52 protein-coding genes and 1 riboswitch (2 of these 53 running past the window's edge) are annotated in these 57,045 nt (G+C 65.4%); of the genes, 20 read left to right on the forward strand and 32 right to left on the reverse strand.

Annotated elements, in window-relative coordinates:
* The 10 genes from INR38_RS13265 to INR38_RS13310 all read right to left on the reverse strand — a co-directional run.
* Positions 1-595: the 5' portion of a tripartite tricarboxylate transporter substrate binding protein gene (locus tag INR38_RS13265; protein ID WP_207443184.1), read on the reverse strand. It extends 389 nt beyond the left edge of the window; 595 of the gene's 984 nt are visible here — the first part of the coding sequence; it begins with the start codon at positions 593-595; its stop codon lies beyond the left edge, outside the window.
* 108 nt (positions 596-703) lie between these two features.
* On the reverse strand, positions 704-1,603 hold the full coding sequence (locus INR38_RS13270) for a LysR family transcriptional regulator (protein ID WP_180319555.1): 900 nt from the start codon (positions 1,601-1,603) through the stop codon (positions 704-706).
* 70 nt (positions 1,604-1,673) lie between these two features.
* Positions 1,674-3,971, reverse strand: a complete 2,298-nt coding sequence (locus tag INR38_RS13275; protein ID WP_207443183.1) for an EAL domain-containing protein — start codon at positions 3,969-3,971, stop codon at positions 1,674-1,676.
* Positions 3,972-4,081: 110 nt separating this feature from the next.
* The gene (locus tag INR38_RS13280; protein WP_242699066.1) at positions 4,082-5,761 is read right to left on the reverse strand and encodes a methyl-accepting chemotaxis protein; all 1,680 of its coding nucleotides are present in this window, start codon (positions 5,759-5,761) and stop codon (positions 4,082-4,084) included.
* A gap of 627 nt (positions 5,762-6,388) precedes the next feature.
* Entirely contained in the window at positions 6,389-7,027 is a 639-nt protein-coding gene (eda, locus tag INR38_RS13285; protein ID WP_207443613.1) for a bifunctional 4-hydroxy-2-oxoglutarate aldolase/2-dehydro-3-deoxy-phosphogluconate aldolase, read from the reverse strand.
* The gene (edd, locus tag INR38_RS13290; RefSeq protein ID WP_207443614.1) at positions 7,012-8,838 is read right to left on the reverse strand and encodes a phosphogluconate dehydratase; all 1,827 of its coding nucleotides are present in this window, start codon (positions 8,836-8,838) and stop codon (positions 7,012-7,014) included. The genes eda and edd overlap by 16 nt, the downstream gene beginning before the upstream one ends.
* Before the next feature lie 110 nt (positions 8,839-8,948).
* Positions 8,949-9,968 carry a TRAP transporter substrate-binding protein gene (locus tag INR38_RS13295; RefSeq protein ID WP_012205590.1) on the reverse strand — a complete coding sequence of 340 codons (1,020 nt, stop codon included), beginning with the start codon at positions 9,966-9,968 and terminating at the stop codon, positions 8,949-8,951.
* 28 nt (positions 9,969-9,996) lie between these two features.
* Positions 9,997-11,277 carry a TRAP transporter large permease subunit gene (locus INR38_RS13300; protein WP_013802434.1) on the reverse strand — a complete coding sequence of 427 codons (1,281 nt, stop codon included), beginning with the start codon at positions 11,275-11,277 and terminating at the stop codon, positions 9,997-9,999.
* 12 nt (positions 11,278-11,289) lie between these two features.
* A complete protein-coding gene (locus INR38_RS13305; protein ID WP_207443615.1) occupies positions 11,290-11,796 on the reverse strand; it encodes a TRAP transporter small permease in 507 nt (168 codons plus the stop codon).
* Between the two features lie 18 nt (positions 11,797-11,814).
* A complete protein-coding gene (locus INR38_RS13310) occupies positions 11,815-12,333 on the reverse strand; it encodes a gluconokinase (RefSeq protein WP_065345834.1) in 519 nt (172 codons plus the stop codon).
* Between the two features lie 225 nt (positions 12,334-12,558).
* Between INR38_RS13310 and INR38_RS13315 the strand changes: the two genes are divergently transcribed.
* Complete coding sequence (locus INR38_RS13315) at positions 12,559-13,653, forward strand: LacI family DNA-binding transcriptional regulator (RefSeq protein WP_278251428.1); 1,095 nt, start codon at positions 12,559-12,561, stop codon at positions 13,651-13,653.
* A 36-nt stretch (positions 13,654-13,689) separates the two neighbouring features.
* On the opposite strand, the gene INR38_RS13320 is transcribed toward INR38_RS13315, so the two are convergent.
* The 5 genes from INR38_RS13320 to scpA form a co-directional block, all read right to left on the reverse strand.
* Positions 13,690-14,661, reverse strand: a complete 972-nt coding sequence (locus INR38_RS13320) for a chemotaxis protein (RefSeq protein ID WP_012205585.1) — start codon at positions 14,659-14,661, stop codon at positions 13,690-13,692.
* A gap of 152 nt (positions 14,662-14,813) precedes the next feature.
* Positions 14,814-16,862: an acetyl-CoA carboxylase biotin carboxylase subunit gene (gene accC / locus INR38_RS13325; protein WP_099750875.1), complete on the reverse strand. Its 2,049-nt coding sequence runs from the start codon at positions 16,860-16,862 to the stop codon at positions 14,814-14,816.
* Between the two features lie 48 nt (positions 16,863-16,910).
* Positions 16,911-18,443 (reverse strand): acyl-CoA carboxylase subunit beta, encoded by a 1,533-nt coding sequence (locus tag INR38_RS13330; RefSeq protein WP_012205581.1) that lies wholly within the window; start codon positions 18,441-18,443, stop codon positions 16,911-16,913.
* 56 nt (positions 18,444-18,499) lie between these two features.
* Positions 18,500-19,561 (reverse strand): methylmalonyl Co-A mutase-associated GTPase MeaB, encoded by a 1,062-nt coding sequence (gene meaB / locus INR38_RS13335; RefSeq protein ID WP_180319563.1) that lies wholly within the window; start codon positions 19,559-19,561, stop codon positions 18,500-18,502.
* A 10-nt stretch (positions 19,562-19,571) separates the two neighbouring features.
* Positions 19,572-21,749, reverse strand: coding sequence for a methylmalonyl-CoA mutase (gene scpA, locus INR38_RS13340; protein ID WP_065345836.1), 2,178 nt, complete (start codon positions 21,747-21,749; stop codon positions 19,572-19,574).
* 114 nt (positions 21,750-21,863) lie between these two features.
* Between scpA and INR38_RS13345 the strand changes: the two genes are divergently transcribed.
* Positions 21,864-22,499 (forward strand): GntR family transcriptional regulator, encoded by a 636-nt coding sequence (locus INR38_RS13345; RefSeq protein WP_012205578.1) that lies wholly within the window; start codon positions 21,864-21,866, stop codon positions 22,497-22,499.
* A gap of 276 nt (positions 22,500-22,775) precedes the next feature.
* A complete protein-coding gene (locus tag INR38_RS13350) occupies positions 22,776-24,719 on the forward strand; it encodes a long-chain fatty acid--CoA ligase (protein ID WP_207443616.1) in 1,944 nt (647 codons plus the stop codon).
* A gap of 139 nt (positions 24,720-24,858) precedes the next feature.
* On the opposite strand, the gene INR38_RS13355 is transcribed toward INR38_RS13350, so the two are convergent.
* From INR38_RS13355 to INR38_RS13370, 4 genes are all read right to left on the reverse strand, one after another.
* Positions 24,859-26,460, reverse strand: coding sequence for a methyl-accepting chemotaxis protein (locus INR38_RS13355; protein WP_012205576.1), 1,602 nt, complete (start codon positions 26,458-26,460; stop codon positions 24,859-24,861).
* Positions 26,461-26,741: 281 nt separating this feature from the next.
* Entirely contained in the window at positions 26,742-27,086 is a 345-nt protein-coding gene (locus INR38_RS13360) for a FlxA-like family protein (RefSeq protein WP_012205575.1), read from the reverse strand.
* A 63-nt stretch (positions 27,087-27,149) separates the two neighbouring features.
* Positions 27,150-27,446, reverse strand: a complete 297-nt coding sequence (locus tag INR38_RS13365; protein WP_207443617.1) for an AzlD family protein — start codon at positions 27,444-27,446, stop codon at positions 27,150-27,152.
* Between the two features lie 3 nt (positions 27,447-27,449).
* Positions 27,450-28,187, reverse strand: coding sequence for an AzlC family ABC transporter permease (locus INR38_RS13370; protein WP_096916233.1), 738 nt, complete (start codon positions 28,185-28,187; stop codon positions 27,450-27,452).
* Here INR38_RS13370 and INR38_RS13375 point away from each other — a divergent pair.
* The 10 genes from INR38_RS13375 (at position 28,174) to INR38_RS13420 (ending at position 40,034) form a co-directional block, all read left to right on the forward strand.
* Positions 28,174-28,497 (forward strand): hypothetical protein, encoded by a 324-nt coding sequence (locus INR38_RS13375; protein ID WP_207443618.1) that lies wholly within the window; start codon positions 28,174-28,176, stop codon positions 28,495-28,497. The genes INR38_RS13370 and INR38_RS13375 overlap by 14 nt on opposite strands.
* Before the next feature lie 10 nt (positions 28,498-28,507).
* Entirely contained in the window at positions 28,508-28,822 is a 315-nt protein-coding gene (locus INR38_RS13380; RefSeq protein WP_197943400.1) for a DUF4148 domain-containing protein, read from the forward strand.
* 164 nt (positions 28,823-28,986) lie between these two features.
* A complete protein-coding gene (locus tag INR38_RS13385; RefSeq protein WP_043821956.1) occupies positions 28,987-29,523 on the forward strand; it encodes a MarR family winged helix-turn-helix transcriptional regulator in 537 nt (178 codons plus the stop codon).
* A 70-nt stretch (positions 29,524-29,593) separates the two neighbouring features.
* A complete protein-coding gene (locus INR38_RS13390; RefSeq protein ID WP_197943399.1) occupies positions 29,594-31,069 on the forward strand; it encodes an efflux transporter outer membrane subunit in 1,476 nt (491 codons plus the stop codon).
* A gap of 132 nt (positions 31,070-31,201) precedes the next feature.
* Positions 31,202-32,563, forward strand: coding sequence for an efflux RND transporter periplasmic adaptor subunit (locus INR38_RS13395; protein ID WP_063326173.1), 1,362 nt, complete (start codon positions 31,202-31,204; stop codon positions 32,561-32,563).
* A 45-nt stretch (positions 32,564-32,608) separates the two neighbouring features.
* Positions 32,609-34,243, forward strand: a complete 1,635-nt coding sequence (locus INR38_RS13400; RefSeq protein ID WP_123693262.1) for a DHA2 family efflux MFS transporter permease subunit — start codon at positions 32,609-32,611, stop codon at positions 34,241-34,243.
* A 168-nt stretch (positions 34,244-34,411) separates the two neighbouring features.
* Positions 34,412-35,503 (forward strand): MBL fold metallo-hydrolase, encoded by a 1,092-nt coding sequence (locus INR38_RS13405; protein ID WP_099750885.1) that lies wholly within the window; start codon positions 34,412-34,414, stop codon positions 35,501-35,503.
* 82 nt (positions 35,504-35,585) lie between these two features.
* On the forward strand, positions 35,586-35,996 hold the full coding sequence (locus INR38_RS13410) for a polyhydroxyalkanoate granule-associated phasin (RefSeq protein ID WP_065345843.1): 411 nt from the start codon (positions 35,586-35,588) through the stop codon (positions 35,994-35,996).
* A 267-nt stretch (positions 35,997-36,263) separates the two neighbouring features.
* Complete coding sequence (gene cycA / locus INR38_RS13415; RefSeq protein ID WP_096916229.1) at positions 36,264-37,712, forward strand: D-serine/D-alanine/glycine transporter; 1,449 nt, start codon at positions 36,264-36,266, stop codon at positions 37,710-37,712.
* Between the two features lie 324 nt (positions 37,713-38,036).
* Positions 38,037-40,034 (forward strand): TonB-dependent receptor, encoded by a 1,998-nt coding sequence (locus INR38_RS13420; RefSeq protein ID WP_207443619.1) that lies wholly within the window; start codon positions 38,037-38,039, stop codon positions 40,032-40,034.
* A 95-nt stretch (positions 40,035-40,129) separates the two neighbouring features.
* Here the strand turns inward: INR38_RS13420 and INR38_RS13425 are convergent, their stop codons facing one another.
* Entirely contained in the window at positions 40,130-40,615 is a 486-nt protein-coding gene (locus INR38_RS13425) for a rod shape-determining protein (protein ID WP_207443620.1), read from the reverse strand.
* 9 nt (positions 40,616-40,624) lie between these two features.
* Positions 40,625-41,074: a helix-turn-helix domain-containing protein gene (locus INR38_RS13430; protein ID WP_096916226.1), complete on the reverse strand. Its 450-nt coding sequence runs from the start codon at positions 41,072-41,074 to the stop codon at positions 40,625-40,627.
* A 76-nt stretch (positions 41,075-41,150) separates the two neighbouring features.
* On the opposite strand from INR38_RS13430, the gene INR38_RS13435 reads away from it, so the two are divergent.
* Positions 41,151-42,362, forward strand: coding sequence for an MFS transporter (locus INR38_RS13435; RefSeq protein WP_207443621.1), 1,212 nt, complete (start codon positions 41,151-41,153; stop codon positions 42,360-42,362).
* Here the strand turns inward: INR38_RS13435 and INR38_RS13440 are convergent.
* Positions 42,359-43,126: a helix-turn-helix transcriptional regulator gene (locus INR38_RS13440; RefSeq protein ID WP_207443622.1), complete on the reverse strand. Its 768-nt coding sequence runs from the start codon at positions 43,124-43,126 to the stop codon at positions 42,359-42,361. The two genes, INR38_RS13435 and INR38_RS13440, sit on opposite strands and share 4 nt — an antisense overlap.
* A gap of 128 nt (positions 43,127-43,254) precedes the next feature.
* Between INR38_RS13440 and INR38_RS13445 the strand changes: the two genes are divergently transcribed.
* Complete coding sequence (locus INR38_RS13445; RefSeq protein ID WP_043781948.1) at positions 43,255-44,061, forward strand: sulfite exporter TauE/SafE family protein; 807 nt, start codon at positions 43,255-43,257, stop codon at positions 44,059-44,061.
* Positions 44,062-44,070: 9 nt separating this feature from the next.
* Here INR38_RS13445 and INR38_RS13450 read toward each other — a convergent pair whose 3' ends face one another.
* Together INR38_RS13450 and INR38_RS13455 are read right to left on the reverse strand one after the other, a co-directional pair.
* Complete coding sequence (locus INR38_RS13450) at positions 44,071-44,262, reverse strand: helix-turn-helix transcriptional regulator (RefSeq protein ID WP_013802457.1); 192 nt, start codon at positions 44,260-44,262, stop codon at positions 44,071-44,073.
* A gap of 25 nt (positions 44,263-44,287) precedes the next feature.
* On the reverse strand, positions 44,288-44,677 hold the full coding sequence (locus tag INR38_RS13455) for a hypothetical protein (RefSeq protein WP_012205557.1): 390 nt from the start codon (positions 44,675-44,677) through the stop codon (positions 44,288-44,290).
* A gap of 95 nt (positions 44,678-44,772) precedes the next feature.
* Positions 44,773-45,000: riboswitch (cobalamin riboswitch) on the forward strand.
* 69 nt (positions 45,001-45,069) lie between these two features.
* Between INR38_RS13455 and INR38_RS13460 the strand changes: the two genes are divergently transcribed.
* A complete protein-coding gene (locus tag INR38_RS13460; protein WP_207443623.1) occupies positions 45,070-46,974 on the forward strand; it encodes a TonB-dependent receptor in 1,905 nt (634 codons plus the stop codon).
* A gap of 5 nt (positions 46,975-46,979) precedes the next feature.
* Entirely contained in the window at positions 46,980-47,921 is a 942-nt protein-coding gene (locus INR38_RS13465) for a helical backbone metal receptor (RefSeq protein WP_197943390.1), read from the forward strand.
* A gap of 42 nt (positions 47,922-47,963) precedes the next feature.
* On the opposite strand, the gene INR38_RS13470 is transcribed toward INR38_RS13465, so the two are convergent.
* On the reverse strand, positions 47,964-48,284 hold the full coding sequence (locus INR38_RS13470) for a heavy metal-binding domain-containing protein (protein WP_012205554.1): 321 nt from the start codon (positions 48,282-48,284) through the stop codon (positions 47,964-47,966).
* Between the two features lie 155 nt (positions 48,285-48,439).
* Positions 48,440-48,898 carry a hypothetical protein gene (locus INR38_RS13475; protein ID WP_207443624.1) on the reverse strand — a complete coding sequence of 153 codons (459 nt, stop codon included), beginning with the start codon at positions 48,896-48,898 and terminating at the stop codon, positions 48,440-48,442.
* 158 nt (positions 48,899-49,056) lie between these two features.
* On the opposite strand from INR38_RS13475, the gene INR38_RS13480 reads away from it, so the two are divergent.
* Together INR38_RS13480 and INR38_RS13485 are read left to right on the forward strand one after the other, a co-directional pair.
* On the forward strand, positions 49,057-49,320 hold the full coding sequence (locus INR38_RS13480; RefSeq protein ID WP_123693244.1) for a hypothetical protein: 264 nt from the start codon (positions 49,057-49,059) through the stop codon (positions 49,318-49,320).
* Positions 49,321-49,568: 248 nt separating this feature from the next.
* The gene (locus INR38_RS13485; protein ID WP_013802462.1) at positions 49,569-49,910 is read left to right on the forward strand and encodes an H-NS histone family protein; all 342 of its coding nucleotides are present in this window, start codon (positions 49,569-49,571) and stop codon (positions 49,908-49,910) included.
* A gap of 243 nt (positions 49,911-50,153) precedes the next feature.
* Here the strand turns inward: INR38_RS13485 and INR38_RS13490 are convergent, their stop codons facing one another.
* The 5 genes from INR38_RS13490 to INR38_RS13510 all read right to left on the reverse strand — a co-directional run bounded on the left by INR38_RS13490 (position 50,154) and on the right by INR38_RS13510 (position 54,478).
* A complete protein-coding gene (locus tag INR38_RS13490; RefSeq protein WP_141441608.1) occupies positions 50,154-50,852 on the reverse strand; it encodes a hypothetical protein in 699 nt (232 codons plus the stop codon).
* 366 nt (positions 50,853-51,218) lie between these two features.
* The gene (locus INR38_RS13495) at positions 51,219-51,587 is read right to left on the reverse strand and encodes an antibiotic biosynthesis monooxygenase (protein WP_012205544.1); all 369 of its coding nucleotides are present in this window, start codon (positions 51,585-51,587) and stop codon (positions 51,219-51,221) included.
* Positions 51,588-51,683: 96 nt separating this feature from the next.
* On the reverse strand, positions 51,684-52,388 hold the full coding sequence (locus INR38_RS13500; RefSeq protein ID WP_065345852.1) for a glutamine amidotransferase: 705 nt from the start codon (positions 52,386-52,388) through the stop codon (positions 51,684-51,686).
* Between the two features lie 51 nt (positions 52,389-52,439).
* A complete protein-coding gene (locus INR38_RS13505; RefSeq protein WP_097202396.1) occupies positions 52,440-53,519 on the reverse strand; it encodes a 2Fe-2S iron-sulfur cluster-binding protein in 1,080 nt (359 codons plus the stop codon).
* Entirely contained in the window at positions 53,516-54,478 is a 963-nt protein-coding gene (locus INR38_RS13510) for a diiron oxygenase (protein WP_012205541.1), read from the reverse strand. The genes INR38_RS13505 and INR38_RS13510 overlap by 4 nt, the downstream gene beginning before the upstream one ends.
* A gap of 482 nt (positions 54,479-54,960) precedes the next feature.
* Between INR38_RS13510 and INR38_RS13515 the strand changes: the two genes are divergently transcribed.
* Positions 54,961-56,241, forward strand: a complete 1,281-nt coding sequence (locus INR38_RS13515; RefSeq protein ID WP_170962038.1) for a serine hydroxymethyltransferase — start codon at positions 54,961-54,963, stop codon at positions 56,239-56,241.
* A 30-nt stretch (positions 56,242-56,271) separates the two neighbouring features.
* Here the strand turns inward: INR38_RS13515 and INR38_RS13520 are convergent, their stop codons facing one another.
* Positions 56,272-57,045, reverse strand: partial view of a PLP-dependent aminotransferase family protein gene (locus INR38_RS13520; protein ID WP_207443625.1) — the 3' portion only. 741 nt of this gene lie beyond the right edge of the window; only the last 774 of its 1,515 coding nucleotides appear in the window; the start codon falls outside the window, past its right edge — the gene reads right to left on this strand; the stop codon is at positions 56,272-56,274.

Genomic DNA, 57,045 nt, shown 5'->3' on the forward strand with positions numbered 1-57,045 from the left:
CGATCAGGTCGGTCTGCATGGGGCCTGACCCTTTGTAGGGAACGTGGATGCTCTTGACACCTGCCGCCATGTTGAACATCTCGGCCGCAAGGTGCTGCACCGAACCTGTGCCCGAAGAGCCGAAGCTGACCTTGCCGGGGCTTTTGCGGCACAGCTCCACCACTTCCTGCACCGAGGCATGGCCGTTCCTGCTGCTGGTCACCAGGATGTGGGGCGTTGCGCCGATCAGGGCGATGGGCGCGTAGTCCTTGAGCGGGTCATAGGTGATGGATTTGAAGATCTGCGGCGAGATGGCGTGCGTGTTCACATGGGCCATCAGGAGGTTGATGCCTTCTGTGAAGCGGGTCTTGGCAAAGTATTCGGCCGCCAGCGAGCCCGTGGCGCCGGGCTTGTTCTCCACGATCACGGGCCGGCCCCAGATCTCGGACAGCTTCTGGCCCACGATGCGCGCGAACACGTCGGTGCCGCCGCCCGGCGCCCAGCCCACCAGGATCTTGACGGGCCCCTTGGGCAGGTCGGAGGCCGGGGGCGCGGCCCCTGCCCAGGGTGCGGCCAGCGCGGTGGCGCCGGCCGCGATGAAGTCGCGGCGTTTCATGTCTGTCTCCTGCACATCGTTGTTGTGCAGTCACTGTCGCCGGGCGCCGATATCGCGGCAAGCCTGTGTGCCGCATGCCTGGTTTCGCAATCCGCGAAACCAGGAGAGTCAGATCGCGCGTTCGCCCTGCAGCAGGGCGGCGACGACGTTGCGCAGCGCCTGTTCCTGGGCCTGGCCTTCGATGAAGGACAGCACGTAGCTGCGCTCGTGCCAGTCGCCTTCCAGGGTGGCCCAACCCAGGTCGGGCTCAGGGTGGAAGCTGCGCAGCACGCCGGGTGGCATCAGCCCCACGCCCAATCCTTCGCGCACCAGGGCCAGCATGGTGTCGAAGCCGCTGACGGCGAAATCGTTGCGAAACACCCTGCCCCGGCTGCGATGGGCGCGTCGCAAAGCGGCCAGAATGGCCGAGCCCCGGCCCAGGCTGACGATGGGGCAGTCCAGCAACTGGTCCAGCATCACAGGCTCGACGGCAAAGCTGAAATGCCTGCGGCTGTAGACCAGCACCAGGCTGTCCTTGCGGTAGTCGGAGCGTGGCAGATCCACGAAGCCGCTGGTCTTCTCGAAGATGCCGATGTCGATGACCTTGTCGCGCAGCAGTTGCTGGACGATGCGGCTGTTCTCCTCCATCACCTGCAGCGTGATGTGGGGATAGCGCCGCTGGGTGACGGCGATGTCGGCAGCCAGGAACTGCAGGATGGCGGATTTGGGGGCGCCGATGATGATGCGGCCGTCGCGCCCGCGGCCCAGCGCCTGGGCGTCGGCTTCCAGCCGCTCCACCAGGTTGCCTATCTGGCGGATATGGGCCAGCAGCTTGAGGCCAGGCTCGGTGGCGCGCACTCCATGGGGCTGCCGCTTGAACAGCCTGGCGCCCAGTTGCTGCTCCAGGTCACTGAGCCGCCGCGAGGCCGCTGCCACCGCCAGTTGCAGCCTGTCGGCCGCGCGTGAAATGCTGCCCTCCTCGGCAATCGCAAGCACAAGCTGCACGGTGGTGGAGTCGATCTTCATCATGGCGGCAAGGCCCTCTTGCGCAGGCGGCGTCTGCTGAGGGCGCGATTGTGCCCCAGTGTCGCAACCGTGCTCAGGCGTGCGCGGAACACTCCAGCACGTCGCTGAGCCTGAAGCTCTCCAGGAACGGCAGGACATGCTCCTCGTTCATCGGGCGGGCGATCAGAAATCCCTGGACGTACGTGCACCCGAGCTGCTGCAGGTGCAGAAACTGCTCCGTGGTTTCCACGCCTTCCGCGACGACTTCAAGGCCCAATCTGCGGCTCAGTGCCAGCGTGGCCTCGACAATCGCGGCAGCCCCGGCGTCCTTGTCCATGGCCTGTATGAAGCTGCGATCGATCTTGATCAGGTTGAAGGGAAAGCGGTGCAGGTAGGAAAGACTGGCATGGCCGGAGCCAAAGTCATCGATGGCGAGATTCACGCCCAGTGCCTTCACTTGCCGCATGACGGACAGCACCTGCTCATCATCTTGAAGCAGGGCCGATTCCGTCACCTCGATGTAGCAGCGCTCGGGGTTCAGGCCGGCGCGGTCCAGATGTTCCTTCAATTGCACCGCCATGCCTGGATCGAGAAATTCAAAGGCCGGGCAGTTGATGGACACCGAGATATCGGACGGCCATCCGTTGGCAACCAGCAGCGGGGAGCGCTCCACCATTTGGTCGATGGGAAGCAGCAGGCCGCGCCGCTCTGCCATCGGAATGAAGACGCCTGGCGGGACAGACCCTCTGGCCGGGCTGTTCCAGCGCATCAGCGACTCGAACCCCGATATTTTTCCCGTGGCCACATGGCAGATCGGCTGGTACGCCATGAACAACTGGCTTGTTCCGATGGCGGACCTGAAATCCTGCTCCAGCAGCAGTTGCTCCTGCATGGGGCCATCGGCGGAAGGCTCGAATTTCACGAATCGCCCACGTCCCTGGGATCGCGCCCGCTCCATTGCCGCGCGCCCGTCGCGCAGCAGCTGATTCCAGTCCTCGTTGTTCTTGCAGACCGCCGTCCCTACGCAGACAGACAGCAAAATGCTGCGCTCACCCAGCATGTAGCGCTTTTCACCCAGTCGGATGGAGAGCGTTTTCGCCATGGAATCGGGGTCCCCTTCATATTGGGCGACACAGAATTCCTCGATGGCAAGGCGGGCGGCGACGTCATTCTGTCCAATACAGGAGCGCAATTGTTTTGCCAGTTGCGAGATCAGTGGGTTGTCCATTCCAGGAACCAGCGTATCTGCCAGCACTTGCAAATGCTCGATACCGATGACATGGATGGCAACAGGACGCCGCTGTGCTTGCGTTCTGCTCAGCAGTTGCTCAAATCCGGTTGAATTGAGCAATTCGGAAGCAGGGTCATGGAAAAGATGGTGCCTCAGCTGTGAATGCACCTGCACCAGATCCCTCGCCTCGAAATAGGATCTTCTGCGCTCACGCATCCACAATTGCGCCAGTAATAAAAAAGAAGCCAGGCTGATGGCCGCCCATGCCATGATGGTTTTTCCAAACCTCCACCATGGAGCCGCGAGCTTTGCCTTGGCGGCCAGCGTGGCATAGGCGAGATCCATGCCGCCTTGGCTGGAGTGGTGCATGGCGACGATCCAGCCGTGTCCAAAGCCATCGTCAGCGTCCAATATGCCCTCGCCTGCAGCCATCATTTTTGCAAGTCCGGAATCCATCCCGTCCAGAATGTGCGGATGCTCCGGGGGAATTCTGACCAGATCTTTGCCGTTTGGCAGGCTGATCATGACCTGATGGCCATCCAGCAGCAGTGAACCGAATGCCTGGCGAATGGAATCCACGGCAATGAAGGCCGCCACAATGCCAGTCAGCGCCCCACTGGAGTCACGTACCGGACGCCCCAGCACCAGGGACGGTATATCGAAGACCGGCGATTTGCTTGAATCCAGCAAGAAGAAGCCGCCAGGCTTTGTCTGCAGCGCTGCATTCCAGATGGGACGCTCGGGGTTGTCGGGAGACAGCGGCAGCTTGCTGAAACGTGAGGAAATGGACCATTTCCCATGTCGATCAAGCATGCTCATGCTGATGACGCCGGGCAGCGCCGCCACCTCCTGGATCAAGGCATTGCGGATATCGGTGCTGGCATCAGGGTCTGCCGTGATTTCGCCTTGGCGGCCCGGTGCCAGCAAAAGTTGTTCTGTTCTCTCTACCGCCAAAGAGGTGGCAAGAATGATCTTGTTGGTTTCAGCGGCAGAGGCAGAGAGCGCATGCAGGAGATTCGACTTCTTTTCCTGCAGCGATGTCTCGTAGCTGGAGATCAGAGAAACGCCCGCAACGCCAATGATCACCAGGCATACGATGAAAATACAGGCATACCAGCGCCTGGGCTGCCAGCTTGGAGGTCTTCTCTCTGCATGCATCATTCAACGCTCATCTGGTCAAAATACGAGCGAACAGGCACCGTTCTCCTGGCAGGCTTGCCTGCCAGGAGAAATGCTTCCCGTTGGCTGTGACGCACTGGTCTGAATTTCCGTCAGGACGCGGAAAGACTCAGCGGTCTCATGGATGAGGGGATTTTCCTCAAGACAAGGGCCTCCTTTTCCGCGGGGTCCAGCTTGAAAATGGAAACTGCCGAAACCAGGGCCTGCGCCTGCTGGCTGAGACTTCCGGCCGCCGCTGCCGACTCTTCCACCAGCGCGGCATTTTGCTGGGTGACCTGGTCCAGCTGGATGATCGCATCATTGATCTGATCGATGCCCTGGCTTTGCTCCCTGGTGGCCCCACTGATCTCTTCGATCATGTTGGATACCTTCTGGACCTGGGTGACGATATCTTCAATGCTGCTGCCCGCAGCCTGGGCAAGCTGGTGGCCATTGCCGACCTTGGAAACACTGTCTTCGATGAGAGACTTGATCTCTTTTGCGGCCTCTGCACTTTTCACTGCAAGGCTGCGAACTTCGGCGGCAACCACCGCAAAACCACGGCCCTGCTCTCCGGCGCGGGCTGCTTCGACAGCAGCATTCAAAGCAAGAATATTGGTTTGAAAAGCGATTGAATCAATGACGTTGATGATGTCCTCGATTTTCTTGGAGGACGTGTTTATTTCATTCATCACGTCCACCATCTGCCGGGCCATGCCCCCGCCGTGCGCTGCGGCATCGCGCGCTGACTGGGCGAGCATGGTGGCAGTGATGGCCGCATCGGAATTGCTTTTCACCGTGCTGGCCAGTTCCTCCATGGAGGCGGCAGTCTCTTCAAGATTGCTGGCTTGCTCTTCCGTTCGGCTCGACAGGTTGGCATTGCCTGCATCAATCTGCGTGGCGCCCGTGGCAATGCTGTCGCTGCTGCTGCGCACGGTGCCCACGACGCGTTGCAGCGATACCTGCATTTCCTGCATGGCCGTGATCACACTGCCAGGGCGTGCCCTGGACAAGTCGATCCGGGAGGTGAGGTCCCCTCTTGAGATGTTTTCGGCAATGTGCGCCACATCTGCCGGCTCTCCGCCCAGCTGGCGTGTGATGGAAATTGTGATGATCACGCCAATGGCCACCCCCACAATCACGCCGGAGATGGTCAGGAGGGTGAGCATCAGCCGGATCTTTTCGTAGATTCTGTCGGTCTCGTCATTGAGCCAGCTGGCATTCTTCTTCTTGATATCGACAACTTCCGTCATCAGACTGTCGATCTTGTCGGACTCCACCCGGAATCTGTTGATCAGATCAATCGATTCCCTGGATTCCGAAAGATGCTCTGACTTGATTCTTTCAATCGTCTGCAGCAGACCCTTTTCATAGATGACGAGGGTTTCATCAATGGACTTGAGCTTTTCCTTGCCATCGCCCTCGGCAAAAAGCCTCTTGCTGTTGTTCAGCGCCTCTTTCAGCAGTTGCAGCCTTTGCAGCACGGCGTCCGTGTGCCGGTTTCTGCTTTCATCATCGTTTGCAAGCACGGCATTTCTGATGGCCCGGCCCGCCGCGATCAGCTGGACGTTGGCCTCGGATATTTGTGACAGGCCCAGCAGTTCCTTCTCGTACATCTGCGTTGCGAGATCATTGATTTCCCCTGCCTTCAGTATTCCATTGATACCGATGAATGCACCAATGCATGAGACCACAAGAAAGCCCATGGTCAGTTTGGTGATCACTTTTGATTTTTTGAAGCTCAACATCTTGATTGCCGAATGAATAATTTTCAACGATGAAACATTTGCCATGACACCAGGATTCTTCGGCCGTAGAAAATCGGGAACTTGAAAAAAAACAATCCACATCTTTTGAAAAAGACGTGGATTATTCTCGAAAATGATATATTGATGTTATAATTGCCTCGATGCTCGATGCTCGATGCTCGATGCTCGATGCTCGATGCTCGATGCTCGATGCTCGATGCTCGATGCTCGATGCTCGATGCTCGATGCTCGATGCTCGATGCTCGATGCTCGATGCTCGATGCTCGACCAATAAAAATTGGCACTGGCGCCGAGAGGCGCCAGTGCCAATTTTTATTTTCAGGCCCTGCAACGGCAATTGCATTTTTCTTGGTCGGTAAAGAATGATTGCGGCGGAAACTTCAGGCGGCAATTATTCTTGTGCATATGCGAATGCTTCAAGACAGCCTATTGATATCGTCTTGTCAAAAGGCTGTTTGAAGGATAAGCAATGATTGTAACGTTGTGTTATGAAATCAATCCCTCATTTCCTCGCACCTTGACTTTGCATTTTGCGCAAACATTGCCGCAATACGCATAATTTTCAATGGATTCAAGTCCCCATCCCCAATCGATGGCCCAGACAAACAAAAGCGGCCCCTTGGGGGCCGCTGGTTCCGGGGCAATGGCGACTCAGGCGCTGCGCAGGCTTTTGGCTGCTCCGGCCAGTGCGGTGATCCGCTTCCAGTCACCCTGCTCCAGCGCATCGGCAGGCACCAGCCAGGAGCCACCCACGCAGACCACGTTGGACAGCGCCAGGAATTGCGCCGCATTGTCAGCAGACACGCCGCCCGTGGGGCAGAACCGCACGTCGCCGAACGGGCCTTGCCAGGCCTTGAGCATGGCCGAGCCGCCCGCCTGTACGGCGGGGAAGAATTTCAGCTCGTTGAAGCCGTCGTCCTGCGCGGCCATGATTTCGCCGCTGGTGGCCACGCCGGGCAGCAGCGGCAGCTGCAGGGCCTGGCATGCCTGGCCCAGTGCGCTGGTGTAGCCGGGGCTCACGGCAAAGCGCGCACCGGCGCTGGCGGCGGCACGGGCATCGGCGGCGCTGCGCACGGTGCCGGCACCCACGATGGCCTCGGGCACGGCACGTGCGATGGCTTCGATGCTGGCCAGGCCCTCGGGCGTGCGCAGCGTGACTTCCAGTACGCGGATGCCGCCCGCGACCAGGGCCTGGGCCATGGGCACGGCATGTGCGACGTTGTTCAGGACAATGACCGGGATGACCGGCGCGTCCTGCATGATGGCCAGTGCCGTCAGTCGTTGATCCATGTGCAAGCTCCCTCTTCTGCGCTGAGCGCGTGGCGCCGGAATCCGGCAAACAGTTCGCGGCCAAAACCCCGGCCGTTGGCCTGGCGCAGTGCCTGCGGCATGTTGGCCAGGGGCCGCTGCTGCCATTCGGTGTCGTCGACCAGCACGGCCAGGGTGCCGGCCACGGCGTCCAGGCGTACCAGGTCCCCGTCTTGCAGGCGCGCCAGCGGTCCGCCCACGCAGGCCTCGGGCGAGACATGGATGGCGGCGGGCACCTTGCCCGAGGCGCCGCTCATGCGGCCGTCCGTGACCAGGGCCACCTTGTAGCCCTTGCCCTGCAGCACAGCCAGCGGTGGGGTGAGCTTGTGCAGCTCGGGCATGCCGTTGGCGCGCGGACCCTGCCAGCGCACCACGCAGATGACATCGCGGTCCAGCTCGCCGGCCTTGAAGGCCTGCTGCAGCGCTTCCTGCGAGTCGAAGACGCGCGCAGGCGCCTCGACCACATGGCGGTCCTCGGGCACGGCGCTGACCTTGATCACGCTGCGCCCCAGGTTGCCGGACAGCAGCTTGAGCCCGCCCGTGGCGCTGAAAGGCGCATCGGCCGGGCGCAGCACGGACAGGTCGCCGGAGACTTCGGCCTCGTGCCAGACGAGATGGCCGTCTTCAACGGCGGGAATGCGCGCAAATTCCTGCAGGCCCTCGGGCCGCACGGTGAGCACATCGCCATGCATGAGGCCGGCCTTCAGCAACTGGCCGATCACGTAGCCCGGCCCGCCTGCGGCCTGGAACTGGTTCACGTCGGCGCTGCCGTTGGGATAGACGCGGGCCAACAGCGGCACCACGCCCGAGAGTTCCGAAAAATCATTCCAGTCGATGACGATGCCTGCCGCACGCGCCACGGCCACCCAATGGATCAGGTGGTTGGTCGATCCGCCTGTGGCCAGCAGAGCCACCATGGCGTTGACGATGCAGCGCTCGTCCACCACATGGCCAATGGGTGCGAAGCGGCGGTTCTTGGTGATGGCCAGCACGCTGCGCATGGCCTCGCGCGTGAGCAGTTCGCGTTCGCCATCGGCCGGGTTGATGAAGGCCGTGCCCGGCACGTGCAGGCCCATGGCCTCCAGCAGCATCTGGTTACTGTTGGCCGTGCCGTAGAAGGTGCAGGTGCCTTCGCCGTGGTAGGCAGCCGTTTCGGCGGCCAGCAGTTCCTTGCGGCCCACCAGGCCCTGCGCGGCCTGCTCGCGCACCTTGGCCTTGTCGCCATTGGACAGGCCCGAGGTCATGGGGCCGGCCGGCACGAACACCGTGGGCAGATGGCCGAAATGCAGGGCCCCGATCAGCAGGCCCGGCACGATCTTGTCGCAAATGCCCAGCATCAGCGCGGCGTCGAACACGTCATGCGACAGCGCGATGGCCGTGCCCATGGCAATGGCATCCCGGCTGAACAGGCTCAGTTCCATGCCGGGCGCGCCCTGGGTCACGCCGTCGCACATGGCCGGCACGCCGCCGGCGACCTGCGCCGTGGCGCCGAGCTTGCGCGCCTCGTCCTTGAGGATGTCGGGATAGCGTGCCAGCGGCGCATGGGCCGAGAGCACGTCGTTGTACGCGGTGACGATGGCGACGTTGGGCGCCTTCTCTTCCACGATGCGTATGCGGTCGCCGCCTGGAATGCCCGCAAAGGCATGGGCCACATTGGCGCAGCCCATGGACTGGGCGCCGGGCGGGCGCGCGGCCATGGCGTCCACCTGCTCCAGGTAGGCGGCGCGTGATTGGGCACTGCGCTCGCGGATGCGGCGCGTGACCTGCTCGACGATGGGGTGGATGGTGCTCATGCGGGGTTCCTGCGGATGCGCTGGTGCGCGTTTTCTCTCTGTCGCGTTGTCTTTATGGGAAATGTCGGCCGGGGCATCCCTCCCAGGTGCGTCCGGCCCTGTTCCGAAGCTTACTTCACTGCGCGCGCCTGCTTGACGGCGGCCTGCACCTCGTCCCACGTGCCCTGGCCCACGGTCTTGGCAATGCCGGCATTCACCGCGGCGAGCTTGTCGCGCATGCGGCTGGCTTCTGCGGCGGGCAGCTCGTTGACCTGCATGCCCTTGGCCTTGATGTCGGCCAGGGCCTTGGCGGCTTCCTCGCGCGTGTCCTTGCGTTCGAACTCACGGCTCTTGACGGCGGCATCCTGCAGCACCTTCTTCTCGGCCGGGCTCAGCGTGTCCCACCACTTCTTGCTGACGGTGACGATCCAGGGGCTGTAGACGTGGTTGGACACCGTGAGGTACTTCTGCACTTCATAGAACTTGCTGGACAGCACGGTGTTGAAGGGGTTTTCCTGGCCATCGACGGCACGGGTCTCCAGCGCCGTGAACAGCTCGGAGAACGGCAGCGGCACGGCATTGGCGCCCAGGGCCTTGAAACTGTCCAGGAAGACGTTGTTCTGCATCACGCGCAGCTTCACGTCGGCCAGGTCTTCCATCTTGGCGATGGGGCGCTTGTTGTTGGTGAGGTTGCGGAAACCGTTTTCCCAATAGACCAGGCCCACCATGCCCTTGGGCTCCAGCGTGGCCTTGACCTTCTCGCCCACGGGGCCGTCCAGCACGGCGTCGGCTTCCTTGACATTGCTGAACAGGAAGGGCGTGTCCCAGACGGCCATTTCGGGCGACAGGCCCACCAGGGTGGCGGTGGAGCCGACCATCATCTCCTGTGCGCCGCCGATCAGCGCCTGCTGCATCTGCGTGTCCGAGCCCAGCGAGGCATTGCCGATGGCACGCACCTTCATCTTGCCGCCCGTGGCCTTCTCGACCTCCTTGGCAAAGAAGCGCGCCGCGCGGCCCTGGTTGGACTCATCGACCAGTCCATAGCCGAAGCGCACGATGCGCGGCTTGAAGTCCTGGGCCATGGCCTGGCCCGTGGCGGCCAGCGTGGTGACGGCGGCCATCAGGCCGGCGAGTGCAAAGGGAATACGCATGTTCATCTCCTTGGGTTGTAGTGAGGGATCAATGCATCCAGCGCAGAGGGGCCAGGATGATTTGCGGAAAAATCACGAAAAGCACGGCAAGCAGCACATAGACCATCAGGAACGGGTTCGTGCCCTTGATCACGGTCTCCATGCGCAGCCGGCCCACGCCGGCGACCACGTTCTGCACCGTGCCCACGGGCGGCGTGATCAGGCCGATGCAGCCCACGTAGATGAACATGAAGCCGAAGTAGATGGGATCGATGCCGGCCTTGACGGCCAGCGGCGCGCACACGGGGCCGAAGATCAGGATGGTTGGCGTCAGGTCCATGGCCGTGCCCACCACCAGCAGGAACAGCATCATCGTGGCCATGAACAGCACGGGACTGCCCAGCAGGCCCGAGAAGCTGTCGGCCAGCATGTTGGGCAGGTCGGCCAGGGTGATCATGTAGGCCGTCACCGTGGCGGCGCCGCACAGGAACATGACCACGGCCGTTGTCTTGGCGGCGGCCAGGAACACGGCGTAGAGCCGGGTCCAGGTCATCTCGCGGTAGATCACCATGGACACGAACAGCGCGTAGACGGCTGCGACCACGGCTGCCTCGGTGGGCGTGAACACGCCGCCCTTGAGGCCGCCCAGGATGATGACCGGCATCATCATGGCCCAGAAGCTCTTGGCCAGCGCCTTCAGGCGCGGGCCCCAGGCCATGCGCTCGCCGCGCGACAGGTCGTACTTGCGAGCGATGGACCACCAGGCAAAGATCAGGAACACGCCCATGATCAGGCCCGGCACCACGCCCGACAGGAACAGCTTGCTGATCGAGGTGTTGGTCGTCACGCCGTAGATCACGAAGGGCATGGACGGCGGAATGATGGGCGCAATGATGCCGCCCGAGGCCAGCAGGCCCGCGCTGTAGCTGTCGGGATACTTCTGGTCGCGCATCATGGGCAGCAGGATGGTGGCCAGGGCGGCGGTATCGGCAATGGCCGAGCCGCTCATGGACGCCAGCAGCACCGCCGCGCCAATGGCCACATAGCCCAGGCCGCCACGGATATGGCCCACATAGGCACGTGCCAGGTCGATGATGCGGCGCGACAGGCCGCCTGCATTCATCAGCTCGCCAGCCAGGATGAAGAAGGGCACGGCCAGCAGCGGGAAGTTGTCGAAGCCGGCCTGCAGGTTCTGCGCAAGCAGCTGCGAGTCGAAGAAGTCCAGGTGCCACATCAGCGCCACGCCGGTCAGCACCAGCGCCTGGGCGATGGGCATGCCGATCACCATGCCGCCAATCAGCACGGCCAGAAAGATCAGGGTCACAACCATGGTGCGTACTCCTTACTCGACCGTCGTTTCGGCATGGTTTTCTGCCGGCGCGCCGCGGCGCAGGTCGCGCAGCGTCACCACCAGCAGACCCACGGCCAGCACCAGGGTGGCCGCAGCGCCCAGGGCCAGCGGGTAGCCCAGCACCGTGCTGTAGCTGTTCAGCCCGGCCTCCACCTGGGCCCAGGAGCCCCACAGCAGCAGGCCCATACAGACCAGGACCAGTGCCTGCGACACCCAGAACAGCGCCTTGCGCGTGCCAGGCCCCACGCGGGAAGTCACGAGGTCGAAGCCCAGGTGGCTGCCCTCGAAAGCGGCCACTATGGCGCCAATGGCCACCAGCCAGACGAAGAGCAGGCGCGAGATTTCCTCATAGGAAACGATGCTGGTATGGAACACATAGCGCAGCACCACGTTGATGAAAACGGCAATGACCATGCCGGCCAGGGCCAGCACCATCAGCACCTCGGCAAAGTGCTGCAGGCGCGGCTTGGGCCGGACTGCGGGGGAATCGGATTGCATGGGGCTTGTCTCCTGGCGTTATGGGTTTTGGGAGAAGGTGTCGGCCTGCGCCGCGGGCAGGACCTGCCAGCTTTGGGCGCGGAGCACGATGTCGGTCAGCGGCAGCGTGGCGTCCACGGACAGCACGGCGCACTCGCCATCAGGGCGTTCCAGCGTGGCGAACTGGTTGGCCACCAGTTCGGGCGAGAAGAAGTGGCCGGCGCGCTCCTGCACGCGCTGCAGCGCCGTGTCGTAGTTCAGGTCCAGGAACACGAAGCCCACGGCACCGGCCGGGCCGGCGGCACGCAGCCGGTCGCGGTACTTGCGCTTGAGGGCCGAGCAGGTCAGCACCACGCCCTGCCCCGGCATGGCCTGGGCCAGCAGCTGGGCCAGGCGGTCCAGCCAGCCGCTGCGGTCGTCATCGGTCAGGGGGATGCCGGCCTGCATCTTGCGGATGCTTTCCTCGGCATGGTGGGCATCGCCCTCGTGCAGGGTCCAGCCCAGGGCATCGGCCAGGGCCTGCCCCACGCTGGACTTGCCGCAGCCGGAAACGCCCATGACGACCAGCGCCCGTGGGCGGGTGTCTGCGGGGGCCGCCGCGGTGGTTGTTGGGATAGCGCTATCCATGTTCTTGCAAAAATTGGCAGACCAGGGTCTGCCTTGGATTTCGTTGTGCTTCAGAGGCCTTCGTCCGGGTTTACACGCAGGAGCAAGGGCCTTCGAATGATTGGGATAGCGCTATCATAATCTTCAACCCTCCCGCCTCCGACCTAGGACATTCCCTTGGCCCGTCAGATTCCGCCTGCCTCCCCAGAATCGCCCTCCGCCGATGTTTCCGGCACGGCCCTGCCCGCCACGGGCCGCGTCCGCTCCTCGCGGGCCAGCGGGCGCATCACGCTCAGCGATGTGGCACAGGCCGCTGGCGTCAGCCCCATGACGGTCTCGCGCGCACTGCGCGGCGAGCGCCGCGTGGACCCGGCCCTGGTCGAGAAAATCCGCACGGCCGCCGCGCAGATGGGCTACGTGCCCGACCCCGCCGCTCGCGCCCTGGCCTCTCAGAAAAGCGCCCAGGTGCTGGTGCTGGTGCCCATGCTGTCCAACACCCTGTTCGTGGACCTGATCGAGGCGGTCCACAAGGTGCTGTTCTCTGCGGGCTACCACGCGCTGATCGGCGTGACCCACTACGACCGGGCCGAAGAAGAACAGCTGCTGCGCACCTACCTGCCCATGCGCCCGGCCGGCCTGCTGCTCACGGGTTTTGACCGCAGCCCCGCTGCGCGTGAACTGGTACAGGCCAGCAAGGTCCCCTGCGTGCACCTGATGGAACTGGGCGGCGAGCCTGGTGCGCCCAGCGTGGGCTTTTCGCAGGCCGAGGCCGGAGCCGCCATCACGCGGCACTTGATGGAGCGCGGACACAGGCGCATTGCCTTTTGCGCAGGCCAGCTCGATGCCCGCGTGATGCAGCGCGCCGCGGGCTACCGCCATGCCCTGCAGGCGGCGGGCCTGCATGACCCCGCCCTGGAACTGCTCTGGCCCCGCCCCACGTCGATGGCGCTGGGCGCCGAGCTGCTGGACGCGGCCCTGCGCCTGGACCCTGCCGTCGATGCCCTGTTCTTCTGCAACGACGACATCGCCCAGGGTGCGCTGCTGGAGGCTCTGCGCCGGGGGATACGCGTGCCCGAGCAGATCGCCATCGCAGGCTTCAACGACCTGCCCGGCAGCGACCAGATGGTGCCGCCGCTGACCACCATCCGCACGCCGCGCGGCCATATCGGCACCGAAGGTGCGCGCATGCTGCTGCAGCTGATGCGTGGCGAGGCCGTGGAGCCGCCCAGCGTGGATCTGGGCTACGAACTGGTGGTGCGGCAGAGCAGTTGAAGCGAAGAGGGCTTCGGGCGCCCTCCTCCGTGGCCATCAGCCCGGCAGCAGGCGGCGCAGGGTCTCGGCCAGATCCTCTGCCGCGAACTTGGCCACGTAGCCATCCGCGCCAACGCTGCGCACATGGTCTTCGTTGGCCGATCCGGACAGCGAGGAATGGATGAGCACGGGAATGGAATGGAAGCGCGCGTCCTGCTTGATGTGGCGGGTGAGCGTGAAGCCGTCCATCTCGGGCATCTCCAGGTCGGTCAGCACCAGGGCGACCTTGTCGGCCACCGTCAGGCCCTCTGCCTGGGCACTGTCGGCGATGGCGTTGAGGCGGTCCCAGGCCTCCTTGCCGGACTTGAGCATTTCATACGGTGCCTGCAGGACCTTGAGCTCCTTCTCGATCAGCGAGCGCGCCACGAAGGAATCATCGGCGGCCAGCACGATGGCGCCGGGCTTGAGCTTGAGCCTGGCGCCCACTTTTTCCGGCGTGATTTCCTGGGCGTCGGTGGGGGACACCAATTGCAGGATGGCCTCCACATCCAGCACCTGGGCCAGGCGCGAGTTGTCGGTGTCGCCATCCAGGCGGGCGATGCTGGTGACCAGCTTGCCGCCGGTGCCGCTGGCCTCGGCCGACAGCACCTGCTTCCAATCCAGGCGCACGATGTCCTCGACGGACTCCACCGCGAATGCCTGGGTGGTGCGCGCATATTCGGTGACCAGCATGATGTTCAGGCCGGTCTGGGGCTTGCAGCCCATGATGGCGGGAAGATTCAGCACCGGGATCACCTGCCCGCGCAGGTTTGCCACACCCAGCGAATGGGCCGTGCCCCCCGCGATGGGCGTGATGTGCGGCATGGCCACGATTTCGCGGACCTTGAACACATTGATCCCGAACAGCTCGGACTGGCCCAGGCCGGAGTCGCTGCCCAGCCGGAACAGCAGCAGCTCGAACTTGTTGTTGCTGGTGAGGTTGGTGCGCTCGTCGATCTCTCTTTGAGCTGCCTTGGAATTGAGGTTCATGCCGGTCCTGGAGAGTGACACATCTTTTTACAAATTCTAAAGCGAGCGCCTCGGATTTAGCAAAAATTTATTGCACCTGAGTCGGAACAGCAACGCCGGGCGGCCGGCGACATGCTTCATGCATGCCACCGCCCCGCCCCGCGGCGCAGGAATCACTCGAATTCCAGGATCACATCGTCCACCGCGAGCGAATCGCCCTTGGCTGCGCTGATCTTGCCGACCACGCCGTCCTGCGAGGCGAACAGGATGTTCTCCATCTTCATCGCCTCGATCACCGCCAGCTTCTCACCGGCCTGCACCTTCTGGCCCGGCTGCACGGCCACGTCCACCAGCAGGCCCGGCATGGGCGACAGCAGGAACCTGGACAGGTCCGGCGGCGCCTTGTAGGGCATGAGGCGGTGCAGTTCGCCGCCGCGCGGCGAGAGCACCAGGGCGTCGATCTGCGTGCCGTTGTGGATGACGCGCAGGGCCAGCGGGTTTCGGGCCGTGCCGCGCTCGACCTGGGCCGTGAAGGGCTTGCCGTTGCAGCTGCCCTGCACGCACATGGCACGCATGGGGGTTTCGCTGCGGAAGGTATAGGGCTTGCCATCCACCGTGACGGTGCTGGCGCGGCTTTCGGCGTCGAAGTCCGAGACCTGCACGGCGCGGTACTGGTGCTGGCCTTCGGCGCCCAGCACGACCACGCAGTAGTCGGCCGAGACCTTGAGCTCGTGCCCCCGCATCTGGCCGCTGATGGTGGCGGCGCGCGCGCGATAGCGGCGGTTCATGTGGCCGGCCAGGGCGACCAGGAAGTCCGGATCGCCGTGGGGCACGTCCTCGGCGTGGAAGCCGTGGGAGTAGTGCTCGGCGATGAAGCCGGTGTTGAAGTCGCCGCTCTTGAACTTGGGATGGGCCAGCAGCGCGGCCTGGAACGGGATGTTGGAGCTGATGCCCCGGATCACGAAGGCATTGAGCGCCTCGCGCATCTTGGCGATGGCGTCGTTGCGGTCGCTGCCGTGCACGATGAGCTTGGCGATCATCGAGTCGTAGAACATCGGAATTTCGCCGCCCTCATAGACGCCCGTATCCACGCGCACGCCGTGCAGGTGGCCGGTGTCGGCCTGCCACATGGTCTGCTCGGGCGGCGCAAAGCGCACCAGGCGGCCCGTGGAGGGCAGGAAGTTGCGGAACGGGTCCTCGGCGTTGATGCGGCACTCGATGGCCCAGCCATTGCGCTTGACGTCTTCCTGCGCGATGGCCAGCTTCTCGCCAGCGGCCACGCGGATCATCTGCTCGACCAGGTCCAGGCCGGTGATGCACTCGGTCACCGGGTGCTCCACCTGCAGGCGGGTGTTCATTTCCAGGAAGTAGAAATCCTGGTCCTTGCCGACCACGAACTCCACCGTGCCCGCGCTCTGGTAGCCCACGGCCTTGGCCAGGGCCACGGCCTGCTCTCCCATGGCGCGGCGCGTGGCGTCGCTGATGAAGGGGGACGGCGCCTCTTCGATCACCTTCTGGTGCCGGCGCTGGATGGAGCATTCGCGCTCGTTCAGGTAGATCACGTTGCCGTGGCCGTCGCCCAGCACCTGGATCTCGATGTGGCGCGGCTCCTGCACGAACTTCTCGATGAAGATGCGGTCGTCGCCAAAGCTGTTGCGTGCCTCGTTCTGGCAGCTGGCAAAGCCCTCGAAGGCTTCCTTGTCGTTGTAGGCCACGCGCAGGCCCTTGCCGCCGCCGCCGGCGCTGGCCTTGATCATCACGGGGTAGCCGATGCCCTTGGCGATTTCCACGGCGGCCTCGGGGCCGGCAATGGGGTCGTTGTAGCCGGGGATGGTGCTCACGCCGGCCTTGTCGGCCAGCTTCTTGGAGGCGATCTTGTCGCCCATGGCCGCAATGGCCGCGTGCTTGGGGCCGATGAAGGTGATGCCCTCTTCCTCCACGCGCCGGGCGAAGGCCTCGTTCTCGGACAGGAAGCCGTAGCCCGGGTGCACGGCCTGGGCGCCGGTCTGCTTGCACGCGGCAATGATGCGGTCGGCCTGCAGGTAGGACTCGCGGCTGGGCGCGGCGCCGATGTGCACGGCCTCGTCGGCCAGCTTGACGTGGCGTGCCTCGCGGTCCGCATCGGAGTACACCGCCACGGTCTGTATGCCCATCTTGCGGGCGGTGGCGATGACGCGGCAGGCAATCTCGCCGCGGTTGGCAATCAGGATCTTCTTGAACATCTTCGCAGCCTGTTTTTTCTGGATTCGATCTTTGATATCAGGGCCTGGTCACAGAGGGATGTTTCCATGCTTGCGCCACGGATTTTCCAGCTGCTTGTTCTTGAGCATCTGCAGCGAGCGGCAGATGCGCTTGCGCGTCTCATGCGGCTGGATCACATCGTCGATGAAGCCGCGCGCGCCTGCCACGAAGGGGTTGGCGAAGCGGGCCTTGTACTCGGCCTCGCGCGCGGCCAGCTTGGCGGGATCGTTCTTGTCCTCGCGGAAGATGATCTCCACGGCGCCCTTGGCGCCCATCACGGCGATCTCGGCATGGGGCCAGGCCAGGTTGACGTCGCCGCGCAGGTGCTTGGAGGCCATCACGTCATAGGCGCCGCCGTAGGCCTTGCGCGTGATGACGGTGATCTTGGGCACCGTGGCCTCGGCATAGGCGTACAGCAGCTTGGCGCCGTGCTTGATGATGCCGCCGTACTCCTGGCTGGTGCCGGGCATGAAACCGGGCACGTCCACGAAGGTGACCACGGGGATGTTGAAGGCATCGCAGAAACGCACGAAGCGCGCGGCCTTGATGGAGCTCTTGATGTCCAGGCAGCCGGCCAGCACCAGGGGCTGGTTGGCGACGATGCCCACAGTCTGGCCGTCCATGCGCGCAAAGCCGGTGATGATGTTCCTGGCGTAGTCGGGCTGCAGCTCGAAGAAGTCGCCGTCGTCCACGGTCTTGAGGATCAGCTCCTTCATGTCGTAGGGCTTGTTGGCGTTGTCGGGCACCAGGGTGTCCAGCGACTTGTCGGCGCGGTCCACGGGGTCCGAGGTGTAGCGCACGGGCGCCTTCTCGCGGTTGTTCAGCGGCAGGTAGTTGTAGAGGCGGCGCAGCATCATCAGCGCCTCCACATCGTTGTCGAAGGCCATGTCGGCCACGCCGCTGCGCGTGGTGTGGGTGATGGCGCCGCCCAGCTCCTCGGCCGTGACCTCCTCGTGCGTCACCGTCTTCACGACTTCGGGGCCGGTGACGAACATGTAGCTGCTGTCCTTGACCATGAAGATGAAGTCCGTCATGGCCGGCGAATACACGGCGCCGCCCGCGCAGGGGCCCATGATCATGGAGATCTGCGGCACCACGCCGCTGGCCAGCACGTTCTTCTGGAACACGTCGGCATAGCCGCCCAGGGAGGCCACGCCTTCCTGGATGCGGGCGCCGCCCGAGTCGTTGAGGCCGATCACGGGGGCGCCGACCTTCATGGCCTGGTCCATGATCTTGCAGATCTTCTCGGCATGGGTCTCGGACAGCGCGCCGCCGAAGACGGTGAAGTCCTGGCTGAAGACGAAGACCAGGCGGCCGTTGATCATGCCGTAGCCGGTGACCACGCCGTCGCCGGGGATCTTGCTGTTTTCCATGCCGAAGTCGGTGCAGCGGTGCTCGACGAACATGTCCCATTCCTCGAAGGTGCCGTCGTCCAGCAGCAGCTCGATGCGCTCTCGCGCCGTGAGCTTGCCCTTCTTGTGCTGTGCGTCTATGCGCTTTTGGCCGCCACCCAGGCGGGCCTGTTCGCGCTTTGTCTCCAGTTGATCCAGGATGTCTTGCATGCTGCGATTCCTCTAACGTCTAACGATGCGGGTTGCTGGTGTTGTCTTGTCTGCGGTCACTGCGGCGCTGCGGCGGGTGCTGCCGCCGGCGCTGGAGATGGCGCCATTGCGGGCCCGGCCTGCGCCTGCAGCAGATTTCTGGCGGCGGTGCTGGCCGCGATCCGCCCTGCTGCCACGTCGGCCTGCAGTTGGGGCAGCAGCGCCCGCACCTGCGGATGCTGCCGGAAGGCCTGCTTGAGGCCGGAGTCGATGCGCTCCCACATCCAGGACAGGGCCTGGCGTTCGCGGCGCAGCGCCAAGCGGCCGTTGGCTTGCTGCAGGCGGCGGAATTCCTCCACCGCGCTCCAGAAGCCGTCAACGCCCTCTTGCTTGAGCGCGCTGATGGTGATGACCCTGGGCTGCCACAGGCGCTCGTCGTGGTGGGCGTGCTCGGGGTTGCCGTGCATGCCCAGCAGGCGCAGGCTGGAGGTGATCTGGGCCTGGGCGCGCGTGGCGGCATGCGGGTCGATGTCGGCCTTATTGATGACCACCAGGTCGGCCAGCTCCATCACGCCCTTCTTGATGGCCTGCAGGTCATCGCCCGCATTGGGCAGTTGCAGCAGGCAGAACATGTCGCACATGCCCTGAACGGCGATCTCGCTCTGGCCCACGCCCACGGTCTCGACGATGACCACATCGTAGCCAGCCGCCTCGCAGACCAGCATGGCCTCGCGGGTTTTCTCGGCCACGCCGCCCAGGGTGCCGCTGCTGGGGCTGGGGCGGATGTAGGCGTCCAGGTGGACGGACAACTGCTCCATGCGCGTCTTGTCGCCGAGGATGGAGCCGCCCGACACGGTGGATGAGGGGTCGATGGCCAGCACTGCCACCCGCAGGCCGCGTGCGATGAGGAACAGGCCCAGCGTTTCGATGAAGGTGCTCTTGCCCACGCCCGGCACGCCGCTGATGCCCAGGCGGAAAGACCCGCCCGTATGCGGCAGCAGGGCCGTGAGCAGCACATCGGCCGCCGCACGGTGGTCGGCGCGCGTGGATTCCAGCAGGGTGATGGCCTTGGCCATGGCCCGGCGCTGAACGGCGGGGTTGCCGTTCAGGATGCCGTCTTGCATTTGCTCGGGAGTCACTGCGGCGGGCTCAGAGGCTATTGGCCTGACGGATCTGTTCGAGCACATCCTTGGCGCTGGCCGGTATGGGGGTGCCCGGGCCATAGACGCCCTTGACGCCGGCGTTGTAGAGGAAGTCGTAGTCCTGCGCGGGAATCACGCCGCCCACGAAGACGATGATGTCGTCCGCGCCCTGGCGGCGCAGCTCCTCGATGATGGCCGGCACCAGGGTCTTGTGGCCGGCCGCCAGCGTGGACACGCCCACGGCGTGCACGTCGTTCTCGATGGCCTGGCGCGCGCATTCCTCGGGCGTCTGGAACAGCGGTCCCATGTCCACGTCGAAGCCCAGGTCGGCAAAGGCCGTGGCCACCACCTTGGCGCCGCGGTCATGGCCGTCCTGGCCCAACTTGGCGATCATCACGCGCGGGCGGCGGCCCAACTGCTCGGACGATGCATCGATCTCGCCCTTGAGCTTTTCCCAGCCCTCGGCCGAGTCGTAGGCTGCTGCATACACGCCGGTCACCTTTTGCGTATCGGCGCGGTGGCGCCCGAAAACCTTCTCCAGTGCATCCGAGACCTCGCCCACCGTGGCGCGCAGGCGCACGGCCTGGATGGCCAGGTCCAGCAGGTTGCCCTCGCCGCTTTCGGCGGCCTGGGTCAGCGCCTGAAGGGCGGCCTCGACCTTGGCTGCATCGCGGCTGGCCTTGATCTGGTTCAGGCGTGCGATCTGGCTGTCGCGCACCTTGACGTTGTCCACCTCGAGGATGTCGATGGCGTCTTCCTTGGCCAGCTTGTACTTGTTGACGCCAACGATGACATCCTTGCCCGAATCGATGCGCGCCTGCTTCTCGGCGGCGGCGGCCTCGATCTTGAGCTTGGCCCATCCCGAATCCACGGCGGCGGTCATGCCGCCCATGGCCTCGACCTCCTCGATGATCTTCCAGGCGGCGTCGGCCATGTCCTGGGTCAGCTTCTCCATCATGTAGCTGCCGGCCCAGGGGTCGATCACATTGGTGATGTGGGTCTCTTCCTGGATGATCAGCTGCGTGTTGCGCGCAATGCGGGCCGAGAACTCGGTGGGCAGCGCAATGGCTTCGTCAAAGCTGTTGGTGTGCAGGCTCTGCGTGCCGCCGAAGACGGCGGCCATGGCCTCGATGGTGGTGCGCACCACGTTGTTGTAGGGGTCCTGCTCGGTCAGCGACCAACCGGAGGTCTGGCAGTGCGTGCGCAGCATCAGGCTCTTGGCCTTCTTGGCGCCGAAGCCCTTCATGATGCGGCACCACAGCAGGCGGGCCGCGCGCATCTTGGCGATTTCCAGATAGAAATTCATGCCGATGGCCCAGAAGAAGGACAGCCGGCCCGCGAAATCGTCCACATCCATGCCCTTGGCCGTGGCGGTCTTGACGTACTCCTTGCCGTCGGCCAGCGTGAAGGCCAGTTCCAGCGCCTGGTTGGCGCCCGCCTCCTGCATGTGGTAGCCCGAGATCGAGATCGAGTTGAACTTGGGCATGTTCTTGCTCGTGTACTCGATGATGTCGCCGATGATGCGCATCGACGGCTGGGGCGGGTAGATATAGGTGTTGCGGACCATGAACTCCTTGAGGATGTCGTTCTGTATGGTCCCCGACAGCTGGTCCTGGGCCACGCCCTGCTCCTCGGCCGCCACCACGTAGCCCGCCAGCACGGGCAGCACGGCGCCGTTCATGGTCATGGACACGCTGATCTTGTCCAGCGGGATCTGGTCGAACAGCACCTTCATGTCTTCGACCGAATCGATGGCCACGCCGGCCTTGCCCACATCGCCCGTCACACGCGGATGGTCGCTGTCGTAGCCGCGGTGCGTGGCCAAGTCGAAGGCCACCGACACGCCCTGCCCGCCGGCGGCCAGCGCCTTGCGGTAGAAGGCGTTGGACTCCTCGGCCGTGGAAAAGCCCGCGTACTGGCGAATGGTCCAGGGCCGGCCCGCGTACATGGTGGCCTGCGGGCCGCGGATGTAGGGCTCGAAGCCTGGCAGGCTATCCGTATGGGGCAGGTTGGCCGTGTCTGCCGCCGTGTACAGCGGCTTGACGTCGATGCCGTCGGGCGTGGTCCAGTGCAGTGCCTGGATGTCGCCCCCGGGAGCGGCCTTGGCGGCCGCCTGGGCCCATTTCTGCAGGTCGGCAGTTGCGAATTCCTGGCCGTTCTGCGCTGTCGGATGGTCTTGTCTCATGTTCTCAGGCTCGTGAATGACAGGTGCCCTTGAGGGCATGCCCCAGAGCTGCCGCAGTTTACATCATTCATAATTATTCATTCAAAATATCTTTGCCGATACAATCCGGGCCACATGTCGACAAACACCCTCACTCCCCGCGCTCTCTACGAACAGGTTGCAGAGAAGCTGCGCCTGCGCATCTTCGAGCACGAGCTGGCGCCCGGTGACTGGATCGACGAACTGAAGATTGCCGAGGAATACGGCATCAGCCGCACCCCGCTGCGCGAGGCCCTGAAGGTGCTGGCCGCCGAGGGCCTGGTCACCATGAAGGTGCGCCGTGGCGCCTATGTGACCGAGGTGTCGTCCAAGGACATTGCCGATGTCTATCACCTGCTGAGCCTGCTGGAATCCGATGCCGTCCAGGTGGTGGCTGAATCGGGCAGCGACGAAGAGCTTGCCGCCCTGCAGCAGACCCACGAGGAACTCAAGGCGCAGACGCGCGATGCAGACCGCTTCTTCGAACTCAACGAGAGCTTTCACATGCAGCTGCTGCAGATTGCCGACAACCGCTGGCGCAACCAGCTGGTGGCCGATCTGCGCAAGGTGATGAAGCTCAACCGCCACAAGTCGCTGTTCAAGCAGGGCCGCATCGAGGATTCGCTGGCCGAGCACGAGACCGTCATGCAGGCCCTGCTGCGCCGCGATGGCGCTGCAGCGGCCCAGGCCATGCGTCAGCATTTCCAGAACGGCCTGGCGGCGGCTTCCTGAAGCCTGCCGCTCGGCGCTCTTGCGCAGCCGGCACCATCTGGCGCGGCCATGACGCGCAGGCAGCCGCCCCGTCTGGAATCGGGCCCGGTGTGCAACGGTGGCGACGTAGGCAGACATGCGGCTCCTGGTTGGTTTCAGAGTGGACACCCGAAAACGCTGCAGTGCAGCATAAACGCGTGCGCCGCACCCTCTCATGTCCGAAGCTGACGCCAGGGCCTGCGGAAAGCCCCGGCTATCATCAGCGGCTACATCCACTTCGGCCTGCACCCTCCTCGCATGAGCATCCAAGACCCAGCCCGCGCCCCTTCCCTGGCCATGAGCCTGCCAGCCGATGCCAGCATGGCCACGGCCTCCACCCTGGTGGAAATGCTGGCCCTGCGCGTGCAGCAGACGCCCGCAGGCGAGGCCTACCGGGCCTATGACGAGGATGCGCGCAGCTGGAAGACGCTGAACTGGGCACAGGCCGGCGAGCGTGTGGCCCTCTGGGCGCAGGCGCTGGCCGCGCAGGAGCTGCCGGCAGGATCGCGCATCGCCATCCTGCTGCCCAACGGTCTGGACGCCATGTCCATCGACCTGGCCAGCCTGCGCTGCGGCCATGTGCCCGTGCCGCTGCACGCCATAGACAACGCGGGCAGCATTGCCTACATCCTGGCCAACGCCCAAGTGTCCATGCTGTTCGTGGCACAGCAATCCACCTGGGACAAGATCTGCGCCACGGGCCAGGCCCTGCCTGCGCTGCGCAAGGTGTTCGTGGCATCGTCCAAGCCGGCTTCCCGGGCCGCAGAGCCTGAAACCGAAGGCGATGCCGCCGCACTGGAGGCCCTGCGCCAGATCCCCGTGCAGCCGCTGGCCCAATGGCTCGCTGAAGGCGGCGCAGTCCCCTTGCCCCCGCCTCCCTCTGCCGAGGACCTGGCCGCCGTGGTCTACACCTCGGGCACCACGGGCAAGCCCAAGGGCGTGATGCTCACGCACCGCAACGTGGTCTCCAACGTGCAGGCGGTGATGCAGCGGCTGCAGCCGCGCAGCGACGATGTTTTCCTCTCCTTCCTGCCGCTGTCGCACACCTTCGAGCGCACGGCTGGCTACTACCTGGCGCTGGCCGTGGGCGCCTGCGTGGCCTATGCGCGTTCTGTGGCCCAGCTGGCCGAGGATCTCAAGACCCAGCGCCCCACGGTGCTGGTGTCCGTGCCACGCATCTACGAGCGCGTGCACGCCAAGGTCATGGAGACGCTGGCCCGTGCACCGCTCAAGGCCCAGCTGTTCGGGCTGGCCCAGGCCAGGGGTTGGCAGCGCTTTTGTGAAACACAGGGCATTGCCGATGCGCAAGCGCCCCAGCCCGAAGCGCCGGGCTGGATGCAATGGCTGCCCTGGCCGGTGCTCAACCACCTGGTGGCCAAGCCGCTGCTGGCCCAGTTCGGTGGCCGCGTGCGCGTGGCCGTCAGTGGCGGCGCGCCGCTGTCGCCGACGATTGCGCGCTGTTTTCTGGGCCTGGGCCTGCCGCTGATCCAGGGCTACGGAATGACCGAGACCTCGCCCGTGGTCTGCGCCAACACGCTGGAGGACAACCACCCCGCCACCGTGGGCCACGCCTTGCCCGGCGTGGAGGTGCGGATTGGCGAGAACCGGGAGCTGCAGGTGCGTGGTCCCTGCGTGATGCGCGGCTATTGGGAGCGCCCCGAAGACACCGCCAGGACCTTCACCGACGACGGCTGGCTGCGCACGGGCGACCAGGCGGTGATCGAGGACGGGCGCGTGCGCATACAGGGACGCATCAAGGAAATCATCGTCACCTCCACCGGCGAGAAGATTCCGCCGGCCGACCTGGAGCTGGCCATTACCGGCGACCCGTTCTTCACCCAGGTCTTTGTCGTGGGCGAAGACCGCCCTTTCATCGCTGCCGTGGCCGTGATCGAACGCGGCGAATGGCAGGCCATGGCCCAGCGCCTGGGCCTGGATCCCGAAGACCCCAAGAGCCTGAACCACTCCGCCGCCGAACGCGAGGCACTGGCACGCATCGAAAAGCAGGTGGCCAGCTTTGCCCGCTATGCCGTGCCACGCGCCGTGCATCTGGAGCTGGAGCCCTGGACCATAGAAAACGGGCTGATGACGCCTACCCTCAAGCTCAAGCGCAACAACCTCATGACGCGGTTCGAGTCGCAGATCGCCGCCATGTACAGCAAGCCTGCCGAGCGCTGGCAAGGCCGCAACAGCGCGGGTTGACCCCCTGCTCCTGACAAGCAGCCGCCGCTCAAAACGGCGGCTTTTTCTATTTTTGATATGGATTCAGTTCATGTAAGTTACATTGAATTGATCAAAAAGAAAGGAAGAGCGCACTGCGCACGCTCTTCCCGGGTCTGCGTCAAGCAGCTGCCAGTGTCAGGCCGGGGCTCGCCATGCCGATCTCCTTCGCCGAGCTGATCTGGAACGTGGCCACCGCCTGTGCCAGCACCCGCGCCTGCCGTTCCAGACTGGCTGCAGCGGCTGCCGACTCTTCCACCAAGGCGGCATTCTGTTGCGTGACCTGGTCCATCTGGGAGACGGCCTGGGTGATCTGCCCCAGGCCACCGCTTTGCTCCACGCTGGAGGCAGAGATGGCCTCGATCAGCGATGCCACCTCGCTCACCTGGGCTTCAATGGCATCCATGGCCTTGCCTGCTTCCCGGACCTGGTTGCCGCCTGTTCGTACCTTGTCGGTGGATGCCGTGATCAGTGCCTTGATCTCCCGCGCCGCTGCGGCGCTGCGCTGGGCCAGGGAGCGCACTTCCCCAGCCACCACGGCAAAGCCCCTGCCCTGCTCGCCCGCCCGCGCGGCCTCCACCGCTGCATTGAGCGCCAGGATATTGGTCTGGAAGGCAATGGAGTCGATCACGCCGGTGATCTCGGCAATCTTTCCGCTGCTGGCCGAGATTTCGTCCATGGTGCCGATGACCCTGGCGACCGCGCCGCCGCCCACGCCGGCCACCTCCTTGGCACGCACGGCCAGGGCGCTGGCCTGCCGCGCGTTCTCGGAGCTCTGGCCCACGTTGCCGGCCAGCTGCTCCATCGACGCCGCCGTCTCCTGCAGGCTGGAGGCCTGGTGCTCGGTGCGGCTGCTCAAATCCTGGTTGCCGGCAGCGATCTGGCTGGACGCCGTGGTCACCGACTCCACGCCGCGCCGCACATCGCCAACGATGTTTGCCAGCGACTCGCGCATGGCGCTCATGGAGCGCAGCAGGTCGCCGACCTCGTCACGCCCAGTGGCCTGGATTTCCGAAGCCAGGTCGCCTTGCTCGATGTGCCGGGCCACTTCCACGGCCGACTTCAAGGGCACCGTGATGGAGCGCGTGACCATGTAGCCCAGGGCCACGGCCAGGATGACGGCCGCCGCCACAAAACCGTAGATCAGCATCTGCGACCGTGCGAAAACCTCCCTGGAGTCCCCATAGACATCCTCCGACGTCTTGAGCTGCAGCTCGACCAGCTCGCCGATCTTGGCGCTGATGGGATCGATGCTGGCATACAGCGCGCCGTCGAACTCATCCAGGCTGCCGGCCTTCTTGCCGTCCAGCTGCTTGAGGCGCTGCAGCAGTTTGTCGATGCTCTGGTTGGCCGGCGCGAACAGCGCCTGGGCCTGCTTGGCCAGCACGGCCTCCTGCGCTGTGAGCTGGGTGGACGAGTAGCTGCGCCAGGCGGCCTCAATCGCGGGCAGCGTGCCCGAGATGCTGGCCGATGCCTCCTGCGCCGTGATCAGGCCCGCATTGGCTTTATTGACCGTGTCTATGACGTTGACGGCATAGGCATCCGCAATCTGCTTGAGCTGCTTGAGTGGAACCACACGGTCCTGGTACAGGGTCTCCGTGCCCGAAAATACATGGCCCAGCGCCCTTGCGCCGACGCCCCCTACGGCCATCAGACAGACCAGCAGGACAAGAAAGACGGCTGTAAGCCGGGTACCGATACGCACATCGCTGAGTTTTTTCATCGCAGAACCTCTGGCCCAGTGCTGCCTTCGGTATAGGCCATCGCTATCGCATCCAGGCAGTCACATTAGCTGCCTTATCGGTAGCGGTGGCCGATTTCTTGAGAGACAAAACTCAATAAGTTCCGCGGGATGTGTAAAGACGCCCGCCACAGTGCGGATGCCCAGCCCCTGCCCTCAACCCCGTTGCCAGGCCAACCCATCCAAGACACGGCCAACTCGTTCATGTAAGTTACATTGATATCATCAAAAAAATGGCCCGTGAAAGCACGAGCCATTTCCATTCAGACGTAGACGTCGACCACGCCACCCAGTCCGGGCGCCTTGTTGCTCTTTGGCTGGGACGGCGACTTGGCTTCGGCCGCCTGCTGCTGCTCGCGCTGCTTGTCGATCTGGGCCTGCTGCCTGGCGCGCATGAGCGCCTCGATCTGGCTTTGCACCATCATGATCTGCGACTGCAGCAGCTTGGCCTTCGTCTGCTTGGCCTTGGCGTCGATGTTCTCGGAAGACACTTCCTTGAGCGCCTGCTGCAGCTCCTTGAGCTTGCGCTGCAACGCAACGATGTCATTGCCGCCGGAGGATGAAGCGGCTCCCGAGGCGGAAGCCGATGTGGAGGATGAGACTTGCATGCCTCATACATCGTCCACCGCCGCACAAACTGAAGGCCGAAAACACGCCCGCCCCGCCAGTAGTCACCCCAGCATATGCCGCAGCGCTCCCGCCGATGCAATGCCGATCAGCACCGTCGGCAGAATGGGCAGCCGGCTCGCGGCCACCATCGTCACCACCAGGGCCAGCAGATCGGCCGGCCGCTCGGACACAAACGCCGGGGCGATCACCGAGATCAGCACGCAGCCCGGCAGGCTTTCCATCACGTACTGCATGCGCGGGCTCAGCGTGCGCCCGCGCAGCAGCAAGTAGCCGATCACCCGCGTGAAATACGTGCTGCAGGCCATGAGCACCAGCGTCAGCAAGGTTGTGGCTTCCATCGCTCAGCTCCTGGGCGCCAGCAAGGCCGCGCAGACCAGGCCAGAGACGGCGCCGGCCGCCACATACCAGGCGCCAGGCACCAGCTTGTAGACCAGGGCCGCCGTCAGCAGGCTCACCAGCCAGGGCCGGCAAGGCCTGACGCCCTTCCACATGCCGCGCAGCAGCACCAGAAACACGGCGGTGAACGCCATGTCGAAGCCGTACTGCTCCAGGTCGCCAATGCGCGGCCCCAGAAAGGCACCGGCCGCCGTGCACGACACCCAGGCCATGTACAGGCCCGCCGACACGCCCATGTAGTAAGGCAGGCTCACACGCCGGGAGGCACTGCGCTGCGCGTCTGCCAGGGCCAGCGCCCAGCTTTCGTCGCACATGAAGAACAGGGCCGGCAGCGCACGGCGCCTGGGCAGATGGCGCAGATAGGGCGCCAGCGCCGCACCCATAAGGATGTGCCGGCAATTGACCAGGAAGGACATGGCGACGATCAGCAGCACATGCGGCGGCGAAGTCCACAGCCGTATGGCCGTGAACTCCGAGCCGCCGCCGAAGTTCATCCCGGTCATGAGAGGAACTTCCAGCGGTGCCAGCCCCTTTTGCACGGCCTGGGCGCCCAGCACCAGGGCAAAGGGCACGAAGCCCAGCATCACGGGAATCGCATCCCTGAAGCCGCGAAAGGCCTCGGAACTGCGGGAGACGGAATCTGCCGAAACGGCAGCGGGGGAAAGTGGAATGGATGAAGACATGGAGAGCGGCGATTGTCGGCTTGTGCCGCTGGAATTTGCTGCTGATTCATGCTTTCGCCAGCCATTTCACGGACGTTTATGCCGGTTTATTCAAGCAACTGGAAATAATCTGCCGCACAAGCGCTGCACAAGCGCCGCTCAACCCATCTCCATTGCTGGCGGCGCTCCTCGGACGGCCGCGCCTGCCCTCCTGACATTTCACGAAACCCAACAGCCATTGGCTCCCGCCATGCTGCAGTGCGTCGCAAACGGCTGTGCCGGCCAGGGCGGCGGCGGGACCATGAAGCCCTCATCACTTCGCTTCACCTGAAAGGTTCCCCATGCGCACTTCCGACTTCACCCGCTTCGTCGCCCTGGCCGCCCTCAGCCTGGGCCTGGCCGGCACCACCCTAGCCCAGGACGCAGCGCCCTCCTCCACTGCTGCCCCCACCGACCTCAGCCGAGCCCAGGTGCTGGCCGACCTGGAAATGTGGCACCGCGCCGGACTCACCTATCTCTCCGACCGCGAGATCGATGTCCGCTCCACCGAATACCAGCGCGGCCTGGAGCGCTACCAGCAACTGCGCGCCAGCCCCGCCTACCGCGAGGCCGTGGCAAGGCTGGAGAAGGGACATGCGGTGGCCCAGGACAAGTGAGCTTGAAGGCGGCCGGTGGCGGATCTGAGGAGCTGAAAGCCACCGGCGGGTCTGGATAACCCTGATCCCGTCCCCGGCACCCTCGCGTCACACGGTCAACCGGTGTTTCTGCAATAATTGCCGCAACAATCATTGCGCAGTCAATTATTTCACCCGCAGACACCATGACCCAGCCTCCCCTGCCCAACGGCCTGCAGCCCTCGGACTTCTACAGCCCAGGCAGCTACACGCCCTTCGAGAGCGTGGGGTTCCTCATGCGCAAGGTGCTCAGCTCCATCCTCCAGCAGGCCGATGCGCAGTTGGCCGAGCATGAGCTGACCTATGTGCAGTGGCTGCCGCTGTACAAGCTGCTGCTGTGCAGCGACGCCACCAATGCCGGCATGGCGCGTGACCTGGGGCTGGATCCGGCCTCCATCACGCGGGCGCTGGACCGGCTCGAATCCAAGGGCATGCTGCGGCGCGAGCGCTCCACGGTGGACCGGCGCGTGGTCAAGCTGGTGCTGACCGATGAAGGCCGCGCCATGGCGGCCAAGGTGCCGCAGGTGCTGTCCAGCGTGATGAATGCCCATATGGCCGGCTTCAGCCATGACGAGTCGCGCCAGCTGCTGGACATGCTGCGCCGCCTGCTGGCCAATGGCGATGCGATGCGCGCGCCGGAAGCTGCGCCGCCGGCCCCTGCGCCTGCCACGCCTGTCGACTGACAGCGCCAGCCCCCTTTTTCCGCCCCTGTTTCCGATTTCCTGATTCTTGACCCCCAACAGGCAGACCACCATGCCCAAATCCTTTGTTTCCGTGTCCGCCGCGCCCCGCCGCGTAGCCGCCGCAGCGGCCACCCTGTGCGCCGCGCTGGCCCTGGCCGGTTGTGCTTCCCAGGGCCCGGCCCATGAGCCGCTGGCCCGGCTGGGCGCCTCCGACCTGGGTCTGACGGCCCAGTCCGAGACAGGCGCCAATACCAGCCTGCCCGCCGCCGATTGGTGGAAGTCCCTGGGCGATGCCCAGCTGGATGCGCTGATCGCCCAGGCGCTGCAGGGCAGCCCCAGCCTGGCCATGAGCCGCGCCCGCTTCGACAAGGCGGCCGCCCTGGCCACGGCCACAAGCACGGCCACCGATGTGCGCGGCACGCTCGGCGTCGACGCCACGCGCCAGCACTACAGCGCCAACGGCCTGGTGCCCGCACCCATTGCCGGCCATACCTACAACACCGGCAACCTGCAGGCCGGCCTGAGCTGGACACCGGATTTCTTTGGCCGCCATGCCGCCGACCTGCAGGCCGCCCTGGGCCAGGCCCGTGCCGCCCAGGCCGACAGCGCCGCCGCCGCCAACCAGCTGGCGGCCCAGGTGGCGCGCAGCTATGTGGCGCTGGCTCGCTTGATTGCCCAAAAGGATGTGGCTGGCCGCACGCTGACCCAGCGCCAGTCGCTGCTGGACCTGAGCCAGCAGCGCACGCGCGCCGGGCTGGACAGCCAGGTGGAGCTGACCCAGGCCCAGGCCGGCCTGCCCGATGCCGGCACCCAGATCGAAATGCTGGACGAGCAGATCACGCTGGCGCGCCGCACCATCGCCGTGCTCTGCGGGCAGGCGCCCGAGGCGCAGCTGCAGCTGTCGCCCCGTCTGGCCGCGCTGCAGATCCAGGCTGTGCCCGGCCAGTTGGGTGCCGACCTGCTGGGCCGCCGCCCCGATGTGGTGGCCGCGCGCTGGCGCGTGGAGTCCGCAACGCAGGGCATAGAGAGCGCGCGGGCGGATTTCTATCCCGATATCAATCTCACGGCCTTCATCGGCCTCAATGCCATCGGTCTGGACAACCTGTTCAAGGGCAGCTCGCGCCAGATGGGCATCACGCCCGCGCTGCGCCTGCCCCTGTTCGACGGCAAGCGCCTGCGCGCCCAGTTGCGCGGCACGCAGGCCGACCTGGACACCGCCATCGCCCAGTACAACGGCGTGGTGCTCGATGCGGTCAAGGAAGCGGGCGACGCCATCACTTCCGTGCAATCGCTGGTGCGCCAACAGCAGCTGCAGGCCGAGTCGCTGGAGAAGGCCGAACGCGCCTACGACTTTGCCGTGCAGCGCTACAAGGCAGGCCTGGCCAGCCAGGTGACGGTGCTGAACACCGAAACCCAGGTGATCACCCAGCGCCGCCTGGACGTGGACCTGCGCGCCCGCGCGCTGGACACGCGCGTGTCGCTGATGAAGGCGCTGGGCGGCGGCTGGACCGATGGCACGGCTGCCGTGCAGGTCAGCCAGCACTGAGATCGCAACCCGCACAGGAATCCGCCGCACTCTTGACCCTCCACCGGGCAGACCGCCAGCCAGCGTGACAGATCGCCAGCTCCCTGCCCCGGCCGCACAACCACATTCACAGATAACAAAGCGCCGTACACCATGACCGACACCAACAAGCAAGCACCCAGCCCTGCCGCCGCACCGGCCGCAGCCTCGCCCGTGGCCAATCCGCAGGGCCGCCGCAAGGGCCTGACCCTCATCGCCGCCGCAGTCGCGGTGGCCGCCGTCGCCTGGGGCGGCTGGCACTGGATGGTGGCGCGCAACTACCAGACCACGGACAACGCCTATGTGGCGGGCAACGTGGTGCAGATCACGCCGCAGATCGGCGGCACAGTGATCAGCATCGGCGCCGACGACACCGACTACGTCAAGCCCGGCCAGCTGCTGGTGCAGCTGGACTCGGCCGATGCCCTGGTTGCCCTGTCCCAGGCCGAGTCGCAACTGGCCCAGACCGTGCGCCAGGTGCGCACGCTGTACGCCAACAATGCGCCCCTGGTGGCCCAGGTGGCCCAGCGCGAGGCCGATCTGGCCCGCCTGCAGGCCGACGCTGCCCGCGCCCGCGAGGACGTGGACCGCCGCCGCCCGCTGCTGGCCACGGGCGCCGTGGGCAAGGAAGAGTTCGACCACGCCCAGTCCCTGGCCCGCACGGCAGGCAATGCCGCCTCTGCAGCAGAAGCCGCCGTGCGCGCCGCCAAGGCGCAGCTGACCGCTGCCGAAGCCCAGACCAAGGGCAGCAGCGCCGAAGAGCACCCCAGCGTGATCGCCGCTTCCGCCAAGGTGCGCGAGGCCTATCTGGCGCTGCAGCGCACGCGCCTGGTCTCTCCCGTGGAAGGCTATGTGGCCAAGCGCGGCGTGCAACTGGGCCAGCGCGTGGCCTCGGGCGCGCCGCTGATGACCGTGGTGGGCCTGCACAACCTCTGGGTGGATGCCAACTTCAAGGAAAGCCAGCTGGCCCAGCTGCGCATAGGCCAGAAGACCGAGCTGACGGCCGATGTGTACGGCGACAAGATCAGCTACCACGGCACCGTGGTGGGCATGGGCGCAGGAACCGGCGCGGCCTTCTCGCTGCTGCCCGCGCAAAACGCCACCGGCAACTGGATCAAGGTGGTGCAGCGCGTGCCCGTGCGCATTGCGCTGTCGCCGGAAGACCTGGCCCAGCACCCGCTGCGCGTGGGCCTGTCGATGGAGGCCAAGGTGGACGTGCGCGACCAGCAGGGTGAAGTACTGGCAACCGCCACGCGCAATGCCCCCGTGGCCCAGACCTCCATCTACGACATGGCATTGCCCCAGGCGGAGGAACGCATCGCCCACATCGTGGCGGGCCAGAACGTGGCGCCGCTCAAGCAGTTGCCCGAGCTGCCGCCCGTCGCCATGGCCGATGCGCAAGACAGGTCACAGGGCAAGGCGCCAGCCGCAGTGGCCTCCGCGCCGGTTGACGCGCAGGCCACGCAGTCCAAGTAAGCAGGCATCGCTTCCCCGCCTTCCCAGAACCTACGCGGACTGCCTATGACTTCCTCTACCACCGCCGTGCCGGAGCCGGCGCAGCCGGGTGGGCCGACCTTGCCGCCTGCCGCGCCACCCTCGGCACCGCCTGCCATGCCCGCACGGCCCGCACCGCTCAAGGGCGCCCAGCTGGCCCTGGGTACGCTGGCCCTGTCGCTGGCCACCTTCATGAACGTGCTGGACTCGTCCATTGCCAACGTCGCCATTCCGGCGATCTCGGGCGACGTGGGCGTCAGCCCCAGCCAGGGCACCTGGGTGATCACCAGCTTTGGCGTGGCCAACGCCATCTCGGTGCCGCTCACGGGCTGGCTCACGCAGCGCTTCGGCGCCGTGCGCCTGTTCACCATGAGCGTGCTGCTGTTCGTGCTGACCTCCTGGCTGTGCGGCTTTGCCTCGTCGCTGGAGATGCTGGTGCTGTTCCGCGTGCTCCAGGGGCTGGTCGCCGGACCCATGATCCCGCTGTCGCAGACACTGCTGCTGTCCAGCTACCCGCCGGCCAAGGCCGGGGTGGCGCTGGCGCTTTGGGGGATGACCACCCTGGTGGCGCCCGTGGTCGGCCCGCTGCTGGGTGGCTGGATCACGGACAACATCTCCTGGCCCTGGATCTTCTACATCAACGTGCCCGTGGGCCTGCTGTCGGCCCTGATGACCTGGAGCATCTACCGCAGCCGCGAGACCCCCACGCGCAAGCTGCCCATCGACTCCGTGGGCCTGGCCCTGCTGGTGCTGTGGGTGGGCGCGCTGCAGCTGATGCTGGACAAGGGCAAGGAGCTGGACTGGTTCGCCTCGGGCGAGATCGTCACTCTGTGCGTGCTGGCCATCGTGAGCTTCGTGGTCTTCCTGGTCTGGGAGCTGACGGATGCGCACCCGGTGGTGGACCTGCGCCTGTTCATGCGCCGCAATTTCGCGGCGGGCTCGGTGGCGCTGTCGATTGCCTACGGCCTGTTCTTCGGCAACGTGGTGCTGCTGCCGCTGTGGCTGCAGCAGTGGATGGGCTATACCTCCACCACGGCCGGCATGGCGCTGGCGCCGGTGGGCATCTTCGCCATCATCCTGACGCCGCTGGTGGGCCGCAAGGTCACGCAGTGGGACCCGCGCAAGATGGCCACGGGCGCCTTCGTGGTGTTCGCCCTGGTGCTGTGGATGCGCTCGCGCTTCACGGTGGAGACGGACTTCATGCACATCCTGGTGCCCACGCTGATCCAGGGCGGGGCCATGGCATTCTTCTTCATCCCGCTGACGACGATCACGCTGTCGGGCATCTCGCCGGACCGTATCCCGGCCGCCGCCGGCCTGAGCAACTTCGTGCGCATCACGGCGGGTGCCATGGGCACCTCCATCGCCACCACGCTCTGGGAAAACCGCGCCGCGCTGCACCACGCCCATCTGACCGAAGGGCTCATCCAGGGCCAGGGCGTGTTCGGCGTCACCCTGCAGGGGCTGCAGGCCGCGGGTCTCAGCCAAGCGCAGGCGCTGGCCCAGATCAACCGCCTCATCGACCAGCAGGCCTATACGCGGGCGGCGGACGACATCTTCCTGGCGTCGTCCGTGCTGTTCCTGGTGCTGATCGTGCTGATCTGGATGACCAGGCGCCCTGCGGGCCATGCCGGCGGTGCCGAGGCGGCCGGCGCCCATTGAGGCCCAGCTTGCGGCCATCACGACAAGGAGCTGCCTGCAGGGGCAGCTCCTTTTTTGTTTACATGACGACACGCAAGGCGCCTTGAATCGGGCCGCCAAGACCACCATCTCGACAGGGCTGCGCCACCGGTTCCATGATGGCGGCGGCCTGAACACCGACGGAGCACCGTGAAAACACCCCGCATCTTCCGCGCACCGATTGCCGACTACGCCCAATCACCCCAGTCGGTGGGCGGGCGCTTTCGCAACGTCCATCCCCGCCCCGCCAACGCGCCCCAGCCCGACGCCAAGGTGATGTGGGACTTCTTCTTCAACAAGCCCAAGGACACCGAGCCTGCCGCGCCCCTGCCCGTGCAGCGGCTCACCCCGGCCGACCTGGCCGCCGCGCCCGAGCGCAGCCTGTACCGCCTGGGCCACTCCACGCTGCTGATGAAGCTGCGCGGCGGCTGGTGGATCACCGACCCGGTGTTTGCCGAGCGCGCCTCGCCCTTTTCCTTCATCGGCCCCAAGCGCTTTCATGCGCCACCCATCGCCCTGCATGAACTGCCCGCGCTGCGCGGCGTGGTGCTTTCGCACGACCACTACGACCATCTGGACCGTGCCACCATCCGCGCCCTGGCGCCCCGGGTCGACTTCTTCCTGTGCACGCTGGGCGTGGGCGACCGGCTCATGGACTGGGGCGTGGCCCCCGAGAAGGTGCGCCAGTTCGACTGGTGGCAGGACGTGCAGGTGGACGGCCTGCGCTTCACGGCCACGCCGGCCCAGCATTTCTCGGGCCGGGGCCTGCGCGACGGCAACCGCACGCTGTGGGCGTCCTGGGTCATCGAGGACCTGGCAAGCGCCGACACGCTGCGTGTCTTCTTCAGCGGCGACGGCGGCTATTTCGACGGCTTTGCGGAAATCGGCCGGCGCTTCGGTCCCTTCGACCTCACGCTGATGGAAACCGGCGCCTACGACCCGCACTGGCCCTATGTGCACATGCACCCGGCCCAGACCGTGCAGGCCCACCGCGACCTGGGCGGACGCTGGCTGCTGCCCATTCACAACGGCACCTTCAGCCTGGCCATGCATGCCTGGTGGGACCCCTTCGAGCGCGTGCTGGCCCTGGGTGCCGAGCACGGCATTGCCGTGGCCACCCCCATGATGGGCGAGCGCGTGGACCTGGATGCCCCCCATGCAGGCGAGCGCTGGTGGCGTGCCCTGGTATCCCCTGCCGTGCAGGACGCAGCCGCGTCAGCGCCACAGGCCCAGCCGCGATAAATCCGTTTTTGCTGCATTGCGTCATCGGCCTACGCGGGTCGGCATCCATCTGGATAAAGTGAACCCAGCTTCAGGAGTGCACATGGCAAATCGCAAAAATCCCCGGGCCGCCCTGGTCGCCCGCCAGGCCACCGACCTGGCCGTCGCAGCGCCCCAGGTCGTGGCCCATCGCCTCACCCGCATGGCCATGGCAGGCGCCAATCCCTCCGCGCGGGACCGGCGTGAATTCACACGCATGGTGTCCGAGAAACAGACGGCATTCCAGCAATCGTGGGCGGCGATGGGCATGCAGTCCATGGTTGCCAGCCAGGCCCTGATGCAGGCCTGGATGCGCATGTGTTGGACACCCTGGAGCACCTCCACCTGGAACGGCGGTGCCCTGGCATCGCAGGCCTCGCAATGGCAAAACGCCATGTGGGGCGTGGTGGGCAAGGGCCTGGCCCCCGTGCACCGCACGGCGGTGGCCAATGCCAAGCGCCTGGCGCGCGGCTGAGCACGGCCTGAGCACGGTTAAGTGCGACTGATCGCTGCTCAACGCGGCTGATCCACCCATATCAAGCCCGCTCCATTCACCGGAGCGCGGCCACGCGGCAGGGCCGATGCGAGGGCGCGGTTCGGGTATCCTCGCGGCCTTCGTTCCGTTTTGCTGCGCTGCCGCATTTCCAGGCATGGACTCCATGCAGAGACTGAAAACACGGCCGCGGCAGGCGGATTCCCCCTTTTCTGCCATCGCTTTGCCAGTCTTCCCCGGAGTTCTCTGATGACACACAAGGCCCCGCCAGCCGGCCAGGGCCTGCACGGTCAAGACGACCTGCAGCGCAATCTCACCAACCGCCATATCCAGCTCATCGCCATCGGCGGGGCCATAGGCACGGGCCTGTTCATGGGCTCGGGCAAGACCATCAGCCTGGCCGGCCCGTCCATCATCTTTGTCTACACCATCATCGGCGTGATGCTGTTCTTCGTGATGCGGGCCATGGGCGAGCTGCTGCTGTCCAACCTGCAGTACCGCTCCTTCATCGACTTCTCGTCCGACCTGCTCGGCCCCTGGGCCGGCTTCTTCACGGGCTGGACGTACTGGTTCTGCTGGATCGTCACGGGCATTGCCGATGTGATTGCCATATCGGCCTACTCCCAGTTCTGGTTCCCGGACCTGCCGCAGTGGGCACCGGCCATTGCCTGCGTGGGCCTGCTGCTGGGCCTGAACCTGCTGACGGTGAAGCTGTTCGGCGAGATCGAGTTCTGGTTCGCCATGATCAAGATCGTGGCCATCGTGGCCCTGGTGGGCACGGGGCTGTACATGGTGGGTGCCGCCTTCGTCTCGCCTGCGGGCCGCACGGCCAGCCTGTCCAACCTCTGGAATGACGGCGGCATGTTCCCCAACGGGATGATGGGTTTCTTCGCGGGCTTCCAGATCGCGGTGTTCGCCTTCGTGGGCATCGAACTGGTGGGCACCACGGCGGCCGAGGCCAAGGACCCCGAGCGCACGCTGCCGCGCGCCATCAATTCGATTCCCGTGCGCATCATCGTGTTCTACGTGCTGGCCCTGATCGCCATCATGGCCGTCACCCCCTGGCGTGACGTGGTGCCCGGCAAGAGCCCGTTCGTGGAGCTGTTCGTGCTCGCAGGCCTGCCGGCCGCCGCAGGCGTGATCAATTTCGTGGTGCTGACCTCGGCCGCCTCGTCGGCCAACAGCGGCGTGTTCTCCACCAGCCGCATGCTCTACGGCCTGGCGCTCAAGGGCGATGCGCCCCGGGCCTTCCACCGGCTGTCGCGCAGCAGCGTGCCCTCGCGCGGGCTGCTGTTTTCCTGCACCTGCCTGCTGGCCGGCGCGTTTCTGATGTGGGTGGTGCCCGATCTGGTGGAAGCCTTCACGCTGGTGACCACGGTATCGGCCATTCTGTTCATGTTCGTGTGGTCGCTGATCCTGCTGTCCTATATCGCCTACCGGCGCCAGCGCGCGGCCCTGCATGAGGCTTCGCGCTACAAGATGCCCGGCGGCGTGGCCATGTGCTGGGCCTGCCTGGTGTTCTTTGCCGCCATCCTGGGCCTGCTCACCCTGCAGGCCGACACGCGCCAGGCACTGGTGGTGACGCCGGCCTGGTTTGCCCTGCTGGCCATCGCCTACCAGTTCGTGCGCCGCCAGGCATCGCGCCAGTCGGCGGAGCGTTCCACCGCGCTTGCAGGCACGGCAGCCGAACCGCGCTGACCCTCTTCCGGCCGCCCCCCTGCGCATGGGGGCGGCCATTGCAGGGTGCCTTTGGCGCCCGCGTTCCCTCTGCGCCCCCCTTCAGCGCCTCCCTCCGCTGCCCCTCTTGCTGCGCACCAAACTTGTGCACAGCATCTTTGGCCTGTCCAGCAGTTAGATAACGAGTGAACAAAAATACAACTGTCTTTACGCCAACAAAAAGATGTGGATACAAATCGTTATCATTCGCACCTTGATTTTTAACCAAACCGGAACTTTACAAAGATGGTCAGAATCTCGGTGCTCCGCCCGCTTCCTCTTTGCGCCGCCCTGGCATGCACAGCCATGGCCCATGCCCAGTCAGCCGACAACAAGGCCGACATGTCCCTGTCCACCGTGGTGGTGACCGCCTCGGGCACGGCCGTGGACATCAAGGAAGCGCCGGCCAGCATCAGCGTGATCACCCGCGAGGACATCGAGCGCAAGCCCGTCACCAGCATCGGCGAGCTGCTGTCCACCATTCCCGGCGTGACCGGCGGCCTGTCCGGCACGGGCGCCCAGTCCAAGATCAAGCTGCGCGGCCTGCCCGAGAAGTACACGCTGATCCTGGTGGACGGCAAGCGCCAGGGCAACTCGGCCGGCATCAATTACCGCGACGACCTGGGCTCGCAGGATCTGGACTGGATCTCGCCCGAGATGATCGAGCGCATCGAGGTGGTGCGCGGTCCCATGTCCTCGCTGTACGGCTCGGACGCCATGGGCGGCGTGATCAACATCATCACGCGCAAGATCGGCAAGCGCTGGAGCGGCTCGACGACGCTGAACTACAGCAAGCCCTCCGACGGCGACCGCGGCGACACGCGCCAGCTGGGCTTCAACATCAGCGGCCCGCTGTCCGACAAGTTCGGCCTGCGCCTGGGCGGCAACTACACGGACCGCGCAGCCGACGAGAGCACGGGCGGCTTCCCGGGTACCTACCAATCGACGGCCGGCTCGCGCAAGCAAAACCTCAACGCCCTGCTCAACTGGCAGCTCACGCCCGACCAGGTGATCGGCATCGAGGCCGCGCAAGGCATCCAGCGCGCCACGGGCTCCGACGCGCGCACGGCATCGGGCGACCAGGTGGTCTATCCCTGGGGCCTGAGCAAGCTGGAGCAGACCAAGTTCGGCCTCAGCCATGACGGCCGCTGGGGCGACCTGACCTCCAAGCTCAACCTCGTGCACAACAAGTACGAGGACAAGGGCGACACCATCGGCAACAACTCCAAGGAAACCACGCTGGACGGCCGCATCGACAAGCCGTTGAAGCTGTGGGGCCTGGACCAGGCCATGACGCTGGGCATGCAGTGGCGCCGCGAGTCGCTGGACAACCGCGACACCATCGGCCTGGCTCCCATCGACTACGCGGGGCGCCCGGTCTCGGGCTCGGGCCTGAGCGCCACCACCTGGGCGCTGTTCGGCGAGGACCAGATCTTCCTGCGCGACAACCTGGCGCTGACGCTGGGCCTGCGCATGGACCACCACCAGAAATACGGCAACAACTGGAGCCCGCGCGCCTACCTGGTCTACCACCCGGCCTCGGAGTGGACGGTTCGCGGCGGCGTCTCGCGCGGCTTCCGTGCGCCCAACCTGAAGGAAAACTCGGCCAGCGCCGCCACGCAATCCGGGGGCAACGGCTGCCGCAGCCTGGCCGGCATGGGCTGGACCAGCACCAGCGTCAACGCCGACGGCACGCGCGGCTGCTACATGGCCGGCAACCCCGACCTGCAGCCCGAGACCAGCACCAACTTCGAGCTGGGCACGAGCTGGGACCGCAATGGCTGGGCGCTGGGTGCCACCTACTTCCACACCAACTTCAAGAACAAGATCGACTACCAGCCGCTGGGCTTCTACAACGGCTTCTGGTGGACCCGCATGGCCAACGCCCAGCGTGCCCGCACGCGCGGCCTGGAAGGCTTCGTGAACGTTCCCCTGGCAAAGGGCCTGACCTGGAACACCAACATCACCAAGATGTTCGAGTCCAAGAACCTGAGCACCGGCGCCTCGCTGCTGGCCGTGCCCGAGCTGTCCATCTACTCGTCGCTGCAGTGGCAGATCCGCCAGGGCTGGTCCGCCATGTTCAGCGCCCGCCACGTGGGCAAGGAAGTCGTGACCACGGGCACGGCCACCACCTTCGCCAAGGCCTATACGACCTTTGACGTGTCCATGAACTACAACGTGACCGACACCCTGACCCTGCGCGCCGGCATCATCAACCTGGCCGACAAGGAAACCCGCACCATCGGCGCCAACTACGACAACGGCGGCCGTACCTACTTCGTGGGGATGACGGCGCGGTTCTGATGGCGCGGTTCTGATGGCGTGTTATCGGCCCTTGCGCTGACCCAGACAAAGCGCCCGTTGTGACGGGCGCTTTTTTCATGGCGAGGAGCAAAGCCTCACTCCCAGACACCGCCCTGCGCAGGGGGCTTGCGCGTCAGCAATTCCTCGTCTGTCAAGGGCCGGCCTGTCCAGACATTCACCTTCGAGGCCCCGGCCGCGCTGCCCAGCTCGCGCAAGGCCCTCAGCTCCACCTGGGTGAATCCGCCCTCGGGGTCGCCCAGCGGATGGATGACGATGTGCGGGGAGGCCGCCAGCCAGGCACGCCGATGCATGCGCCTGAGCTGGTACTTCAGAAGCTGCTCGGCCAGGATGAAGTCCGATATCAGCGAACGCGGGTGGGCGAAGGGATTGACGACTTCGGCAGGCTCCGATGCAGCCGCGAGCCTGGCCTGCGGACCGGCCGCGAGAATCCGGCGCCGGGGCGGCGGACTCAGGGCCAGCTCGGGAACCTCCGACAGGGTCTGCCCGGTCTTCGGATCCTTCAGCGTCAGGCGCTCGGGAGAAATCTGTACGTAGATGAGTGATACGAAGGCAGAGAGCATGGATATCCATCAATCGATTTTCTGAACCACGGTCTGGCCCGGCAGCAAGGCCCGGCCATCCCCGCTGCGCGGCAGCATGGGCGCGACAGGCTGGCCGGTCTGGCGGTCCAGCAGCAGCGAATGCGCCTCGCCCGGCGCGAACAGATGGCCTTCGCCCCATTGCCGCAACGCCACGATCACCGGAAACAGCTCAAGGCCCTGGGCCGTGAGTACGTATTCCAGGTAGGCCGAGCCTTCTGCGGCCGGGCGGGTTTCCAGGATGCCGGCCTCCACCAGACGCCGCAGCCGGTCGGCCAGGATATTGCGGGCCGCGCCCAGGCTGCGCTGGAAATCGCCAAAGCGGCTGATGCCGTCAAAGGCATCGCGCACGATGAGCAGCGACCAGCGGTCGCCGATCACATCCAGGGAGCGGGCCACCGGACAGGGCTGCGGTGTGTCAGGGCGGATGTCTTCTTTCATGGCGTCATTTTGGTTGCATTTCAAAACTGGTTCAACTAGCATCCAACTAGTTTTGTTTTGCAACTGGATTCAACCCATGAAAGCCTTCCCAGCCCCGGACACGGTCCGCATGCCGCGCAGCCTGGTGCTGCTGTTCGCCGCTGCCAGCGGCCTGAGCGTGGCCAATGTCTACTACGCCCAGCCGCTGCTGGAGGCGCTGGCGGCCGACTTCGGCATCAGCCATGCGGCCGTGGGCGGCGTGGTCACCGCCACGCAGGCCGGTTGCGCGCTGGCACTGCTGCTGCTGGTGCCGCTGGGCGACCGGCTGGAGCGGCGGCGGCTCATGCTTTTGCAGTTGCTGGGCCTGGTGCTGGCCCTGGCGGCCGTCGGCACCGCGCGTTCGGCCGTTCTGCTGCTGGCGGGCATGCTGGCCGTGGGCCTGCTGGGCACGGCCATGACGCAGGGGCTGATCGCCTATGCGGCCAGCGCCAGCCAGGCGCATGAGCGCGGGCGCGTGGTGGGCGCAGCCCAGGGCGGGGTTTTCATCGGCCTGCTTTTGGCGCGCGTGTTTGCCGGCGCCGTGGGTGACGTGGCTGGCTGGCGTGGCGTCTATGCCTGCTCGGCCCTGCTGATGCTGGCCCTGGCCTGGCCCCTGTGGCGGCAACTGCCCCGGCTGGCGGTGCCCTTGCATGCACCCAGCTACACGCAGCTGCTCGCCTCCATGCTCCAGCTGCTGCGCCAGGACCGCATGCTGCGCACACGCGGCATGCTGGCCCTGCTGATGTTTGCCACCTTCAACATCTTCTGGAGCGCCCTTGTCCTGCCGCTGAGCGCACCGCCCTACAGCCTGTCGCTCACGGCCATCGGCGCCTTTGGCCTGGCGGGCGTGGTGGGCGCACTGGCCGCGGCCCGTGCCGGGCACTGGGCCGACCAGGGTTTCGCGCAGCGCACCAGCCTGGGCGCGCTGGTGATCCTGCTGCTGGCCTGGGCGCCGATTGCGCTGCTGGAGCAGTCGCTGTGGGCGCTGGTTGCCGGCATCGTGCTGCTGGACCTGGGCGGCCAGGCCCTGCATGTGACCAACCAGAGCCTGATCTTTCGCAGCAACCCGCAGGCCCACAGCCGGCTGGTGGGCCTGTACATGCTGTTCTATGCCGTGGGCAGCGGGCTGGGGGCGCTGATTTCCACCAATGCCTACGCGCGATTTGGCTGGCACGGGGTCTGCGTGGCGGGGGCGGCGTTCAGCCTGGCAGCCCTGGTGTTCTGGGCCATGACGCGGGAAACGGCTGCCCAGGCCAGCGTTCCCGCCTAGACCCGGCTCACCAGCTCCGAGGGCACCCGGCCCAGCGCCTTGCGGAACATGGTGGAAAACGCGCTGGGGCTGTCATAGCCCAGGTCCAGCGCCACCTGGGTGACCGATGCGCCCGCAGACAGCCGGGACACCGCCGCCAGCAGGCAGGCCTGCTGGCGCCAGGCGCCAAAGGCCATGCCTGTGTGCTGCTGGAAAAACCGGCTGAAGGTGCGCAGGCTCTTGTTCAGCGCTTTCGCCCAATCCTGCGGCGTGGCGCGGATGCTGGGCTGGGCCAGGAACTGCTTGCACAGGGCGGCCAGCTTTTCGTCGCGGGGAATGGGCGCGAACAACGGCAGGCTGCGGGCCGAGGCCAGCTCGTGCAGCACCAGCGTGACCAGGGCGCCGTCGCGGCCCGCTTCGTCGTACAGCGCCGGCAGGTCGGCGCAGGACAGCAGCAGCTGGTGCAGCAGCGGGGTGACGACCAGGGCCTCGCAGTGCACACCCGGGCGGGGCGCAGCAGCCGGTTCGATGTACAGGCTGCGCGTGCTCACGCCCTGCATGCGCACGCTGTGCGGCTTGCTGGCCGGAATCCACACGCCGCTGTAGGGCGGGATGGTCCAGGCGCCGTCGTCGGTTTCCACCTCCATCAGCCCGCTCATCCCGTAGAGAAACTGGGCACGCCGGTGGCTGTGCGTGGGCAGCAGCGTGCCAGGCGTGTAGTCGGTGCCGATGGCCAGCACGTCGCGCGCCACGGCGTCCACGGAATGCAGCGGGATGTTGAGCATGGGGATGTCCGGAAAACAGCCAACAGGCTTTGGCAGGAATTCGAGGATTATTGACCCATCCGCGAAAGCAGGCCAAACCGCGGCATCCTAAGGTTCAGTCCTTGCTCGTTTTTTCCAAAGGACTGTCTGTGTTCCCTCTCCTGCTGCTGGCTTTCGGTGTGCTTGCCGGCGTGACCACCGTGCTCTTCGGCTTTGGCGGCGGCTTCGTGGCCGTTCCGCTGCTTTATGCGCTGCTGACCTCCATCCACGGCGCGGACTCCGCCGTTGGCCAGGCTGCCATGCACATTGCCGTGGCCACCTCCACCTGCGTGATGATTTTTGGCGCCTCCATGGCCACGCTGCGCCAGCACCGCGCGGGCGCCCTGCCCTGGGATCAGGTGCGACCGCTGGCCGGCTTCATCGCGGCCGGTGCCGTGGCGGGCGCGGCGGCCGCCACCTGGATCAGCGGGGAATGGGTGCGCTGGGCCTTCATCGCCTACCTGGCCCTGACCATCGCCGACGCGCTGCTGCGCCCGGGCTTCGTGCACGGCACCGCCGCCGGCATGCAGCCCATGGGCCGGCGGGCGGCGGCCACGGCGGGCCTGGCCATTGGTGCGATCGCGGCCTTCCTGGGCGTGGGCGGCAGCGTGATGACCGTGCCGCTGATGCGCCGGCGCGGCGCCAGCATGGCGGCCGCCACGGCCATGGCCAGCCCGCTGTCCCTGCCCATGGCCGTGGCGGGCACCGCTGCCTACATGCTGGCATCCCAGGGCGCGGGGCTGGGCCCATGGCATGTGGGCTATGTGGACCTGCAGGCCTTTGCGCTGCTGACGGCCGGATCGTGGACGGGCATCAGGCTGGCGGCGCCGCTGATCGGCCGCATTCCCGATGCCCTGCATGCCAAGGCCTACCTGGCCCTGCTGGGCTTGGTGCTGCTGGTCATGATCGTGGCCTGAGCGCTGCGCTCAACCCTCCTGGAAGATCGCCTCGATCCGGGTCTCGAACACCCGTGCAATGGCGAATGCCAGCGGCAGGCTGGGGTCGTAGCGACCCGTCTCGATCGCGTTCACGGTCTGGCGCGACACGCCCAGCAGGTCCGCCAGCGCAGCCTGACTCCAGCCGCGCTCGGCGCGCAGTTCACGGATTGTGTTTTTCATGGGAGGGGCACTTTGGCGGAACAGCTCATCGGCTGCGCAGCCAGTGGGCCACCGAGGCAGCCACCCAGAGCGCACCCATCAAGGGCCATACCATGAACATGCTGAGCTTGGGAAAACCTGCCATTTCCAGGAATCCGTAGGTGAAGGTGATGCCGGCCGTGCCCGCCGCCGCAATCGCCAGCTGCTCCAGCATGGACTTGCGCAGGAACTCGTCGGTATCGCGCACCAGGCGCACGATGGCCCGCACGGCCAGCGCAAACGCCAGCATGGGGCTCAGCAGCAGCGCTGTGCGCAGGGCCCCGGCCTGCATGTCGGCGCTGAGCAAAAGCGCCCCCACAAGCAGCGCCATGTAGAGCAGCAGCGCAAATCCAAGTTCCTTCTGGTAGCGGCGGTTGGTGACCGTTGTTTGATTCATGGAAGTCTCTCGCAATGTGTAAAGGATGCTTGACATTGTGCGACGCCATCCGCGGACATGTCAAGCAAGCTTTACATCGGCACTGAACGCCCCGCCGTACAATCGCCGCCGTTGGTGCCAGCAGCCCCAGGGGCTGCGGTTAAACGGGAAACATGGGGCGGCCAGATAAAGCCGCCCGCATGTACTGCCCCCGCAACAGTGAGTGAAACGCCGCGTGCATGGCACCGGCCCCCGCCAAACCCGTGCCACTGGGCGTACAGCCCGGGAAGGCCTTGGCGAGTGCGTCACCAGTCTGGATACCGGCCAACAGGTGGCCGGCCGCGCATGCAGCGCAGCCGGTCTTTGTGGTTTCCGTGCCGGCGGGGTCGCTGGCGCGCAACTGGTCCGCATTCATGCACACCCTCGCCCTCGCGCGCGCCCCTGGCGCCGCTCTTCGCTCGCCCTCAGCGTTCCCCGTACTGCGCACGTTGTCCGCCCTGGCTGCGGCCTCGCTGCTGGCCTGCCAGGCCCAAGCGCAGGCACAACAGGCGCAGCGGGCACAGACCTCCCAGCTCGATACGGTGGTCGTCACCGCCTCGCGCAGCGAGCAGCCCCTGCGCACCGTCACGGCCGACATGACCGTGATCGACGCCGAGACCATTGCCCGCAGCGGCGCCACCGGCGTGGCCGACCTGCTGGTGCAGGTGCCGGGCGTGCAGATCAACCGCAATGGCGGGCCGGGCCAGGTCACCTCGGTCTACCTGCGCGGCACTAGCAACCAGCACACTGCCGTGTTCATCGACGGCGTGCGCTACAGCTCGCAGGAGCTGCAGGGCGGAGCGGTCTGGTCCACCCTGCCGCTGGCGCAGATCGAGCGCATCGAAGTGCTGCGCGGCCCGGCCGCAGCCATCTATGGCTCAGACGCCATGGGCGGCGTGATCCAGATCTTCACCAAGCGGGCGGACGGCCAGACCCGCGCCTATGCCGAGGCGGGCATAGGCAACCAGGGCACCAGCAAGCTGGCCACGGGATTTCAGGGCGGAGCCAACGGCTTCACCTATGGCCTGAACCTGGCGGACGAGCGCAGCGACGGCTTCGACGTCTACCCCGGCAACACCTTCTCGCCCAACCCGGACAAGGATGGCTACAGCAACACCTCGCTGGGCCTGAACGCGGGCTACAAAACGGGCATCCACCAGATCGACGCCAGCCTGCTGCACAGCCGCCTGCGTACCCACTACGACCAGAGCCCGCCGCCTTTCGACGACTACGACGTGGTCAAGAACACCACCGGCAGCCTGCGCTGGCAGGCCGGCTGGAACGCCATCTACAAGAGCGTGGTCCAGATCTCCCATACCGACAGCCAAAGCGACCGCCACACCCAGTCGCCCGAAAGCGCCAAGGGCCGCTCCACCAACTACCTGCTGCAGAACCTGTTCACGCTGGGCCAGCACCGTTTCAACATCGACCTGGAGCGCCGCGAGGACAAGCTGGACACGCAATACGCCTGGACGCAGAACACCGACAGCCGGCGCGTGCAGAACTCCCTGTCGGCCGGCTGGCGCCTGACGGAGGGGCGCCACCAGTTCGACGCCAACCTGCGCCACGACCAGGTGCGCGACCAACAGAACAAGACCACGGGCGGCCTGGGCTACGGCCTGCAGATCGACGAGCGCTGGCGCTGGGTGGCATCGGCCGGCACGGCCTTCAGAACGCCCACGCTGTACGAACGCTTCACGGGCCAGGCGGCGGCCGACCTCAAGCCCGAAAGCAGCACCAACGTGGAAACCGGCCTGCACTATGCGGCAGGTGCCAACCGCCTCTCGGCCGTGGTCTACCGCAACAAGTTCAAGAACCTCATCACCTACGACTGGAACAGCGCCCTTCCCTGCAACTGCTACCGCAACTGGCAGAGCGTGGAAATCACCGGCCTGACGCTGGCGGGCAGCACGCGCCTGGGCAGCGCCAACCTGGGCGCTTCGCTGGACTTCATGAACCCCGAGAACCTGGAGACCGGCAAGCTGCTGCCCTACCGATCCAAGCGCATGCTCAAGCTCAACGCCGACACCCAGGCGGCCGGCTGGACGCTGGGCGGCGAAACGCAGCTCTACAGCGGCCGCTACGCAGACGAGGCGAATACCTTCAAGCTGGGCGGCTACGGCGTGGTCAACCTCTACGCCCAGCGCCAGTTGACCAGGCAATGGACGCTGCTGGCCCGGGTCAACAACATCGCCGACCGCGACTACGCCCCCACGCGCGGCTATGCCAACGCAGGCCGCACCGTGTTCGTCAGCGTGCGCTGGACTCCCCTGCCCTGACCGCCATGCACCTGCTTGTGCGCCTTCCCCGCCTTCTGCTGCTGATCGCCGCCCTGGCCTGCGCGGGCGGCGCCGTCGCGCAAAAGGCGGTGGATGCGAACCAAGGCAGCACAGGCGCGAGCACAGCCACGCCGTACACCGTCACCGACATGCGCGGGCGCCAGGTGCGCCTGGAGCGGGTGCCGCAGCGCATCGTCTCGCTGCTGCCCTCGCTGACCGAATCGCTGTGCGCGCTGGACGCCTGTGAGCGCATCGTGGGCGTGGACGAGTTCTCCAACCACCCGGCCCGCGTGGCCGCCCTACCCAAGCTGGGCCATACTTTTGCCCCGCTGGTCGAGGCCACCGTGCGGCTCAGGCCCGACGTGGTGCTGATGGCGTATTCCGCACCCGTCATCGCGCAGCTGGAGCGCTTCGGCATTCCTGTGCTGGCGCTGGACGCCAATGACATGGCGCAGTTGGAGCAGGTGCTGCACAAGCTCGACCAGCTGCTGCAGGTGCAGCGCGCCAACGCCCTGCTGGCACGCATGCAGGCCGAGGTGGACCAGCAGGCCAAGGCGCTGGCTGCGCTCACGCCCGCCGGGCAGAAGGTGTATTTCGAAGTGGACGCCACGCCTTACGCGGCGGGGCCGGACTCCTTCATAGGCCAGTTGCTGCAGCGCCTGGGCGCGCGCAATGTGCTGCCGCAGAACCTGGGTCCCTTCCCCCGCATCACGCCCGAATACGTGCTGCGCCAGCAGCCAGAACTCATCATCCACACGCCGCAGACGCCATCAGCCAGCTTTGCCACCCGCCCCGGCTGGAGCCGCATGCCCGCCGTGCGCTCCGGCCGTATCTGCGCGCTGGACCTGGTCGAGACGGACGTGGTCTCCCGCCCCGGCCCGCGCCTGGGCGAGGCGGCCCGGGCGCTGGCCCGCTGCCTGGAGATGCGGGGCACGGCGCCTCGTTGACTTCGCTGGCCAGAGCTTGACCCGCTTGGCCGATAGCCTTGCCTACTCCAGCACCACGGCCGTGCCGCTGGCAGACACCATCAACATGCCGTTACCCTGGCCCAGCACCTCGTAATCCAGGTCCACCCCCACCACGGCATTCGCGCCCAGTTCCTGGGCGCGTTCCTCCAGCTCCTTGAGCGCAATCTCGCGCGCCCGCTGCAACTCGCGCTCATAGGTGGCTGACCGCCCGCCCACGATGTCGCGCAGCCCGGCAAACAAGTCCTTGAACACATTGGCGCCCAAAATCGCCTCGCCCGCGACCACGCCGCAGTAGCGGGTGATTCGGCGGCCTTCGATCTGGGGGGTGGTGGTGATGATCATTGAAGCTCCTGGGTGTTGGTGATGGGAGTGCCGAGCTTTCGCCACTCGGCCGGACCAGCTGTGAACCGTCAAGCGATTGTTTGGAGATTTGATCCTAGACACGGAGCGACTTGGCCGCTGCTGCGGTGCAGTCTGTGCCAGTTGTAATGATGCTGTCAGCTCGCCAGGGCATTGGTCCGCTCAGCCGAGTTCTGGCACGTCCACCCATCGGACTTGCCTACTATCGCTGCCCGCGTCTGTTCAAGCCCCATTACCACCCGCCCTCTTGCCTTTCCGGATTTGATCGCCACCGGCAGCCGGCTCAACCAATGCCCGTTTGGCCCCAGCGACGTGACGCGCAGGTTGGACAACTGGCGCGATGTGGGCAAGGGTTTCATGGAAAGTACACGAATGCACTCATCGAGCTGAGCCGCAGAGGAAAAACGCAGTACATGCGCCCCGAACTCCACACAGAGAACGGCAAAGCCCTTGTGGAGAATGTGAGCAGGTGCCGAGGGCAGGTAACGGCTGGCGCGGCACCAGAGCCCAACCTCTTGCTCGGCATGCACCCAGTAGGCCATGGGTTCGGCACGCCAGTCCTCAACGAATTCGATCCAATGGCGGGGCGCTGGCACAGGCCGTCTCCTTCAGAGGTATTCAAGAGGCGGATTGTGTCGCAAAGTACGGCGCGATTTGCCTTGATGCCCGCCATCACGCCGGGCCGTAGATGGCCCAAGTACTTACATTCATGGTTCCGGCACACAGTCGCCAGTATTCATGGCAGGAACATCCCATGCACACCAATGAGTCAAAAATCCTGGCGAAAGCCGTATACGAGATCCGTCTTCTCCTGAGCGGATATCTGGGAAGCAACGTGGATGCGGATCCGAGCGTACGGATCGCAGCGCACCTGGCCTATGCCCTGCACAACGATGCATTGGCCGTGCTGGAGGGAAATGGCTTCAGCGCCGACGAAGCGCTGAAGCGGGTGGCGGCCGTGGACTCTCTTCTAGGAGTCGAAGTGGGGAGCGAATTCGTTCGCAGCTTGGAAGCTTAGGGCTGCCTTGCCAGGCCGGTGTAACGCGGGATATTCCATCTGGCGTGATCGCTGCGGCCGTGCCGTGCCGGGGGGCGCGAGCCACCGAGGATAGGGCCGTCCTTTTCATGCCTGGCGCAGCTTCCACATGAAGCCAGCAGTGCCCCATGCCTTCCTCGCCTGCCTTTTTGTCGCCCGGCATGACCCTGAAGACAGGCATGTCTCGCCCGAACAGCCCCATAATCTGGCTTCAAAAATTTCGCACCCCTATGACACAGTCCCTCAAAGAACTCCTTGCGGCCAAGGCCGCGCTGGACATGGAAATTGCCAAGGCCCGCACCTCGGCGGCCGACGCTGCCCTGTCCAAGGTCCAGAAGCTGGTGACCGATTTCGGGTTCACCCAACAGCAAGTGTTCCCCTACATCCCTGAAAAAACCAGTGCGCCGGCGAAGTATCGCGATCCGGCCACGGGAGCGACGTGGACAGGTCGAGGCAAGCCTCCGAACTGGATCAAGGACCAGGATCGCGAAGACTTCCTCATCGAAAGCAAACCCGAAGCGGCCCAAGGCCCGTTTCTCGCCGAGATGGCGGCAGCGGCAGCTCGCAACTGAAGGCGCTGCACACGGCGGCACGCAGGATTCCGTGCGGTGCGGTGGAGTTCCGATGCGAAGGAATCTGTGCCTTCCGAAAAAAAGCCCTCTGAGCATTCAGCGGGCTTTTTTTCCGGCCTGGCGCCGGCAATGTGGCTGCCCTGTGCATCTTTGCAGGGCGTCCATGGCGGTCGTGCAAGAGGAACCAGCAAGGCCTGCGCTGCAGGGTGGTGCCCATCGGGATTTCTGTAGCAGATCCCGTTTTCAGAGCTTGGGCTTCACAGCCTTGGCACGTTCCGCGTCGAGTGCGTTCTTCTTTGCCGAGTCGGCCGCGTCCTGCTGCTGCTTTAGCGCGTCATAGACGTGCTGCGTCTCCACGATGGTGACCTGAAGCTGCTCCACCAGCTTTTCCGGATTCATGAAGTTCCACTGTGCCTGCACAAACGAGCCACAACGCTCACCGAATTTTTCCGGGGTTGAACCACGGTTGCGGGTGCCTGGGCATGGAGCCTGCCCACGCGCGCCTTTGTAGATCTTGCCAGCGCGATCGAATTGCCATGAAGCCAGTCCACGCAGGACATCCACGTCAGTGAAAGAAGGCTCGCCGTATTTTTCCTTCAAGGCCGCCAAGGTGGCTTCCTTGGTTGGACGCGAGCCGGTTTCATAACGCTGCTCCCGGTACACGAACCAGGTGGTATTTCGCTCGTCGAAAATGACCTTGAGCAGATCGGGCGAAAACACCTTGCGCGGATCATCCTTGGCCTCGAAACCTGCGACTTTCTCCTCTCCGGCGCGCCGCAGATCGGAAAAAACATATTTCGGATTGGCGGCCGCAGCGGCAGCACGGGCCTGATCTGGCGTGGCGCCCAAGCGGATGCCGCTGATATTCAAACTGGACTCTGCATGTGCTGGAAGAACAAGAGCAAGAACGGCAGCCCCAGTAAGAAACGCGGAAAACTTCACAAAAACCCCTTTTTAAAATCAATGAATAATCAAGCAGAAATATAGGAAATATTCTTGATATCTGATTATCAAATTCCAGAAAGCACCTATCCACGGCCTGAACAAGCCAATGAACAATGTAGATGGTGTTTCTGTAGTCTAGCCTCTCGAGACTGGGGAAAATCCGAACACCTTGGATTCCTTACACTTGAATACAAGTGCACCAGCCTGACGATTGCCTGAAATTGTTATTTTTCTATTATTCCTTCATTCTTCATTTGCTTTTCTTATTCAACCGGCAGCGTCATGCCGGCCCGGGCAGACACAGCAGACGCCCTCCCGCGCCTGCCTTTTCTGCTTTTTTTGCTTTGATGCCCGGCCTGCCCCTCAGGCGTGGCTGACCGGGCAGCTGCCTGCCTTGCCCATGATGCTGTCCGCAGGCGCCTGCGCGCGGTCATTCAGGCCGTAGTCGCGCAGCACCTGGGTGACGCGCACGCGGTAGTCCTTGAAGATCTTGTCGCGGCCGGCGCGCTGGGCGCTGAGGTGGGCTTCCACGTTGCGCCACTGGACGACGGCTTCCTCATCGCGCCAGGTGGTGACGGACATGACTTTCTCGGGGTTGAGCGTGCTCTGGAAGCACTCCACGGAGATGAACCCCTCCATGGGCTTGAGCATGGGGGTGAGCTTGTTGACCAGGTCCACATAGGTCTGGTTCTGGCCGGGCAAGGCCTGCAGTTCGAACAGTACGACAACCATCTTCAACTCTCCTTTTTTTCGGGAACAGAGATTCCGGCGCCGCGCAGCGGCGGCTCCGGCGTGGGGGGAAATGGGTGAATGGGCGGCGCCGCAGGTTCAGCGGCTGCGCTCCAGGTTGGTCAGCCAGGCGGCCAGCACATCGCGCGCAGCCAGGGTCAGCAGGCCGCCGTATTTCTGGGCATCGGCGCGCAGGGTGCGCGGGTCCACCTTGGCCATGCCGAGCTCACAGGCATGGCCGACCAGCCAGCGCTCCAGCCGGGCAGCGTCGGCCTCCAGATGGAATTGCAGGCCCAGCACCTGCGAGCCGACGGCGAAGGCCTGGTTGGCGCCGATGGCGGTGCCGGCCAGGTGCACGGCGCCTTCGGGAATGTCGAACTGGTCGCCATGCCAATGGAGCACGGGCACGCCGTCCAGTTTGGCCAGGGGCGAGGCCAGGCCCGCATCGGTAAGCGTGAGCGGCGAAAAGCCGATTTCCTTGACGCCCAGCGGGTAGACCCTGGCGCCGAGCGCGCGCGCAATGAGCTGCGCGCCCAGGCAGATGCCCAGCAGCGGCTTGCCGCTGTCCAGCCAGCGGCGCACGGCCGCCAGCTCCTGGGCGACGAAGGGATAAAGCGCCTCGTCATAGGCACCTATGGGGCCGCCCAGCACGACGAGCAGGTCGGCACGGCCCAGGTCCAGGGTGTCAAGCTCGCCGATGCTGGGATCGACGTACTGCACTTCGTAGCCGCGGCTGGCGAACTCGGCATGCAGGGTGCCCAGGTCTTCGAAGTGGATGTGGCGCAGCGCGATGGCTTTTTTCATGGGAGGAACTCAGGTGGATACAGGAGGGTGGCTTGGAACGTGCGGAGCCCGTCAGGCGCCGGGCTTGAGATCGACGTGGATATGGCCCGCCGAGGGGAAGGTGCAGCAGGCCAAGGCATAGCCGGCTTCCTTTTCCCTGTCGCTGAGGCAAAAGTCCGCCTCCAGCCGTGAACTGCCTCCCGTGATGCGGATGCGGCAGCTGCCGCAGATGCCGGCCCGGCACTGGCTGCGGATGGCAATGCCCACGCCTTCCAGGATTTCCAGCAGGCTCTTGCCGGACGCGGCTTCGACAATCTGCCCGCTGTGCGCGATCTGCAGCTGGCATGCCTGCGCGGTCTCGCCTGGCTGGGCGGTGGATGCGGCAGGCGGCGTGAAGGCCTCGATGTGCTGTATGGCACCGGGAAAGCAGGCCCGCGCATGTTCGCGAAAGGTCTGCGCAAAGGCATGTCCACCACAGATGACCACCGCCTGGGGCTGGCCCAGCGCCAGCAGGGACTGCGGCGAGGGGCGGCCCGGCACGAAGGGGCCGTGGGCGGCGATGTCTTCACGCGTGATGTGGATACGCAGGTCGAACCAGGGGGCCGTTTCGCACAGCTGCTGCAGCTCCTGCAGGAACGGAATGTCGGCCATGCGTGCAAAGCACAGCAGCAGCGTGGTGCGCGGCACGCGCTGGCCCTGCTGCTGCAGCCGGTCCAGTTCGCGCAGCAGCGCCAGCGGCAGGGTCAGGCCGATGCCGCCGGCCAGCATGACCAGGGAGTCCAGGCCCAGCACCAGGTCGGCCGTGATGTCACCGGCCACGTGGCCGAGCGGCAGCGTGGAGCCTGCGCGCAGCACCGCATGCATGTGGTCGGAGACGCTGCCCCGGCCCGAGCTTTTGACGGCAATGTCGAACTGGCCGGCGCCGTCGTGCTCGCTGCAGGGCTCGTAGCGGGTGATGGAGTACAGCCGCTGCTGCACGGCGCCACTGGCGTCGGCATGCTCGACGGCCACATGCCGACCGGGCCGCAGGCCGCCGAGGAACTGCGCCGAGGCGCCCTGCACGCGCAGGGTGTAGACCATGACGCCGCCCGCCTCTGCCCGTGCCGCGGCGCAGCGCGCCAGCGTGCTGCCTGCCTGGAGGGCGGCGCTCATGCCTGCATCTCCTCGAGGACCGAGGACACCAGCGCCACGCTGCCGCCCAGGTTGCGGCCCGCCAGGCCGATGCGGTCGATCAGGCTTTGCACCGAGTCGGTGTAGACGCCGATCTCGTTGCTGTCGCCCACGTCGTGCAGGATGTCGCGCGCATGCGGCATGCCGACCATGGTGAAGACGGTGGACCAGGCGCCCAGTTCGTTGTTGGCGAACATCTGCACGGTCTTGAGGATGATGGAGCGCAGGTAGCTGCGCTCGCGGTTGCTCAGGCCCTGGACGATGTCGGTGGCCACCGAGCTGAAGACGCTGGAGTGGCTCCATTCGTCCACGGCGTGGGTGCGCGTGACCTCGTGGCAGATGGGCTGGATGCTGCGGTCCTCGGCCATGGTCTTGAGGTAGTCGGTGATCAGGGTCTCGCTGGCGCAGGCAATGGCGAAGCGGGCCAGGCGGCGCTCCCATTCCGCGCCGCACTGCGCCAGCACGCCGTTGCGCCAGCCGACGAGGTTGAAGTCCGCGTAGTCCAGCGGCGCCAGGCCGCGCATCTCATAGATGTAGTTGCAGGCCATGATGGACATGCGGGTGTGCAGGGCCTCGTCCAGCAGGGCCTGGGACATGACGTCCTGCAGCAGTGCACGGTTGGCGCTGGGCGGCGGGGTCTTGATGATGTCCTCGCAGGCCGGCGTGACCACGTTGCACTCGATGTAGATGGTCTTGAGGTTGTAGATGCCCCAGGCGTAGGACAGGCATTGGTCGCGCAGGTGCTGTGGCGCCTCCACCCATGCCTGGTGATCGCGAAATGGCAGCAGCGAGGCGGTGAAGTCCTGCCGGGCGGGGTCGAACGCCAAGCCGCAGTAATCAGGCAGGTCCTGATTCACGGCCGCTCTTGACTTCCAGAGCAGGGACAGCTTTTTGAGCGCATCGCGCACGGCGTCATCTGTCCGAGAGATATCGAGATTCATTTTTCAACTCCGTGTGATTGAACTTGATTGATCTGAGTCAAATCGTCTATTCCCTCCCCCGCTTTCTCCATCCGCCGCAATCACCAATGGCGATTCAAATGACGCTGCAGATGGCAGATACGTTGTCATGGATTTCTTCACTCTGTCATATTCCGCCTTGAATCAATCTGCCCGACTGCAGATTGCGGATGATTCGTGGCGGTATTGGATCTCATGACTTTCAACGTCTGGCGGCGAATTCTATGGAGAGAGCATGGATTCAAACAGACCTATTTTCGTCAATGAACCAGACCGCTTTTTTCAACCGTTTACATTGGCATGCCACCTTAATTGGTCTGCTCACCCGCTGAAACATGGTCGGAATCAAGGCCGCTGCACTTTGTAGACTGCCCATTACCGATGCGCCCTGGTTTCCAAATCCTTCCATAAACCGGACGCTGCCGATTCCCGTGCTTCAGCGCCTCCAAGACAGCCAATGCGACATGGACGATTTATCGCTCCCCAAAATCAATTCACTGGATCTTCAACAGGCAGACAGCGAGGCCTGGGATGCCATCGCGGCCGAGCGGATTCGCCAGTCGCGCTCGATTGAATTGATTGCCTCTGAAAACTTCGTGAGCCGCGCGGTGATGGAGGCGCAGGGCTCGGTGCTGACCAACAAATACGCAGAGGGCTATCCGGGCGTGCGCTACTACGGCGGCTGCGCCAATGCCGATGCCGTGGAGAACCTGGCCATTGCGCGTGCCAAGGCGCTGTTCGGCTGCGCGCACGCCAATGTGCAGCCGCATTCGGGCAGCCAGGCCAACCAGGGCGTTTACCTGGCGTTCCTGGAGCCCGGCGACAAGATCATGGGGCTGGACCTGCGCTCGGGGGGACACCTGACGCATGGCTCCCGCGTGAGCGTGTCGGGCAAGTGGTTCCAGTCCATCAGCTACGAGGTGGACGCCCGCTCCCAGCGCATCGACATGGACCAGGTGCGGCGCATTGCGCTGAAGGAGCGGCCCAGGCTCATCATTGCCGGTGGCTCGGCCTATTCACGGCAGATGGACTGGGCCGAGTTCCGGCGCATTGCCGACCGGGTGGGCGCCATCTTCATGGCCGACATCGCGCACGTGGCGGGACTGGTGGCCGCGGGCGTGTTCCCCTCCCCCGTGGAGCACGCCCATGTGACCACGACCACCACGCACAAGACGCTGCGCGGGCCGCGCGGCGGCATGATTCTCTCGGCCGACGCCGAGATCGCCAGGCGCATAGACGCCGCCGTGTTTCCGGGCCTGCAGTCCGGGCCGCTGATGCATGTGGTGGCGGCCAAAGCGGTGGCGCTGGGCGAGGCGCTCAAGCCCGCCTTTCGCACCTATGCGCGGGCCGTGGTGGACAACGCCCGCGTGCTGTGCGACCGGCTTTCGCAGGGCGGACTGTCCGTGGTGTCCGCAGGCACGGACTGCCATCTGGGCGTGATCGACCTGCGCCCCTGGGAGCTGACGGGCAAGGCCGCCGAAACGGCACTGGAGCAGATCGGCATCACGGTCAACAAGAACGCCGTGCCCGGCGATGGCGCGCGGCCGCTGGTGACCTCGGGCATCCGCGTGGGCAGCGCGGCCTGCACCACGCGCGGCATGGGCGCCGACGAGTTCCGCGAGATCGGCGACATGATTCTTGCCACGCTGGGCGGCATACGCAGCGGCACCATGAACGCGCGCACGCTCAAGTCCATCCACGAAGGCGTGTCCGACCTGACCGGGCGCTTTCCCCTGCCCTACTGAGGCATGCAGCGTCCGGCGTCTCCCAACCTGTCAGGGTTTTCGCAGCGCGTTGGCCAGGCGCAGCACGGCGGCCTCGATCTCGTAGGCCGTGAGCGAGGCATAGCCCAGCAGCCAGCCCGGCTGCCGCTGCTCACCCGCGTACAGGCGGCTGAGCCCCTGCAGCAGCACGCCGGCTGCGGCGGCGCGGCGGATGGTGTCTTCCTCGGACCAGCCGGGCTCCAGCAGGCAGGGCACCTGCATGCCGCCCTGGGGCCGTGGCGCGGTGACGATGCCGGCCAGGTGCCTGCCTATGGATTCGAGGATGACCTCGCGCCGCCCCGCGTACAGCTTGCGCATGGCCCGCACGTGGGAGTTGTAGTGGCCGTCTTCCATGAAGCGCGCCAGCGTCAGCTGCTGGATCTGGGGCGTGTGCCCGTCCATGATGCTGCGCGCCTGGACAAAGGCGCGCACCAGCTCCTGCGGCAAGGCCATGTAGCCCATGCGCAGGCCCGGGTACAGGGTCTTGCCGAAGGTGCCGATGTAGATGGTGCGCGCGTGCTTGTCCAGGCCTTGCACGCAGGCGGTGGGCATGCCGTCGTAGTGGAATTCGCTGTCGTAGTCGTCCTCGATGATCCAGCGCCCGCTCTCGAACGCCCAGCGGATCAGGTCCAGCCGCCGCTCCAGCTGCATGGTGACGCCCGTGGGGTACTGGTGCGACGGCGTGACATAGACGCAGGTGGCGCCGCTGCGGTCGGCATGCAGCAGGTCCGTGCGAATGCCTTGCGCATCCACATCGATGGGCAGGACCTTGGCCTCGGCCGATTC

The sequence above is a fragment of the Delftia sp. SD018 genome, from assembly GCF_017355445.1.
Classification (GTDB): Bacteria; Pseudomonadota; Gammaproteobacteria; order Burkholderiales; family Burkholderiaceae_C; genus Comamonas; species Comamonas acidovorans.

Bases quoted from the DNA above. Each gene is read 5' to 3' on its own strand.
- INR38_RS13330 (WP_012205581.1), bottom strand. From the start codon at position 18,443: ATGCAAGACATCCTGGATCAACTGGAGACAAAGCGCGAACAGGCCCGC.
- INR38_RS13430 (WP_096916226.1), bottom strand. From the start codon at position 41,074: ATGAAAGAAGACATCCGCCCTGACACACCGCAGCCCTGTCCGGTGGCC.
- INR38_RS13385 (WP_043821956.1), top strand. From the start codon at position 28,987: ATGACCCAGCCTCCCCTGCCCAACGGCCTGCAGCCCTCGGACTTCTAC.
- INR38_RS13280 (WP_242699066.1), bottom strand. From the start codon at position 5,761: ATGGCAAATGTTTCATCGTTGAAAATTATTCATTCGGCAATCAAGATG.
- INR38_RS13390 (WP_197943399.1), top strand. From the start codon at position 29,594: ATGCCCAAATCCTTTGTTTCCGTGTCCGCCGCGCCCCGCCGCGTAGCC.
- INR38_RS13395 (WP_063326173.1), top strand. From the start codon at position 31,202: ATGACCGACACCAACAAGCAAGCACCCAGCCCTGCCGCCGCACCGGCC.
- INR38_RS13505 (WP_097202396.1), bottom strand. From the start codon at position 53,519: ATGAGCGCCGCCCTCCAGGCAGGCAGCACGCTGGCGCGCTGCGCCGCG.
- INR38_RS13320 (WP_012205585.1), bottom strand. From the start codon at position 14,661: ATGAACCTCAATTCCAAGGCAGCTCAAAGAGAGATCGACGAGCGCACC.
- INR38_RS13455 (WP_012205557.1), bottom strand. From the start codon at position 44,677: ATGAATCAAACAACGGTCACCAACCGCCGCTACCAGAAGGAACTTGGA.
- INR38_RS13420 (WP_207443619.1), top strand. From the start codon at position 38,037: ATGGCCCATGCCCAGTCAGCCGACAACAAGGCCGACATGTCCCTGTCC.
- INR38_RS13410 (WP_065345843.1), top strand. From the start codon at position 35,586: ATGGCAAATCGCAAAAATCCCCGGGCCGCCCTGGTCGCCCGCCAGGCC.
- INR38_RS13350 (WP_207443616.1), top strand. From the start codon at position 22,776: ATGAGCATCCAAGACCCAGCCCGCGCCCCTTCCCTGGCCATGAGCCTG.
- INR38_RS13360 (WP_012205575.1), bottom strand. From the start codon at position 27,086: ATGCAAGTCTCATCCTCCACATCGGCTTCCGCCTCGGGAGCCGCTTCA.
- INR38_RS13470 (WP_012205554.1), bottom strand. From the start codon at position 48,284: ATGATCATCACCACCACCCCCCAGATCGAAGGCCGCCGAATCACCCGC.
- cycA (WP_096916229.1), top strand. From the start codon at position 36,264: ATGACACACAAGGCCCCGCCAGCCGGCCAGGGCCTGCACGGTCAAGAC.
- INR38_RS13370 (WP_096916233.1), bottom strand. From the start codon at position 28,187: ATGTCTTCATCCATTCCACTTTCCCCCGCTGCCGTTTCGGCAGATTCC.
- INR38_RS13480 (WP_123693244.1), top strand. From the start codon at position 49,057: ATGCACACCAATGAGTCAAAAATCCTGGCGAAAGCCGTATACGAGATC.
- INR38_RS13510 (WP_012205541.1), bottom strand. From the start codon at position 54,478: ATGAATCTCGATATCTCTCGGACAGATGACGCCGTGCGCGATGCGCTC.
- INR38_RS13440 (WP_207443622.1), bottom strand. From the start codon at position 43,126: ATGCTCAACATCCCGCTGCATTCCGTGGACGCCGTGGCGCGCGACGTG.
- INR38_RS13375 (WP_207443618.1), top strand. From the start codon at position 28,174: ATGGATGAAGACATGGAGAGCGGCGATTGTCGGCTTGTGCCGCTGGAA.
- INR38_RS13515 (WP_170962038.1), top strand. From the start codon at position 54,961: ATGGACGATTTATCGCTCCCCAAAATCAATTCACTGGATCTTCAACAG.
- INR38_RS13380 (WP_197943400.1), top strand. From the start codon at position 28,508: ATGCGCACTTCCGACTTCACCCGCTTCGTCGCCCTGGCCGCCCTCAGC.
- scpA (WP_065345836.1), bottom strand. From the start codon at position 21,749: ATGAGACAAGACCATCCGACAGCGCAGAACGGCCAGGAATTCGCAACT.
- INR38_RS13500 (WP_065345852.1), bottom strand. From the start codon at position 52,388: ATGAAAAAAGCCATCGCGCTGCGCCACATCCACTTCGAAGACCTGGGC.
- INR38_RS13365 (WP_207443617.1), bottom strand. From the start codon at position 27,446: ATGGAAGCCACAACCTTGCTGACGCTGGTGCTCATGGCCTGCAGCACG.
- INR38_RS13275 (WP_207443183.1), bottom strand. From the start codon at position 3,971: ATGATGCATGCAGAGAGAAGACCTCCAAGCTGGCAGCCCAGGCGCTGG.
- eda (WP_207443613.1), bottom strand. From the start codon at position 7,027: ATGGATCAACGACTGACGGCACTGGCCATCATGCAGGACGCGCCGGTC.
- INR38_RS13485 (WP_013802462.1), top strand. From the start codon at position 49,569: ATGACACAGTCCCTCAAAGAACTCCTTGCGGCCAAGGCCGCGCTGGAC.
- INR38_RS13460 (WP_207443623.1), top strand. From the start codon at position 45,070: ATGCACACCCTCGCCCTCGCGCGCGCCCCTGGCGCCGCTCTTCGCTCG.
- INR38_RS13355 (WP_012205576.1), bottom strand. From the start codon at position 26,460: ATGAAAAAACTCAGCGATGTGCGTATCGGTACCCGGCTTACAGCCGTC.
- INR38_RS13495 (WP_012205544.1), bottom strand. From the start codon at position 51,587: ATGGTTGTCGTACTGTTCGAACTGCAGGCCTTGCCCGGCCAGAACCAG.
- INR38_RS13450 (WP_013802457.1), bottom strand. From the start codon at position 44,262: ATGAAAAACACAATCCGTGAACTGCGCGCCGAGCGCGGCTGGAGTCAG.
- INR38_RS13345 (WP_012205578.1), top strand. From the start codon at position 21,864: ATGTCGACAAACACCCTCACTCCCCGCGCTCTCTACGAACAGGTTGCA.
- INR38_RS13465 (WP_197943390.1), top strand. From the start codon at position 46,980: ATGCACCTGCTTGTGCGCCTTCCCCGCCTTCTGCTGCTGATCGCCGCC.
- INR38_RS13300 (WP_013802434.1), bottom strand. From the start codon at position 11,277: ATGGTTGTGACCCTGATCTTTCTGGCCGTGCTGATTGGCGGCATGGTG.
- INR38_RS13435 (WP_207443621.1), top strand. From the start codon at position 41,151: ATGAAAGCCTTCCCAGCCCCGGACACGGTCCGCATGCCGCGCAGCCTG.
- INR38_RS13305 (WP_207443615.1), bottom strand. From the start codon at position 11,796: ATGCAATCCGATTCCCCCGCAGTCCGGCCCAAGCCGCGCCTGCAGCAC.
- INR38_RS13270 (WP_180319555.1), bottom strand. From the start codon at position 1,603: ATGATGAAGATCGACTCCACCACCGTGCAGCTTGTGCTTGCGATTGCC.
- accC (WP_099750875.1), bottom strand. From the start codon at position 16,862: ATGTTCAAGAAGATCCTGATTGCCAACCGCGGCGAGATTGCCTGCCGC.
- INR38_RS13310 (WP_065345834.1), bottom strand. From the start codon at position 12,333: ATGGGCGTTTCCGGCTGCGGCAAGTCCAGCGTGGGGCAGGCCCTGGCC.
- INR38_RS13425 (WP_207443620.1), bottom strand. From the start codon at position 40,615: ATGCTCTCTGCCTTCGTATCACTCATCTACGTACAGATTTCTCCCGAG.
- INR38_RS13295 (WP_012205590.1), bottom strand. From the start codon at position 9,968: ATGCGTATTCCCTTTGCACTCGCCGGCCTGATGGCCGCCGTCACCACG.
- edd (WP_207443614.1), bottom strand. From the start codon at position 8,838: ATGAGCACCATCCACCCCATCGTCGAGCAGGTCACGCGCCGCATCCGC.
- INR38_RS13400 (WP_123693262.1), top strand. From the start codon at position 32,609: ATGACTTCCTCTACCACCGCCGTGCCGGAGCCGGCGCAGCCGGGTGGG.